General features: G+C 72.5%; 45 protein-coding genes (1 of these 45 running past the window's edge). 33 read left to right on the top strand and 12 right to left on the bottom strand.

All coding sequences use genetic code 11. The annotated features are described in order from the left end of the window. The 11 genes from ACZ4TG_RS13715 to ACZ4TG_RS13665 all read left to right on the top strand — a co-directional run. Nucleotides 1–784, top strand: partial view of an ATP/GTP-binding protein gene (locus ACZ4TG_RS13715; RefSeq protein ID WP_468162167.1) — the 3' portion only. The gene continues 1,616 nt to the left of window position 1, outside the view; only the last 784 of its 2,400 coding nucleotides appear in the window; its start codon lies beyond the left edge, outside the window; its stop codon occupies nucleotides 782–784. Nucleotides 785–905: 121 nt separating this feature from the next. Continuing rightward, nucleotides 906–2,486: a PucR family transcriptional regulator gene (locus ACZ4TG_RS13710; protein ID WP_468162166.1), complete on the top strand. Its 1,581-nt coding sequence runs from the start codon at nucleotides 906–908 to the stop codon at nucleotides 2,484–2,486. 168 nt (nucleotides 2,487–2,654) lie between these two features. Further along, complete coding sequence (locus tag ACZ4TG_RS13705; protein ID WP_468162165.1) at nucleotides 2,655–4,100, top strand: aldehyde dehydrogenase family protein; 1,446 nt, start codon at nucleotides 2,655–2,657, stop codon at nucleotides 4,098–4,100. Nucleotides 4,101–4,321: 221 nt separating this feature from the next. Next, nucleotides 4,322–6,274, top strand: a complete 1,953-nt coding sequence (locus tag ACZ4TG_RS13700; RefSeq protein WP_468162164.1) for an acyl-CoA dehydrogenase family protein — start codon at nucleotides 4,322–4,324, stop codon at nucleotides 6,272–6,274. Between the two features lie 217 nt (nucleotides 6,275–6,491). Next, a complete protein-coding gene (locus tag ACZ4TG_RS13695; protein WP_468162163.1) occupies nucleotides 6,492–7,754 on the top strand; it encodes a hypothetical protein in 1,263 nt (420 codons plus the stop codon). A gap of 20 nt (nucleotides 7,755–7,774) precedes the next feature. Beyond that, nucleotides 7,775–9,028 carry a 1-deoxy-D-xylulose-5-phosphate reductoisomerase gene (gene dxr / locus ACZ4TG_RS13690; RefSeq protein ID WP_468162162.1) on the top strand — a complete coding sequence of 418 codons (1,254 nt, stop codon included), beginning with the start codon at nucleotides 7,775–7,777 and terminating at the stop codon, nucleotides 9,026–9,028. After that, a complete protein-coding gene (locus ACZ4TG_RS13685; RefSeq protein WP_468162161.1) occupies nucleotides 9,025–10,326 on the top strand; it encodes a M50 family metallopeptidase in 1,302 nt (433 codons plus the stop codon). Before dxr ends, ACZ4TG_RS13685 begins: the two co-directional genes overlap by 4 nt. Before the next feature lie 243 nt (nucleotides 10,327–10,569). Beyond that, a complete protein-coding gene (ispG, locus tag ACZ4TG_RS13680) occupies nucleotides 10,570–11,727 on the top strand; it encodes a flavodoxin-dependent (E)-4-hydroxy-3-methylbut-2-enyl-diphosphate synthase (protein ID WP_468162160.1) in 1,158 nt (385 codons plus the stop codon). A gap of 171 nt (nucleotides 11,728–11,898) precedes the next feature. After that, nucleotides 11,899–12,741 (top strand): GNAT family N-acetyltransferase, encoded by an 843-nt coding sequence (locus tag ACZ4TG_RS13675; RefSeq protein ID WP_468162692.1) that lies wholly within the window; start codon nucleotides 11,899–11,901, stop codon nucleotides 12,739–12,741. Between the two features lie 73 nt (nucleotides 12,742–12,814). Next, nucleotides 12,815–13,396 carry a GNAT family N-acetyltransferase gene (locus ACZ4TG_RS13670; RefSeq protein WP_468162159.1) on the top strand — a complete coding sequence of 194 codons (582 nt, stop codon included), beginning with the start codon at nucleotides 12,815–12,817 and terminating at the stop codon, nucleotides 13,394–13,396. 42 nt (nucleotides 13,397–13,438) lie between these two features. Continuing rightward, a complete protein-coding gene (locus ACZ4TG_RS13665; protein ID WP_468162158.1) occupies nucleotides 13,439–15,133 on the top strand; it encodes a proline--tRNA ligase in 1,695 nt (564 codons plus the stop codon). Here ACZ4TG_RS13665 and ACZ4TG_RS13660 read toward each other — a convergent pair. From ACZ4TG_RS13660 to ACZ4TG_RS13645, 4 genes are read right to left on the bottom strand one after another with little or no spacing between them, the layout of a single operon-like run. Beyond that, nucleotides 15,130–16,080, bottom strand: a complete 951-nt coding sequence (locus tag ACZ4TG_RS13660) for a slipin family protein (RefSeq protein WP_468162157.1) — start codon at nucleotides 16,078–16,080, stop codon at nucleotides 15,130–15,132. The two genes, ACZ4TG_RS13665 and ACZ4TG_RS13660, sit on opposite strands and share 4 nt — an antisense overlap. Before the next feature lie 42 nt (nucleotides 16,081–16,122). Then, a complete protein-coding gene (locus ACZ4TG_RS13655) occupies nucleotides 16,123–17,025 on the bottom strand; it encodes an aminoglycoside phosphotransferase family protein (RefSeq protein ID WP_468162156.1) in 903 nt (300 codons plus the stop codon). A gap of 16 nt (nucleotides 17,026–17,041) precedes the next feature. Next, a complete protein-coding gene (locus ACZ4TG_RS13650; protein WP_468162155.1) occupies nucleotides 17,042–17,515 on the bottom strand; it encodes a ferritin-like domain-containing protein in 474 nt (157 codons plus the stop codon). After that, nucleotides 17,512–18,111, bottom strand: coding sequence for a hypothetical protein (locus tag ACZ4TG_RS13645; protein ID WP_468162154.1), 600 nt, complete (start codon nucleotides 18,109–18,111; stop codon nucleotides 17,512–17,514). The genes ACZ4TG_RS13650 and ACZ4TG_RS13645 overlap by 4 nt, the downstream gene beginning before the upstream one ends. Before the next feature lie 159 nt (nucleotides 18,112–18,270). Here ACZ4TG_RS13645 and rimP point away from each other — a divergent pair, with 159 nt between their 5' ends. The 9 genes from rimP to ACZ4TG_RS13600 all read left to right on the top strand — a co-directional run bounded on the left by rimP (nucleotide 18,271) and on the right by ACZ4TG_RS13600 (nucleotide 31,466). Beyond that, complete coding sequence (gene rimP, locus ACZ4TG_RS13640; RefSeq protein WP_468162153.1) at nucleotides 18,271–18,768, top strand: ribosome maturation factor RimP; 498 nt, start codon at nucleotides 18,271–18,273, stop codon at nucleotides 18,766–18,768. A 2-nt stretch (nucleotides 18,769–18,770) separates the two neighbouring features. After that, nucleotides 18,771–19,835, top strand: coding sequence for a transcription termination factor NusA (gene nusA / locus ACZ4TG_RS13635; RefSeq protein WP_468162152.1), 1,065 nt, complete (start codon nucleotides 18,771–18,773; stop codon nucleotides 19,833–19,835). Nucleotides 19,836–19,991: 156 nt separating this feature from the next. After that, nucleotides 19,992–20,279, top strand: coding sequence for a YlxR family protein (locus ACZ4TG_RS13630; protein ID WP_468162151.1), 288 nt, complete (start codon nucleotides 19,992–19,994; stop codon nucleotides 20,277–20,279). Nucleotides 20,280–20,427: 148 nt separating this feature from the next. Next, nucleotides 20,428–23,550, top strand: coding sequence for a translation initiation factor IF-2 (gene infB / locus ACZ4TG_RS13625; protein ID WP_468162150.1), 3,123 nt, complete (start codon nucleotides 20,428–20,430; stop codon nucleotides 23,548–23,550). Nucleotides 23,551–23,742: 192 nt separating this feature from the next. Continuing rightward, nucleotides 23,743–24,036 carry a DUF503 domain-containing protein gene (locus ACZ4TG_RS13620; RefSeq protein ID WP_219671569.1) on the top strand — a complete coding sequence of 98 codons (294 nt, stop codon included), beginning with the start codon at nucleotides 23,743–23,745 and terminating at the stop codon, nucleotides 24,034–24,036. 26 nt (nucleotides 24,037–24,062) lie between these two features. Next, the gene (gene rbfA / locus ACZ4TG_RS13615; RefSeq protein ID WP_362394283.1) at nucleotides 24,063–24,515 is read left to right on the top strand and encodes a 30S ribosome-binding factor RbfA; all 453 of its coding nucleotides are present in this window, start codon (nucleotides 24,063–24,065) and stop codon (nucleotides 24,513–24,515) included. Further along, nucleotides 24,512–25,420, top strand: a complete 909-nt coding sequence (truB, locus tag ACZ4TG_RS13610; protein WP_468162149.1) for a tRNA pseudouridine(55) synthase TruB — start codon at nucleotides 24,512–24,514, stop codon at nucleotides 25,418–25,420. The genes rbfA and truB overlap by 4 nt, the downstream gene beginning before the upstream one ends. 270 nt (nucleotides 25,421–25,690) lie before the next feature. Next, a complete protein-coding gene (locus ACZ4TG_RS13605) occupies nucleotides 25,691–30,391 on the top strand; it encodes a hypothetical protein (protein WP_468162148.1) in 4,701 nt (1,566 codons plus the stop codon). 118 nt (nucleotides 30,392–30,509) lie between these two features. Then, nucleotides 30,510–31,466 carry a bifunctional riboflavin kinase/FAD synthetase gene (locus tag ACZ4TG_RS13600; RefSeq protein ID WP_468162146.1) on the top strand — a complete coding sequence of 319 codons (957 nt, stop codon included), beginning with the start codon at nucleotides 30,510–30,512 and terminating at the stop codon, nucleotides 31,464–31,466. Nucleotides 31,467–31,554: 88 nt separating this feature from the next. Here the strand turns inward: ACZ4TG_RS13600 and ACZ4TG_RS13595 are convergent, their stop codons facing one another. From ACZ4TG_RS13595 to eccE, 3 genes are all read right to left on the bottom strand, one after another. Next, nucleotides 31,555–34,167: an SCO5717 family growth-regulating ATPase gene (locus ACZ4TG_RS13595; protein ID WP_468162145.1), complete on the bottom strand. Its 2,613-nt coding sequence runs from the start codon at nucleotides 34,165–34,167 to the stop codon at nucleotides 31,555–31,557. A gap of 497 nt (nucleotides 34,168–34,664) precedes the next feature. Continuing rightward, on the bottom strand, nucleotides 34,665–35,381 hold the full coding sequence (locus ACZ4TG_RS13590) for a hypothetical protein (RefSeq protein WP_468162144.1): 717 nt from the start codon (nucleotides 35,379–35,381) through the stop codon (nucleotides 34,665–34,667). Continuing rightward, complete coding sequence (gene eccE / locus ACZ4TG_RS13585) at nucleotides 35,378–36,652, bottom strand: type VII secretion protein EccE (protein WP_468162143.1); 1,275 nt, start codon at nucleotides 36,650–36,652, stop codon at nucleotides 35,378–35,380. Before eccE ends, ACZ4TG_RS13590 begins: the two co-directional genes overlap by 4 nt. Before the next feature lie 276 nt (nucleotides 36,653–36,928). Between eccE and eccB the strand changes: the two genes are divergently transcribed. From eccB to ACZ4TG_RS13565, 4 genes are all read left to right on the top strand, one after another. Beyond that, the gene (eccB, locus tag ACZ4TG_RS13580; RefSeq protein WP_468162142.1) at nucleotides 36,929–38,506 is read left to right on the top strand and encodes a type VII secretion protein EccB; all 1,578 of its coding nucleotides are present in this window, start codon (nucleotides 36,929–36,931) and stop codon (nucleotides 38,504–38,506) included. Nucleotides 38,507–38,517: 11 nt separating this feature from the next. Then, nucleotides 38,518–39,822 (top strand): type VII secretion-associated serine protease mycosin, encoded by a 1,305-nt coding sequence (gene mycP / locus ACZ4TG_RS13575; RefSeq protein WP_468162141.1) that lies wholly within the window; start codon nucleotides 38,518–38,520, stop codon nucleotides 39,820–39,822. A 213-nt stretch (nucleotides 39,823–40,035) separates the two neighbouring features. Further along, the gene (locus ACZ4TG_RS13570) at nucleotides 40,036–40,356 is read left to right on the top strand and encodes a WXG100 family type VII secretion target (protein WP_468162140.1); all 321 of its coding nucleotides are present in this window, start codon (nucleotides 40,036–40,038) and stop codon (nucleotides 40,354–40,356) included. 43 nt (nucleotides 40,357–40,399) lie between these two features. After that, nucleotides 40,400–40,708, top strand: coding sequence for a WXG100 family type VII secretion target (locus ACZ4TG_RS13565; protein WP_468162139.1), 309 nt, complete (start codon nucleotides 40,400–40,402; stop codon nucleotides 40,706–40,708). A gap of 85 nt (nucleotides 40,709–40,793) precedes the next feature. Here ACZ4TG_RS13565 and ACZ4TG_RS13560 read toward each other — a convergent pair whose 3' ends face one another. Continuing rightward, nucleotides 40,794–41,027, bottom strand: coding sequence for a DUF397 domain-containing protein (locus ACZ4TG_RS13560; protein WP_468162138.1), 234 nt, complete (start codon nucleotides 41,025–41,027; stop codon nucleotides 40,794–40,796). Nucleotides 41,028–41,171: 144 nt separating this feature from the next. Next, nucleotides 41,172–45,131: a type VII secretion protein EccCa gene (gene eccCa, locus ACZ4TG_RS13555; RefSeq protein WP_468162136.1), complete on the bottom strand. Its 3,960-nt coding sequence runs from the start codon at nucleotides 45,129–45,131 to the stop codon at nucleotides 41,172–41,174. Between the two features lie 207 nt (nucleotides 45,132–45,338). On the opposite strand from eccCa, the gene eccD reads away from it, so the two are divergent. The 6 genes from eccD to ACZ4TG_RS13525 all read left to right on the top strand — a co-directional run bounded on the left by eccD (nucleotide 45,339) and on the right by ACZ4TG_RS13525 (nucleotide 52,522). Next, on the top strand, nucleotides 45,339–46,853 hold the full coding sequence (eccD, locus tag ACZ4TG_RS13550) for a type VII secretion integral membrane protein EccD (protein ID WP_468162135.1): 1,515 nt from the start codon (nucleotides 45,339–45,341) through the stop codon (nucleotides 46,851–46,853). Between the two features lie 174 nt (nucleotides 46,854–47,027). Next, the gene (gene rpsO / locus ACZ4TG_RS13545; RefSeq protein ID WP_053683894.1) at nucleotides 47,028–47,315 is read left to right on the top strand and encodes a 30S ribosomal protein S15; all 288 of its coding nucleotides are present in this window, start codon (nucleotides 47,028–47,030) and stop codon (nucleotides 47,313–47,315) included. Between the two features lie 283 nt (nucleotides 47,316–47,598). Further along, nucleotides 47,599–49,845, top strand: a complete 2,247-nt coding sequence (locus ACZ4TG_RS13540; protein ID WP_468162690.1) for a polyribonucleotide nucleotidyltransferase — start codon at nucleotides 47,599–47,601, stop codon at nucleotides 49,843–49,845. Then, a complete protein-coding gene (locus ACZ4TG_RS13535) occupies nucleotides 49,842–51,221 on the top strand; it encodes a M16 family metallopeptidase (protein WP_468162134.1) in 1,380 nt (459 codons plus the stop codon). The genes ACZ4TG_RS13540 and ACZ4TG_RS13535 overlap by 4 nt, the downstream gene beginning before the upstream one ends. Before the next feature lie 73 nt (nucleotides 51,222–51,294). Further along, entirely contained in the window at nucleotides 51,295–52,050 is a 756-nt protein-coding gene (gene dapB, locus ACZ4TG_RS13530; RefSeq protein ID WP_468162133.1) for a 4-hydroxy-tetrahydrodipicolinate reductase, read from the top strand. A 19-nt stretch (nucleotides 52,051–52,069) separates the two neighbouring features. Next, nucleotides 52,070–52,522 (top strand): hypothetical protein, encoded by a 453-nt coding sequence (locus ACZ4TG_RS13525; RefSeq protein WP_468162132.1) that lies wholly within the window; start codon nucleotides 52,070–52,072, stop codon nucleotides 52,520–52,522. Between the two features lie 34 nt (nucleotides 52,523–52,556). On the opposite strand, the gene ACZ4TG_RS13520 is transcribed toward ACZ4TG_RS13525, so the two are convergent. Both ACZ4TG_RS13520 and ACZ4TG_RS13515 read right to left on the bottom strand, forming a co-directional pair. Further along, nucleotides 52,557–53,114, bottom strand: coding sequence for a PH domain-containing protein (locus tag ACZ4TG_RS13520; protein ID WP_468162131.1), 558 nt, complete (start codon nucleotides 53,112–53,114; stop codon nucleotides 52,557–52,559). Nucleotides 53,115–53,162: 48 nt separating this feature from the next. Continuing rightward, nucleotides 53,163–53,426: a hypothetical protein gene (locus ACZ4TG_RS13515; RefSeq protein WP_468162130.1), complete on the bottom strand. Its 264-nt coding sequence runs from the start codon at nucleotides 53,424–53,426 to the stop codon at nucleotides 53,163–53,165. Nucleotides 53,427–53,663: 237 nt separating this feature from the next. On the opposite strand from ACZ4TG_RS13515, the gene thyX reads away from it, so the two are divergent. From thyX to ACZ4TG_RS13500, 3 genes are all read left to right on the top strand, one after another. Further along, a complete protein-coding gene (gene thyX, locus ACZ4TG_RS13510) occupies nucleotides 53,664–54,404 on the top strand; it encodes an FAD-dependent thymidylate synthase (RefSeq protein WP_468162129.1) in 741 nt (246 codons plus the stop codon). Nucleotides 54,405–54,604: 200 nt separating this feature from the next. Then, complete coding sequence (gene dapA, locus ACZ4TG_RS13505; RefSeq protein WP_468162128.1) at nucleotides 54,605–55,504, top strand: 4-hydroxy-tetrahydrodipicolinate synthase; 900 nt, start codon at nucleotides 54,605–54,607, stop codon at nucleotides 55,502–55,504. Between the two features lie 114 nt (nucleotides 55,505–55,618). Continuing rightward, nucleotides 55,619–57,304, top strand: coding sequence for a ribonuclease J (locus tag ACZ4TG_RS13500; RefSeq protein WP_468162127.1), 1,686 nt, complete (start codon nucleotides 55,619–55,621; stop codon nucleotides 57,302–57,304). A gap of 138 nt (nucleotides 57,305–57,442) precedes the next feature. Here ACZ4TG_RS13500 and ACZ4TG_RS13495 read toward each other — a convergent pair. Then, a partial coding sequence (locus ACZ4TG_RS13495) for a hypothetical protein (protein WP_468162125.1) occupies nucleotides 57,443–57,671 on the bottom strand: 229 nt, incomplete at its 5' end.

The following is a 57,671-nucleotide window of genomic DNA, read 5'->3' as shown; positions in this document are numbered from 1 at the left end:
GCAGCAGGCCATGCTGCGCGAGCTCGACGCCCGCGGCCGGCAGTACGGGGCTCCGGGCGACCCCGGGCCGGCCCTCGCGGACCGGCTGGCCCTGCTGGACCGGCCCGCCTTCCACGGCTTCTTCGACACCTCCGGGCAGAGCCGGCCGTTCTCGCCGCGCGCCCTGGAGCACCCGATCCGGGTCCGCGTGGACCTCCCCGAGCGGGGTCACGCCGACGCCTCCCGGATGCTGGCCCGGCTGCTCCTCGCCCAGTTCAACGCCTCCGCCGCAGCCCGCGCCGACCGCTCGCTGTTCGCCTTCCTGGCATTCGACGACGCCTCGCAAACCCTGACCCCGGAGACCGTGCGCGGCGTACAGCGGCTGCGGTCGGCCAACGCCGGGGTGCTGCTGACCCTGCGCACGCTGGACGACGTACCGGAAGGGCTGCGGACGCCGCTGCTCGGGGCGGTCGGCTGCCGGATGGCCTTCTCCGGGGTCACCACCTGGGACGGCAAGCGCTTCGCCGAGGCCTGGGGCACCGAGTGGGTGGAGACGCGGGACGTCACGCACCGGACGGTCTTCGCGGACCAGCCGCTGACGCGGGCCATCCACGCCTTCCGGAAGCTGGTCACCGGCAAGGCCGTGACCACGGACGCGGTGACCGTGCGGCAGGTGGAGCGGGAGCGCTGGTCCGCCTCCGAGCTGGCGCACGCGGTGCCGGCGGGGCACGCGGTGCTGTCGCTGACCTCGGTGCGGGGGGAGCGGGCTGCTCCGCTTCTGGTCAGGCTGGCGGGGACGAGCTGAGCGGACCCTGACGAGGTGGCAGAATCGAGGGGAGCCGTTCGTACGACACGGCGAAAAGAACCCCACCCCGTGTCCTAGCCTCCTCGCTTCCCCTCCCCTCCTCCTAAGGCCCCGGTACCCGATGCCGCTCACCCTCGCCTCGCTCGTCCAGCACTCGGCGCTCAAGCTCAGCGTCCGGGCGGGGGGAAGCCGCCTCGACACCCCCGTGCGCTGGGCCCACGTCAGCGAGCTGGCCGACCCCGTCCCCTATATGGAGGGCGGCGAGCTGCTGCTGATCACCGCGATGAAGCTCGACGCGGAGGACCCCGAGGAGATGCGGCGGTACGTACGGCGCCTCGCGGCCGCCGGGGTCGTCGGCATCGGCTTCGCCGTCGGCGTCAACTACGAGGCGATCCCCGAGGCGCTGGTCGAGGCCGCCGAGGCGGAGGACCTGCCGCTGCTGGAGGTGCCCCGGCGGACCCCGTTCCTCGCCATCAGCAAGGCCGTCTCGGCGGCCCTCGCGGCCGACCAGTACCGGGCCGTGACGGCCGGTTTCGAGGCGCAGCGGGAGCTGACCCGGGCCGCCCTGTCGGCCGACGGCCCCGCCGAACTGCTGACGAAGCTGGCGGCGCACGTGCACGGCTGGGCCGCGCTGTACGACACCTCGGGCGCGGTGGTCGCCGCGGCCCCCGACTGGGCCGCGCGCCGGGCCGCCCGGCTCACCCCGGACGTGGAGCGGCTGCGGGAGCGGCCGGCGCCCGCGAGCGCGGTGGTGGGCGGCTCGGACGACCGGGTCGAACTCCAGTCCCTGGGCACGGGACGGCGGGCGCGGGGCGCGCTCGCGGTCGGCACCGGCGCGCCGCTGGGCACGGCGGAGCGGTACGCGGTGCACTCGGCGGTGGCCCTGCTGACGCTGACGACCGAGCGGTCGCGCTCGCTGCACGACGCGGAGTCCCGGCTGGGGGCGGCCGTGCTGCGGATGCTGCTGGCGGGCGAGGCGGAACACGCGCGGGCCGTGGCCGGGGACCTGTACGGGGCGCTGCTGGAGTCCCCGTTCCGGATCATCGTGGCCGAGCCCGCGCTGCCCGGGACGGCCCAGCCCGAGGGGCTGGCGCTGCTGGCCGACGCCGTGGAGTCGGCGGCGGCCCGTACGGGCGAGACGCTGCTGGTGGTGCCGGAGGACGGCCGGCTGGTGGTGCTGGCCGCCGAGGCGGGCTCCGCGGTGCAGGCGTGCGCGGAGCACGCGGAGCTGCTGGAGTCGCGGCGCGGCCGGGACTCGACCGGGCCGGAACCGGACGAGCTGGTGCTCGGGCTGTCGGGGGCGGCCGGGCCGGCCGGTGTGGCGGTGGCCTTCAAACAGGCCGACCAGGCGCTGTCCGTGGCCCGGCGGCGCGGCAGGCCGATGGTGGAGCACGAGGACCTGGCGGCGGGATCGGTCCTGCCGCTGCTGGCCGACGACGCCGTACGGGCCTTCGCGGACGGCACGCTGCGCGCCCTGCGGGAACACGACGAGAAGGGCCGGGGCGACCTGGTGGCCTCGCTGCACGCCTGGCTCTCCCGGCACGGCCAGTGGGACGCCGCCGCGGTGGACCTGGGAGTGCACCGGCACACACTGCGGTACCGGATGCGGCGGGTCGAGGAGATCCTGGGCCGCTCCCTGGACGACCCGGACGTCCGGATGGAGCTGTGGCTCGCCCTCAAGGCCAGCTCGGCACCCTCGTAAGCCTGCCGTGAAGGGCGTCGTCGGCACGCGACGCCGGAGCGGGACACTGACAAACCGGAGCGCCCCGCGCGGCCGGTACTCCACGCCGGACAAACAACGAATCCGGGGCGGAGTCCTACGGTGGAGGGGACAACGACCCACCGCACACTCCGAAGGGCCGGGATTCGCATGACTTCCACCCACGCCTTCTGGCTCGCCGGCCGCCAGGCCACCGGCGAGGACAGCTTCGACGTCCACTCCCCGTGGGACGGCCGACTCGTCGGTACCGTGAGCGTCCCCACCGACGCCCAGGTCGAAGAGGCCGTGGCCGCGGCGTACGCCGTGACGGCGGAGTTCTCCGCGACCCCCGCCCACGTACGGGCCGCCGCCCTGGACCACGTGTCCAAGCGGCTCGTCGAGCGGACCGAGGAGATCGCCCAGCTGATCTCCGCCGAGAACGGCAAGCCCATCAAGTGGGCCCGCGGTGAGGTCGGCCGTGCGGTGTCCGTGTTCCGCTTCGCCGCCGAAGAGGCCCGCCGCTTCAACGGCGGGGACGCCCAGCGCCTGGACACCGACGCCGGCGGTGTCGGCCGCCTGGCCCTGACCCGGCGTTTCGTCAAGGGTCCGGTCCTCGGCATCGCGCCGTTCAACTTCCCGCTGAACCTGTGCGCCCACAAGGTGGCCCCCGCCATCGCCGTCGGCGCGCCGATCATCCTGAAGCCGGCCCCGGCCACCCCGCTCTCCGGCCTGATCCTCGGTGAGCTGCTCGCCGAGACCGACCTGCCGGCCGGCTCCTGGTCCGTACTGCCCGTGGCGAACGACAAGATGCCCGCCCTGGTCAAGGACGAGCGCCTGCCCGTCATCTCCTTCACCGGTTCCGACACGGTCGGCTACGCCATCCAGCAGTCGGTGCCCCACAAGCACTGCACCCTGGAGCTCGGCGGCAACGCCGCGGCCGTCGTGCTGGCCGACTGGGCCTCCGAGGCCGACCTCGACTGGGCCGCGACCCGCATCGCGACCTTCTCGAACTACCAGGCCGGCCAGTCCTGCATCTCCGTGCAGCGCGTGATCGCCGACGCCTCCGTCTACGACCGCCTCGTCGAGAAGGTCGTCGAGAAGGTCCGGGCCCAGGTCACCGGCGACCCGTCCGACTCCGCCACCGACGTCGGCCCCCTCGTCTCCGAGGACGCCGCCAAGCGCGTCGAGTCCTGGGTCGACGAGGCCGTGTCCGCCGGAGCCAAGCTGCTCACCGGTGGCAAGCGCGAGGGGGCCTCGTACGAGCCCACGGTCGTCGCGGACCTGCCGGCCGGCGTCACGCTCGCCGTCGAGGAGGTCTTCGGGCCGGTCCTCACGCTCCAGAAGGTCGACGGGACCGACGAGGCCTTCGCCGCCGTCAACGACTCGAAGTTCGGTCTCCAGACCGGCGTCTTCACCCGGGACATCCAGGTCGCCTTCCGCGCCCACCGCGAGCTCGAGGTCGGCGGTGTGATCATCGGCGACGCGCCGTCCTACCGCGCCGACCAGATGCCCTACGGCGGCGTGAAGCAGTCCGGCGTGGGCCGCGAGGGCGTCCGCTACGCGATGGACGACTACACCTACGAGCGGGTCCTGGTCCTCACCGGCCTGGACATCTGACCGACTCGTACGGCCCAAGAGCCGACGGCCGGAGCCTACTGTGCGGGGGCTCCGGCCGTCCCCCTTTTCTGCCGCCCGTCAGCGGCCCATCCCGCCCCGCGTTCCCCCGTCCTGCCCCACCCGGCTTTTCCGGGCGCCCCGAAGCGGGTACGACTCACAGGTAGCACCGACCGGTATTCCGGAAAGTCATCCGACTTCGGCGGCGAGGTGAGTCCCCTCTCATGTCCGCAACACAGCCCAGCGGCACCCAGCCCAAGGTGACCGAGCGCGAGGCACGGCAGGTCGCCGAGGCGGCCCGGGAACAGGACTGGCGCAAGCCCAGCTTCGCCAAGGAACTCTTCCTCGGGCGGTTCCGGCTCGACCTGATCCACCCCCATCCGCTGCCCGCCGACGAGGACGTCCGGCGCGGCGAGGCCTTCCTGACCCGGCTGCGCGAGTTCTGCGAGACCTCGATCGACGGGGCCCGCATCGAACGCGAGGCCAAGATCCCGGACGAGACCGTGCGCGGGCTCAAGGAGCTCGGCGCCCTCGGGATGAAGATCGACCCCAAGTACGGGGGTCTCGGCCTCACCCAGGTGTACTACAACAAGGCGCTCGCCCTCGTCGGCTCCGTCAGCCCCGCCATCGGCGCGCTGCTCTCCGCCCACCAGTCGATCGGCGTACCCCAGCCGCTCAAGATGTTCGGCACGCAGCAGCAGAAGGACACCTACCTGCCCCGCTGCGCCACCACCGCCATCAGCGCGTTCCTGCTCACCGAGCCCGACGTGGGCTCCGACCCGGCGCGGCTGGCCACCACCGCGGTCCCGGACGGGGACGGCAGCGGCTACGTCCTCGACGGGGTGAAGCTGTGGACCACCAACGGGGTGGTCGCCGACCTGCTCGTGGTGATGGCCCGGGTGCCCAGGAGCGAGAACCACCGGGGCGGGATCACCGCCTTCGTCGTCGAGGCCGACTCGCCGGGCATCACCGTCGAGCACCGCAACGCCTTCATGGGCCTGCGCGGCCTGGAGAACGGCGTCACCCGCTTCCACCAGGTGCGCGTCCCCGTGGAGCAGCGGATCGGCGCCGAGGGCGCCGGGCTGAAGATCGCGCTGACCACCCTCAACACCGGACGCCTGTCGCTGCCCGCGATGTGCGTCGGCGCCGGCAAGTGGTGCCTGAAGATCGCCCGCGAATGGTCGGGCGTGCGCGAGCAGTGGGGGCGGCCGGTCGCCCTGCACGAGGCCGTCGGCGCCAAGATCTCCTTCATCGCCGCCACCACCTTCGCCCTGGAGGCGGTGGTCGACCTGGCCTCCCAGATGGCCGACGAGGACCGCAACGACATCCGCATCGAAGCCGCGCTGGCCAAGCTGTACGGCTCCGAGATGGCCTGCCTGATGGCCGACGAGCTGGTCCAGATCCGCGGCGGCCGCGGCTTCGAGACCGCCGACTCGCTGGCCGCGCGCGGCGAGCGGGCCGTCCCCGCCGAGCAGATGCTGCGCGACCTGCGCATCAACCGGATCTTCGAGGGCTCGACGGAGATCATGCACCTGCTGATCGCGCGGGAGGCCGTCGACGCCCACCTCTCGGTGGCGGGCGACCTCATCGACCCCGAGAAGGACCTCGGCGACAAGGCCAAGGCGGGCGCCCGCGCCGCCGGGTTCTACGCCCGGTGGCTGCCCAAGCTGGCCGCCGGCGCCGGGCAGGTCCCGGGCGCCTACCGGGAGTTCCACCCCGGTGGCCACCCCGACCTCGCCACCCACCTGCGCTACGTCGAGCGCAGCGCCCGCAAACTCGCCCGCTCCACGTTCATGGCCATGGCCCGCTGGCAGGGCCGCATGGAGACCAAGCAGGGCTTCCTCGGCCGGATCGTCGACATCGGCGCCGAGCTCTTCGCCATGAGCGCGGCGTGCGTCCGCGCCGAGCACCTGCGCGCCACCGGCGACCACGGCCGCGAGGCCTACCAGCTGGCCGACGCCTTCTGCCGGCAGTCCCGGATCCGCGTCGAGGAGCTCTTCGGCCGGCTCTGGTCCAACACCGACGACCTGGACCGCAAGGTCGTCGCCGGCGTGCTGTCGGGCACCTACACCTGGCTGGAGGACGGGATCCTCGACCCCTCGGGCGAGGGCCCCTGGATCGCGGACGCCACCCCCGGCCCCTCCACCCAGAAAAACGTCCACCGCCCACTGCGCTGACCTGCGAGGATCACAGGAGCACCGAAGAGCGACCAGAACGAGAGCGTGACGGCCCCGTGTGCTGAGCACGCTGTACGAGTAGGACGAGCACGACAAGCAGCAGTACGAGAAGTACGAGAAGTACGAGCAGGACGAGTACGAGCGAGACGAGTACGAGTACGCGTGCGGCACGGGCACGCGTACCGGCACGAGCACGAGGCGGGCGGGAACGATGGCGATGGCCGAGGAAGACCGTCACAGCCGGAGGCTGGCCTGGTGCGTGGCACACCTGCTGCGCCACGCACCGGACCCCGTCACCGCCGACCTGCTCGGCCGGCTGGACGAGCCCACCCGCAAGTACCTGCTCCGCGACGAGTACCTCCCCGCCTCCCTCGTCACCCTCGTGCTGCGCGACGGCACCGACGAGGACCGGCGGACCGTCGCCCGGAACCCGCGCGTCTTCGGCCGCCCGCTGCCGGGACTGCCCGGCCCCGCGCGGTACGCCGCCCGGCCCGGCCCCGGGCCGGACCTGCTGGCCGGACTCGGGCTCGGACCCGGCCCGCTGGACACCGGCGAGCTGATCGGGCTGCTGCGCCTGCACGGCGCCCGCCCCCGGCTCCCGCTCACCCTGCTGCGGCTGCCGCACACCCTCGACCCGCAACTGCTGCCGGCCGAGCACGCCCGCGCCCCGCTGCCGCCCGGGGCCGTGGAGGCGCTGCTGCTGGTCGGCGGCCTGCCCCGGGAGGTGGCCGCCGCGCTGCTCGGCGGCCGCGCGCAGGACGCGTACGGGCGCCACTGGTACCGACCCGCCGTCAGGGCCGTCCGGATGGGACTGCTGACCTGCGACGAGCTCGTCGCCTGCGTCGCCCCCGCGCAGCGGACGCTGCTCCTGGCGGACCTGCCCGCCGCCCCGGGCGGGCTGCGCTGGAACGTGCCGGAGCAGGCCGAGATACGCTCCGCCGTGCGGCGGGTGCTGCGGCCCCGGCTGGGCGACGACCCGCGCTGGTGGCCGGTACTGCGCCGGCGGGCGGCCGGCTTCGAGGGCACGCTGCCCGAGCTGGTGGCGGAGGTGGTCGCGCAGGAACCGCCGCCGGCCGGCGCCTACGCCGGGCCCGAACCGTTCGGCGGGGTGGAGCGGGAGCTGGCCCTGGTCAGCCTCGCCGTCCCGATGGAGCAGGTCAGCGAGGACATCCGGTGGGTCCGCGACTGCCTGGACCGGGGCCTGCTCACCGGCGCCGACGTGATCCGGCACAAGGTGCCCGCCTGCTGGGCCCTGGACGAGGACCACTGGCTCGGAGACGTGGACCACCCCGACCGGCACGACCGGCCCGAGGCCGTGCACTCGGCCCGCGCGGAGGCGGACCGGCTGTTCGCCGGGGCCCTGGGGGCGGACGCGGACGCGTGGTGGCGCGCCGCCCGGGCGCTCCCCGATTTCGCCGGAACCCTGCCCGAGCTGCTGGCCGCTGTGATTCAGGGGGACTCCGTGTCCAACCGCTCCTGAGTTGCGGCAACAATGGGGGGATGAGCGACAGCCCAGCCCCCCTCGCCGATCCGCACCTCCTCTTCGACCCCGCGGTCGGCCGCCGGGACATCGTCGTCCTCGGCTCCACCGGGTCCATCGGGACCCAGGCCATCGACCTGGCCCTGCGCAACCCGGACCGTTTCCGGGTGACCGCGCTGTCCGCAGCCGGCGGGCGCGTGGCGCTGCTGGCCGAGCAGGCGCGGCAGCTGCGGGTGCGCACGGTGGCGGTGGCCGACGAGGACGCCGTACCGGCTCTGAAAGAGGCGCTGAGCGCCCAGTACGGCCCCTCCGAGCCGCTGCCCGAGATCCTGGCCGGGCCGGACGCCGCGACCGACCTGGCGGCCTCCGAGTGCCACACGGTCCTCAACGGCATCACCGGTTCCATCGGCCTCGCGCCCACCCTCGCCGCGCTGCGGGCGGGCCGGACCCTGGCCCTGGCCAACAAGGAGTCGCTGATCGTCGGCGGCCCGCTGGTCAAGGCCCTGGCGAAGCCGGGTCAGATCATCCCGGTGGACTCGGAGCACGCGGCCCTCTTCCAGGCCCTCGCCGCCGGCACCCGGGCCGACGTCCGCAAGCTCGTGGTCACCGCCTCCGGCGGTCCCTTCCGCGGCCGCACCCGCGCCGAGCTGGCAGGGGTCACCGTCGAGGACGCCCTCGCGCACCCCACCTGGGCCATGGGCCCGGTGATCACCATCAACTCGGCGACGCTGGTCAACAAGGGGCTGGAGGTCATCGAGGCGCACCTGCTCTACGACATCCCCTTCGACCGCATCGAGGTCGTGGTCCACCCGCAGTCGTACGTCCACTCGATGGTCGAGTTCACGGACGGCTCCACGCTGGCCCAGGCCACCCCGCCGGACATGCGCGGCCCCATCGCGATCGGTCTCGGCTGGCCCGAGCGGGTCCCGGACGCGGCCCCCGCCTTCGACTGGACCAAGGCGTCGAGCTGGGAGTTCTTCCCGCTGGACACCGAGGCCTTCCCGTCGGTGGGCCTGGCCCGGCACGTGGGCACCCTGGGCGGAACCGCCCCGGCCGTGTTCAATGCGGCGAACGAGGAGTGCGTGGCAGCCTTCCTGGCCGGTCGGCTGCCGTTCACGGCAATCATGGATACGGTCTCTGCCGTGGTCGATGAGCACGGAACGCCGGACGCGGGAACTTCCCTGACCGTCCGGGACGTCCTTGAAGCGGAGACCTGGGCCAGGGCCCGGGCACGGGAGATGGCGGCTCGGGCCGCCGCGGAGGCGCGCGCATGACGATACTGCTGACCTTGATCGGTGTGGTCGTCTTCGTCGTCGGCCTGCTGGTCTCCATCGCCTGGCACGAGCTCGGCCACCTCTCCACGGCCAAGCTCTTCGGCATCCGCGTGCCCCAGTACATGGTCGGCTTCGGCAGGACCGTGTGGTCGCGGAAGAAGGGCGAGACGGAGTACGGGATCAAGGCCATCCCCATGGGCGGCTACATCCGCATGATCGGGATGTTCCCGCCCGGCGAGGACGGCAAGGTCACCGCCCGCTCGACGTCGCCGTTCCGGTCGATGATCGAGGACGCGCGCTCCGCCGCCTACGAGGAGCTCCAGCCCGGGGACGAGAAGCGGCTCTTCTACACGCGCAAGCCGTGGAAGCGCGTGATCGTGATGTTCGCCGGGCCGTTCATGAACCTGGTCCTGGCCGTGGTCATCTTCCTGGCCACGCTGATGGCCTTCGGCGTGAACACCCAGACCACCGTGGTCAGCAGCGTCTCGGACTGCGTGCTCCAGCAGAGCGAGAAGCGCGACAAGTGCGCCGCCGGCGATCCGGTCGCCCCCGCCAAGGCCGCCGGCCTCCAGCAGGGTGACAAGATCGTCGCGTTCAACGGCAAGAAGGTCGACGACTGGTCGGCGCTCCAGAAGGACATCCGGGCCACCCTCGGCCCGGCCACCCTCACCGTGGAGCGCGCGGGCCAGCGGGTCGAGCTCAAGGCGAACCTGATCGAGAACACGGTCGCCAAGACGGACGGCCGCGGGCAGTACGTCAAGGACCAGTACGTCACGGCGGGCTTCCTCGGCTTCGCCCCGGCCAGCGGTTACGTGGAGCAGTCCTTCCCGCAGGCCGTCTCGCACATGGGCGACATGATGGAGTCCGGCGTCGAGTCCTTGATCGCGCTGCCGTCCAAGATCCCGGCCCTGTGGAACGCCGTGTTCAACGGCGCGGAGCGGGACGCGAACGGCCCGATGGGCATCGTCGGCGCGGCCCGGGTCAGCGGCGAGATCTTCACGCTGGACCTGCCGGCCACGCACATCCTGGTGATCTTCCTGAACCTGCTGGCCGGGTTCAACCTCTCGCTGTTCCTCTTCAACATGCTCCCGCTGCTGCCCCTCGACGGCGGCCACATCGCGGGCGCGCTGTGGGAGTCGGTGCGCCGCAACGTGGCCCGCGTCTTCCGCCGCCCGGACCCGGGCCCGTTCGACGTGGCGAAGCTGATGCCGCTGGCGTACGTGGTCGCCGGCGTCTTCGTCTGCTTCACGCTGCTCGTGCTCGTCGCCGACGTGGTGAACCCGATCAAGATCACCTAGGTCGGCCGGTCCGGCCGGACCGCCGGGACCGGTCGACCGGCCCGGGGCGGGCCGGTCGACCGTCCTCTCATCCGCATGGCGTACGACCGTACGTACGGGGCCGGGCACACATCGTGCCCGGCCCCGTACGTTCGGGTGGCAGGGCCCCCGCGATGCGCGAGGCGCGCGCTGATTGGCGTAATCTCGAAGGCTGGAGCCCGCCGATCTCGGGACCTTGATCCACACCTTGGGGTTGCACAGCAGATGACTGCCATCTCTCTCGGAATTCCGTCCGTGCCGACGAAGCTTGCCGACCGCCGGGTCAGCCGCAAGATCCAGGTCGGTTCCGTGGCCGTCGGCGGCGACGCACCCATCTCGGTGCAGTCGATGACCACGACGCGGACCTCCGACATCGGCGCCACCCTCCAGCAGATCGCCGAGCTGACCGCCTCCGGCTGCAACATCGTCCGCGTGGCCTGCCCCACGCAGGACGACGCCGACGCGCTCGCCGTGATCGCGAAGAAGTCGCAGATCCCGGTCATCGCCGACATCCACTTCCAGCCGAAGTACGTGTTCGCCGCGATCGACGCCGGCTGCGCCGCCGTCCGCGTCAACCCCGGCAACATCAAGCAGTTCGACGACAAGGTCAAGGAGATCGCGCGCGCCGCCAAGGACGCGGGCACCCCGATCCGGATCGGCGTCAACGCGGGCTCCCTCGACGCGCGCCTGCTGAAGAAGTACGGCAAGGCCACCCCCGAGGCGCTGGTCGAGTCCGCGCTGTGGGAGGCCTCCCTCTTCGAGGAGCACGGCTTCAGCGACATCAAGATCTCGGTCAAGCACAACGACCCGGTCGTCATGGTCAACGCCTACCGCCAGCTGGCCGCCGCCTGCGACTACCCGCTGCACCTGGGCGTCACCGAGGCCGGCCCGGCCTTCCAGGGCACCATCAAGTCCGCCGTCGCCTTCGGCGCGCTGCTCTCCGAGGGCATCGGCGACACGATCCGGGTCTCCCTCTCCGCCCCGCCGGTCGAGGAGATCAAGGTCGGCAACCAGATCCTGGAGTCGCTGAACCTCAAGCCCCGCCGCCTGGAGATCGTCTCCTGCCCGTCCTGCGGACGCGCCCAGGTCGACGTCTACAAGCTGGCCGAGGAGGTCACGGCGGGCCTGGAGGGCATGGAGGTCCCGCTGCGCGTCGCGGTCATGGGCTGCGTCGTCAACGGCCCCGGCGAGGCCCGTGAGGCCGACCTGGGCGTCGCCTCCGGCAACGGCAAGGGCCAGATCTTCGTGAAGGGCGAGGTCATCAAGACCGTCCCCGAGTCCAAGATCGTGGAGACCCTCATCGAAGAGGCCCTGAAGATCGCCGAGCAGATGGAGAAGGACGGCATCCCCTCCGGCGAGCCCACCGTGGCCATCGGCGTCTGAGCCCCGGCACCCCGAGGCATCCGCCCGGCCCCCCGAGGCATCCGCCCCGGCCCCGTTCCCGCAGCTCGCGGGCGGGGCCGGGGCTTTTTCGTGACCTGTGGGACCAGGCATCCTCCGGCGCCGCCGGGTACAGTGCGGAGATCAGCAGACTTGCATGGTGAGGCCCCAGTGTTGACGCAGACCACCACCCGGGTCCTTGAACCCAGTGATCTCGACGCCGCGCTCGCAGTCCTCGGACGCGAACCGGTCGAGAACGCGTTCGTCACCTCGCGGGTCCAGGTCGCCGGACTCGACCCCTGGCGCCTGGGCGGCGAGATGTGGGGCTGGTACGCCGACGGCGAGCTCCGGTCCCTCTGCTACGCGGGCGCCAACCTGGTGCCCGTCTGCGCCGGTCCCGACGCCGTACGCGCCTTCGCCGACCGGGCCCGCCGCACCGGCCGCCGCTGCTCCTCCATCGTCGGCCCCGCCGAGGCCACCCGGCTGCTGTGGCAGCTCCTGGAGCCCAGCTGGGGCCCGGCCCGCGACGTGCGCTCCAACCAGCCCCTCATGGTCATCGAACAGCCGTCCACCGAGGTCGGGGCCGACCCCCTGGTCCGCCGGATCCGCAAGGAAGAGCTGGAACTGATCATGCCCGCCTGCGTGGCCATGTTCACCGAGGAGGTCGGCATCTCCCCGCTGGCCGGGGACGGCGGCCTGCTCTACCAGGCCCGCGTCGCCGAGCTCGTCGCCGGTGGCCGCTCCTTCGCCCGCGTCGAGGACGGCAAGGTCGTCTTCAAGGCCGAGATCGGCGCCGCCACCGCCCGCGCCTGCCAGATCCAGGGCGTGTGGGTGGACCCCGAGTTCCGCGGCCGGGGGCACTCCGAGACCGGGATGGCCGCCGTCGTGCAGTATGCGCTGCGTGACGTGGCGCCCGTGGTCAGCCTCTACGTCAACGACTTCAACACCGCCGCGCGGGCGGCCTACCGGCGCGTGGGCTTCCGCGAGGTCGGCGCCTTCATGAGCGTGCTCTTCTAGGGGCGCCCGGGCTCGTCCGGGCGGCCGACGGGGCCTCGTATCCCTCGCCGGTGCGCCCGAGTATGGTCACCGCATGCTGCCTATGCCCGACGACCCCGACCGGCCCGCCGGACTCCGCATCGGCCCCCTCGACCTCGCCGCCCGCGTGGACGAGGCCCTGCGCGTACAGGCCGTCGCCTTCGGGCTCAGCGAGGAGGAGGTCGGCATCCGGCGCTACATCGTCCAGCGCCACATGCAGTGCCGCGGCGCCCGGGCCCTCGGGGCGTTCGCCGAGGACGGGGCACTCGCCGGGTTCGTGTACGGGATGCCCAACGACCGCAGCCACTGGTGGTCCACCATCGTCGAGCCGTACCTGCGGGCCGGCGGCCACGAAGGCTGGCTCGACCACTCCTTCGTCATCACCGAACTGCACGTGCACCCCGGCTTCCAGGGACACGGAGTCGGCCGCGCCCTGATCACCCGGATCACCGACTCCGCCGCCGAGCCCCGCTCGATCCTCTCCGCCATCGACACCGACAGCCCGGCCCGCGCGCTCTACCGCGCCCTCGGCTACACGGACCTCGCCCGCCAGGTCCACTTCCCGAGCGCCGGCCTCCCGTACGCCGTCATGGGCGCGCCGCTGCCCCTGCTGTCCCCGGGCCACTTCCGGCGCTGAAATCGTTGCCGGGTCCCGCGCCGGGCCCGGTAGCCTCCCGTCATGTCAACGCAACACGTGCAGCGCATGTCCCGCCTCATGGCCAAGACCCTCCGCGAGGACCCGGCCGACGCCGAAACCCTCAGCCACCGCCTCCTGGTCCGCGCCGGATACGTCCGGCGCACCTCCGCCGGAGTGTGGTCCTGGCTGCCGCTCGGCAAGCGGGTCCTGGACAACGTCTCGCGCATCGTCCGCGAGGAGATGGACGCGATCGGCGCCCAGGAGGTGCTGCTCCCGGCCCTGCTGCCGAAGGAGCCGTACGAGGTCAGCGGACGCTGGTCGGAGTACGGGGACCTGCTCTTCCGGCTCAAGGACCGCAAGGGCGCGGACTACCTGCTCGGCCCGACCCACGAGGAGATCTTCACCCTCGTGGTGAAGGACCAGTGCACGTCCTACAAGGACCTGCCGGTCATGCTGTACCAGATCCAGACCAAGTACCGGGACGAGGCGCGGCCGCGCTCCGGCGTGCTGCGGGGCCGCGAGTTCCAGATGAAGGACTCGTACTCCTTCGACGTGAGCGACGAGGGCCTCGCGCAGTCCTACGCCCTCCACCGGGCCGCCTACCGGCGGATCTTCGAGCGGCTCGGGCTCGACCACCGGATCGTGTCGGCGGTGTCGGGAGCGATGGGCGGCTCCGCGTCCGAGGAGTTCCTGGCGCCGGCCGAGGCCGGGGAGGACACCTTCGTGGACTGCCCGTCCTGTGACTACGCCGCGAACACGGAGGCGGTGACCTTCGCCCTGGCCCCGGCGGCCGGTGAGCACGCGCCGCTGGAGGAGATCCCCACCCCCGACACCCCCACGATCGAGACCCTGGCGGCACACCTGGGCGTACCGGCGTCGGCGACGCTGAAGAACCTGCTCGTGAAGGTGGACGGCGAGATCGTGGCCGTCGGGGTGCCGGGCGACCGGGAGGTGGACCTGGCCAAGCTGGGCGAGCATCTCGCCCCGGCCGCGGTGGAGTTGGTGACGGCCGAGGACTTCGCGGACCGGCCCGATCTGGTACGCGGCTACGTGGGCCCGCAGGGCCTGGACAAGGTGCGCTACCTGGCCGACCCCCGCGTCGCGCCCGGGACTTCATGGGTGACCGGGGCCAACAAGCCCGACACGCACGCCCGGAACGTGGTCTGCGGGCGGGACTTCGAGGTCGACCAGTACCTGGACGTCGTGGTGGTCGAGGCCGGCGACCCCTGCCCCGCCTGTGGCGCCGGGCTGCGACTCGACCGCGCGATCGAGATCGGGCACATCTTCCAGCTGGGCCGCAAGTACGCGGACGCGTTCGGGCTCGACGTGCTGGGCCGGGAGGGCAAGCCGGTCCGGGTCACGATGGGCTCGTACGGGATCGGCGTCTCCCGCGCGGTGGCCGCGCTCGCCGAGCAGACGGCCGACGAGCGGGGCCTGTGCTGGCCGGCGGCGGTGGCCCCGGCCGACGTCCACGTGGTGGCCGCGGGCAAGGCCGTACCGCTGGCGCTGGCCGAACAGGCCGCCGACGCGCTGGCCGCGACGGGGCTGCGGGTCCTGCTGGACGACCGGCCGGGGCTGTCGCCCGGGGTCAAGCTCACGGATGCGGAGCTGATCGGCGTGCCGTGGATCCTGGTGGCGGGGCGGCGCTCCGCCGAATCGGTGGTCGAACTGCAGAACCGCGCGACGGGCACCCGCGAGGAACTCCCCCTGGCCGAGGCCCTGGCCCGCCTCGGCTAGGTCGTGTCGTCAAGCCCCGTCCGGTCGGCGGGGGCGGACCTCGCCGGGAGGTCGCCCCCGGGGCCGCCCGGGCCGAGGGCCGGTGCGGCGGGCTCCGGGGCGACCTCGGGCGGCGCCGGACGTTCCGCAGCGGCCGGGCGCTGCGCCGGGGCCGTCTGCGGCGCAGGCGCCGGGTGCTCCGCCGGTGGCGGGGCGGCCCGTTCGAGGAAGCGCAGGAGCTCCACCGGGAAGGGGAGGACCAGCGTGGAGTTCTTCTCCGCCGCCACCGCCACCACCGTCTGGAGCAGCCGCAGCTGAAGCGCCGCCGGCTGCTCCGACATGACCTCCGCGGCCTCGGCCAGCTTCTTCGAAGCCTGCAGCTCGGCATCCGCGTTGATGACCCGCGCCCGGCGTTCGCGGTCCGCCTCCGCCTGCCGCGCCATCGACCGCTTCATCGTCTCGGGCAGCGACACGTCCTTGATCTCGACCCGGTCGATCTGCACGCCCCACCCCACCGCGGGGCTGTCGATCATCAGCTCCAGGCCCTGGTTCAGCTGCTCCCGGTTGGACAGCAGATCGTCCAGGTCCGACTTGCCGATGATCGAGCGCAGCGAGGTCTGCGCCATCTGCGAGACCGCGAACCGGTAGTCCTCCACCTCGATGATCGCGTTCGCCGCGTCGACGACCTTGAAGTACACGACCGCGTCCACCCGCACCGTGACGTTGTCCCGCGTGATGCCCTCCTGAGCGGGCACCGGCATCGTCACGATCTGCATGTTCACCTTGCGGAGGCGGTCCACCACCGGGACGATCATGGTGAATCCCGGCCCGCGGATGCCCTGCCGCAGCCGGCCGAAGCGGAAGACCACGCCTCGCTCGTACTGCCTCACCACACGGCCCGCCGCGCCCAGACAGGCCACGACACCCACGCCCGCGGCGATTGCCGCTGTCAGCAGTTCTTCGACCATGACGGCCCCCTGCCGGACATACCTTCCTACCTACGGTATGCCCTACAACCAGGCCGCGAACTCCAGCAGCAGCTCCGCGTCCCGGCGCCGTCCCGCCGCCAGCGCCCGGTTCCCCGACTCCACCGCGCGGAACAGCGTCCAGCCCCGCAGCCGGTCCCGGTCCACCTCCAGCGAGTCGGCCAGCTTGTTCACCCGACGCCGCGCGCCCGCCGCCCCCGCGGAGGAGGCGACCTGGTCCTCCAACCGGTCCCGGACCAGCCGCGCCAGATCGTAGGCCCGCTCGCCGACCAGCGGGTCCGGACCCACCGTCAGCCACGGCGCCCGCTCACCCGCCAGCACCTTGCCCTGCCGGAAGTTGCCGTGCAGCAGCAGCTCCTCACCGGGCGCCGCGATCAGCTCCTCGCGGACCGCCAGAGCCGCCGCGGCCAGCGCCTCGGCCTCCGGCGGAGCCTGGCGCAGGACCTCCGCCTGCGCGGCCGTGCGCTGCGCCACCGTTTCCCAGCCGTGGCCCGCGCCCGGCGCGATCCACAGCCGCCGCAACGTGCCGCAGGCCTCCAGCAGCGCCTTCGCCTCCGGCAGCGACCGCAGCGAGACCTCCGGGTGGAGCCGCTCCAGGAGCAGCGCCCCGTCCTGCGCGTGGTGCCGCGAGTCGATGACCCGTACGGCCCCGAAACCGCCCCAGTGGGCCAGTGCCGCCAGCTCCCGGTCGGGCCGGGCCCCGGGGGGCGCCAGCTTCAGCGCGGCCGGGGTTCCGTCGGCGTACCGGACGAGGACCACCAGGCTGCTGCGGCCGCCGGGGGCCTGGACCCGCTGGGCCGACACCTCACGCCGGGCCAGCGCCTCCTCGGTGAGCCGGGGCAACCGCCCCAGCCAGTCCGCGTTCTGCGCCGTCTCCGGCATCTCGCCGAGCGCCCGTACAAGCCGCTGCGGCGGTTCGAAAGCCATGCGTGCGTGGTCCCTTTCAGCTGTGCTGGGCTCGTTGCGCTTCTTCCGCACGTTCCGTGAGCCCAGGGAAGGCTACGCCGACACCGCGCCAGCGTGCCGCGCGGACCGCCGCGGCGCTCAGCGCGTCGGCCGCCTCGCGGCGCAGCTGGCCGTCCGCCGCCCGCACCAGGTCGGAGTAGGCGCCCGCCACCCGGTCCTCGATGCCGGCGGCCAGCCGTTCGGCGTCGCCGGGCGTGCGCAGCTCGAAGGGCAGGGCGTACGCGGCTTCCGAAGGCCGGGGCGATCCGCCCAGGTCACGCACGGTGCGGGTGAGCGCGTCACGTCGCGCGAGGTGGCTCCCGTACGCCTCGCGGGCCTCGGTCGCCCGGGCGGGCGCGATCCGCGCGCCGATCACCCCGTAGGCGTACGCGGCGGCGTGCTCGGCGGCCAGCGCGGACTGCGCGGCCTCCAGGGGGCGGTTCGCCGCGGAGGGCTCGGTCTTCACGGTCATGCTCCCGGGGTCGAGGTCAGCAGGTACGCGTGGACCGCGCCGCAGGCCGCCACCGAGGCCAGCAGCCGGGCCAGCTCCCCGGGGGCGCCGGCGAGTGCGATGGTCCGGGCCTCGGACAGGCTCCGCTCGGCGTCCGAGAGGGCGGTGAGGGCGTCGGCGGCCTTCGCCGGGACCGGTTCCCCGCTCGGCGCGGGGGCCCCGGCGGCCGCACCGCTCGGCGCGGCGGAGCCGGACCGGGAGGCCGCCGGGGACGGGGACCCGTTCGCCCGGCCGGCGGAGGGGGCCAGGGCGGACGTGTGCGCCGCGACCGAGGCGCGCAGCGGTGCGAGGCGCCCGGCCAGGTCCGGATGGGCGGCGATCGTGGCGTCGTAACGTTCCAGCAGCCGCTCGGTCTCACGGACGGCGTTCTCCCGCATCCGCCGTTCGAGTGGAATCCCGGCGCCTTCGCCCGGGGCTCCGTCCCCGCCCGAGCATCCGGTGAGCAGCGCCGCCCCGGCCGCGGCGGCGGCTCCGGTGAGCACGCTCCGGCGCGAGGGCCGCGCGCTCGTGGCCGGGCGCGCGGGCGCGGGACGCGGGGGAGGCATGGTCCAGGGCACGACGACGTCCTCCGGAGGTGGTGGCGGGGCAGGGTGTGATCACGGTACCCGGGGACCCCGGCGGCAGCGCGGACGGCAACACCCCCCGCGACCGGATACCCTTTGACCTGACACGCGACGGAAAACCACAACAGCACACGCGGCCGAGGAGTCACCCGGATGAGCACCACCCAGAGCGACAGGCTGCGCGGACTGCTGGAGCCGCTCGTCGCCGCCAAGGGCCTGGACCTCGAAGACATCGAGATGTCCAAGGCGGGCAAGCGCCGGATGCTGCGGATCATCGTGGATTCCGATGAGGGTGTGGAGCTGGACGCCTGTGCCGAGCTGAGCCGCGAGGTCTCCGATCTGCTCGACGAGACCGACGCGATGGGTGAGGACGAGTACGTCCTCGAAGTGAGCTCGCCGGGCGCCGACCGCCCGCTGACCGAGCACCGTCACTACATCCGGGCGATCGGCCGCCTCGTGAAGTTCCAGCTGGCCGAGAGCGGGGAACTGATCGCCCGCATCCTCGACGTGGACGAAGAGGGCATGGACCTCGAAGTACCGGGCGTGAAGGGCCGCAAGGCGACCGCCCGCCGCATCGCTTTCACCGACATCGCCAAGGCGCGTGTCGAGATCGAGTTCAACCGCAAGGACAAGAAGGAAGAGGAGGCGTAGCCGTGGACATCGACATGAGTGCCCTGCGGGGTCTGGTCCGGGAGAAGGAGATCTCCTTCGACCTGCTCGTCGAGGCGATCGAGTCGGCCCTCCTCATCGCGTACCACCGCACCGAGGGCAGCTTCCGCCGTGCCCGCGTCGTGCTCGACCGCACCAACGGTCACGTGGTCGTGTGGGCGACGGAAGACCCGAAGGATCTCGAAGAGGGCCAGGAGCCCAAGGAGTTCGACGACACCCCGTCGGACTTCGGCCGGATCGCCGCGACGACCGCCAAGCAGGTGATCCTGCAGCGTCTGCGCGACGCCGAGGACGACCTGACCTTCGGCGAGTTCGCCGGCCGTGAGGGCGACGTCATCACCGGTGTGGTGCAGCAGGGCAAGGACCCGAAGAACGTCCTCGTCGACATCGGCAAGCTGGAGGCCATCCTGCCGGTGCAGGAGCAGGTCCCCGGCGAGGAGTACACGCACGGCCTGCGCCTGAAGGCGTACGTGGTGCGCGTGGCGAAGGGTGTCCGCGGCCCGTCCGTGACCCTGTCGCGGACCCACCCCAACCTGGTGAAGAAGCTGTTCGCCCTGGAGGTCCCGGAGATCGCCGACGGCAGCGTCGAGATCTCGGCGATCGCCCGTGAGGCCGGTCACCGCACCAAGATCGCCGTACGGTCCACCCGCTCGGGCCTGAACCCGAAGGGCGCCTGCATCGGCCCGATGGGCAGCCGCGTGCGCAACGTGATGGCCGAGCTGCACGGCGAGAAGATCGACATCGTCGACTGGTCGGACGACCCGGCGGAGATGGTAGCCAACGCCCTGTCACCCGCCCGGGTGAGCAAGGTCGAGGTCGTCGACTGGGACTCCCGTTCGGCCCGGGTGACCGTGCCCGACTACCAGCTGTCGCTGGCCATCGGCAAGGAGGGCCAGAACGCCCGCCTCGCCGCGCGGCTCACCGGCTGGCGCATCGACATCCGTCCCGACACCGAGACGTCCTCGGACGCGGACGGCGACCGGGGCCGGGACCGGGACCGGGACGGCCACCGCGAAGCGGACCGTCACGCGGACCGGCGCGGGGAATAAACCACTACCGTCCGGAGCTTTCCGGGCGGTAGACAGGGACCCCGCAGGCCGGGGTCCCTGGCCTTTGGGCCCTCCGGGGCCCGCATGGATCACAACAACATCCGTTCGATTTTTCGCCCGAAGGGGTGAGGTCGGTGCGGGGAGGTAGACTTAGGCGTGTCTGGCCGGACGCAAGCCCGCGCATGCCCCGAACGCACCTGTGTGGGGTGTCGGGAGCGAGCGGCCAAGAGCGATCTGCTGCGCATCGTGGCGGTCGAGGACGAATGCGTCCCCGATCCTCGCGGTACGCTGCCCGGCCGGGGTGCTTACGTGCACCCTGCCGTGGTCTGCCTCGACCAGGCGGTCCGCCGCAGAGCGTTCCCCCGGGCCCTTCGGTCCGCAGGAGCGCTCGACACGGCGGCATTGCGCAAAGCCGTGGCCGGTGAGGCCGGGGCGACACCGTAAGAAGTAGTACGGCACGGATACCCCGTGCGGTCAGGTACCTCGCGAGTTGGAAGTAGGTCGAGATTGCGATGAGCACTCGATGAGTACGCGATGAGTACGCCCATGAAGTAGCGACGGTCCGGCGTAACCCGGACCTAAAAGGAGCGAAGTGGCTAAGGTCCGGGTATACGAACTCGCCAAGGAGTTCGGGGTAGAGAGCAAGGTCGTCATGGCCAAGCTCCAAGAACTCGGTGAATTCGTCCGTTCGGCGTCCTCGACGATCGAGGCGCCGGTTGTACGCAAGTTGACTGACGCACTGCAGGGGCCCGGCGGCAACGCCGGCAAGTCCGCTGCGAAGCCCGGCGCGCCCCGCAAGGCCGCGCCCGCCAAGCCCGCAGCGCCCTCCCCGGCCGCTGCGGCACGTCCTGCCGCCCCGAAGCCCGGCGCACCGGCCCCCAAGCCGGTCGTTGCCGAGGCTCCGGCCGCCAGCACGCCCGCCCCGGTGACTCCGGCCGCATCCGGCCCGCGTCCCGGTCCCAAGGCTCCCGCCCCGAAGCCCGCTCCGGCGGCTCCCGTGGCGACCGAGTTCTCCGCGCCTCCGGCGGCCCCGGCCGCCCCGGCGCGCACCGAGCGTCCCGCCGCCGCGGCCCCCGGTCCGCGTCCGGCGCAGCAGCAGCGTCCCGCCCAGGGCGGCCAGGCCGGTGCCCGTCCCGGCGCCCCGCGTCCGGCCGGCACCGCCCCCGGCGGCCAGGCCCAGCGCCCCGCCGGCGGTCAGGCCCCGCGTCCGCAGGGCGCCCGTCCGGCCGGTCCCCGTCCGGGCAACAACCCCTTCACCTCTGGTGGCTCCACCGGCATGGCGCGCCCGCAGGCGCCCCGTCCGGCCGGCGCTCCCCGTCCCGGTGCCCCCGGCGCCGGCGGCGGCCAGGGTGCTCCCCGCCCGCAGGGTGGCCCCGGTGGCGCTCCGCGTCCGCAGGGTCCCGGCGGCGCCCGTCCCACCCCGGGCGGCATGCCCCGTCCGCAGGGCGGCGCCCCGCGTCCGGGTGGTGCTCCCGGTGGTAACCGTCCCAACCCGGGCATGATGCCGCAGCGTCCCGCTGCCGGTGGTCCCGGTCCGCGTCCCGGCGGCGGCCCCGGTGGCCGTGGTCCCGGTGCGGGTGGTCCGCGTCCCGGCGGCGGCGCAGGCCGTCCGGCGGGCGGCGGCTTCGCCGGTCGTCCGGCCGGTCCGGGCTCGCGTCCCGGCGGCGGTGGCGGCTTCGGCGGTCCCCGTCCCGGTGGCGGCGGCTTCGGCGGCGGTCCGGCCGGTGCCGGTGGCGGCGGTCGTCCCGGCTTCGGCGGGCGTCCCGGTGGTCCCGGTGCCCGTGGTGGCACGCAGGGCGCCTTCGGCCGTCCCGGTGGTCCGGCCCGTCGTGGTCGCAAGTCCAAGCGTCAGAGGCGCCAGGAGTACGAGGCCATGCAGGCCCCGTCCGTCGGCGGCGTGATGCTGCCTCGCGGCCAGGGCGAGACCGTTCGCCTGTCGCGCGGTGCCTCCCTCACCGACTTCGCGGAGAAGATCAACGCCAACCCGGCGTCGCTCGTCGCCGTGATGATGAACCTCGGCGAGATGGTCACTGCCACGCAGTCCGTCTCCGACGAGACGCTCGAGATGCTGGCCGGCGAGATGAACTACCAGGTTCAGATCGTCAGCCCGGAGGAAGAGGACCGCGAGCTCCTCGAGGGCTTCGACATCGAGTTCGGCGAGGACGAGGGCGGCGAGGAGTTCCTCCTGCCGCGTCCGCCGGTCGTGACCGTCATGGGTCACGTCGACCACGGTAAGACCCGACTGCTCGACGCCATCCGCAAGACGAACGTCGTTGCGGGCGAGGCCGGCGGCATCACGCAGCACATCGGTGCCTACCAGGTCGGTACCGAGGTCAACGGTGAAGAGCGCAAGATCACCTTCATCGACACCCCGGGTCACGAGGCGTTCACCGCCATGCGTGCCCGTGGTGCCAAGTCGACCGACATCGCGATCCTCGTGGTCGCGGCCAACGACGGCGTCATGCCGCAGACGATCGAGGCGCTCAACCACGCCAAGGCCGCCGGCGTCCCGATCGTCGTCGCGGTCAACAAGATCGACGTCGAGGGTGCGGACCCGGTCAAGGTGCGCGGTCAGCTCACCGAGTTCGGTCTGGTCGCCGAGGAGTACGGCGGCGACACGATGTTCGTCGACATCTCCGCCAAGCAGGGTCTGCACATCGACTCCCTGCTCGAGGCCGTCGTCCTCACCGCCGACGCCTCGCTCGACCTGCGCGCCAACCCGGAGCAGGACGCTCAGGGTATTGCGATCGAGTCCCACCTCGACCGCGGCCGCGGTGCCGTCGCCACCGTCCTCGTCCAGCGCGGTACCCTCCGCGTCGGCGACACGATGGTCGTGGGCGACGCCTACGGCCGAGTGCGCGCCATGCTCGACGACAAGGGCAACAACGTCGAGGAAGCGGGTCCGTCGACCCCCGTCCTGGTCCTGGGTCTCACCAACGTCCCCGGCGCCGGCGACAACTTCCTCGTCGTCGACGAGGACCGTACGGCCCGTCAGATCGCCGAGAAGCGTGCTGCGCGTGAGCGCAACGCCAACTTCGCCAAGCGCGTCCGTCGCGTGTCCCTCGAGGACCTCGACTCCGTGCTCAAGGCCGGTCTGGTCCAGGAACTCAACCTCATCATCAAGGGCGACGCGTCCGGTGCGGTCGAGGCTCTCGAGTCCTCGCTGCTCCAGCTCGACGTCGGTGAAGAGGTCGACATCCGGGTCCTGCACCGCGGTGTGGGTGCGGTCACCGAGTCCGACATCTCGCTGGCGATGGGCTCCGACGCCATCGTCATCGGTTACAACGTCCGTGCGGCCGGCCGTGCCGCGCAGATGGCGGACCGCGAGGGTGTCGACGTCCGCTACTACTCGGTGATCTACCAGGCCATCGAGGAGATCGAGGCGGCCCTCAAGGGTCTGCTCAAGCCGGAGTACGAAGAGGTCGAGCTCGGTACGGCGGAGGTCCGCGAGATCTTCCGCTCGTCCAAGCTGGGCAACATCGCGGGTGTTCTCATCCGCTCCGGCGAGGTCAAGCGCAACACCAAGGCGCGGCTCCTGCGCGATGGCAAGGTCATCGCCGAGAACCTCACCATCTCCGGTCTGCGCCGCTTCAAGGACGACGTCACCGAGATCCGCGAAGGCTTCGAGGGCGGTATCAACCTCGGTTCCTTCAACGACATCAAGATCGACGACGTCATCGCGACGTACGAGATGCGCGAGAAGCCCCGCGCGTAAGCGCGAGGCGGTTCGCACCGTGTCGTAAGGCGTAAGGCTCGTACGGCCGAAAGGCCGTACGAGTAGCACCGGGGCCGGTCGGCGGAATATCCGTCGATCGGCCCCGGCCGTTGCGTGTACGGTTCTGGTGACCCTGCCGCGCGTTGGCCCGGCAGGCCACCGAACCCGCACCGGCGGGATATCCGGAACTGCATGTACGTGGGGACTCTGTCCTTCGATCTGCTCCTCGGCGATGTTCACTCGCTCAAGGAGAAACGCTCCGTCGTCCGGCCCATCGTGGCCGAGCTCCAACGCAAGTTCTCCGTGAGCGCGGCAGAGGTGGGCGACCAGGACCTGCACCGCAGGGCCCGTATAGGGGTCGCCCTGGTGAGTGGGGACGCGGGGTTCGTATCGGACGTACTGGACCGCTGTGAGCGGCTGGTCGCGGCGCGTCCGGAAGTGGAACTGCTGTCGGTACGACGGCGGCTCCACGGTGATGAAGACTGACTGCAAGAAAAGAAGGAGACGGACCAGTGGCCGACAATGCGCGGGCGAAGAAGCTGGCGGACCTCATCCGGGAGGTGGTGGCCGAGAAGCTGCAGCGCGGTGTCAAGGACCCCCGCCTCGGTACGCACGTGACCATCACGGACACCAGGGTCACCGGCGACCTGCGGGAGGCCACGGTCTTCTACACGGTCTACGGTGACGACGAGGACCGGGCCAGCGCGGCAGCGGGCCTGGAGAGCGCCAAGGGCGTGCTGCGCTCCGCGGTCGGCCGGGCGGCGGGAACCAAGTTCACGCCCACCCTGACCTTCGTGGCGGACGCCCTCCCGGAGAACGCCAAGACCATCGAGGACCTCCTCGACAAGGCGCGCGCCTCCGACGCCCAGGTGCGCGAGGTGTCCTCCGGCGCGAAGTACGCCGGCGACGCCGACCCGTACAAGAAGCCGGGCGACGAGGACGACGAGGACGCAGCCGCGGAATGAGCACCGACGCAGGGAAGACTCCGGACGGCCTTGTCATCGTCGACAAGCCGTCCGGCTTCACTTCGCACGACGTGGTCGCCAAGATGCGGGGGATCGCCAAGACCCGCCGCGTCGGCCACGCCGGCACGCTCGACCCGATGGCCACGGGCGTACTCGTCCTCGGCGTGGAGAAGGCCACCAAGCTCCTGGGCCACCTCGCGCTGACGGAGAAGGAGTACCTCGGCACCATCAGGCTGGGCCAGAACACCCTCACGGATGACGCCGAGGGCGAGATCACCTCCTCCGCGGACGCCTCCGCGGTGACCCGCGAGGCGGTGGACAAGGGCATCGCCAAGCTGTCCGGCGAGATCATGCAGGTCCCGTCCAAGGTCAGCGCCATCAAGATCAAGGGCGTGCGCTCCTACAAGCGCGCCCGCGACGGCGAGGACTTCGAGATCCCGGCCCGGCCGGTGACCATCTCGTCCTTCCAGGTGTACGACATGCGCGACGCCGAGGCCGAGGACGGCACCAAGGTCGTCGACCTCGTCGTCTCCGTCGTCTGCTCCAGCGGTACGTACATCCGCGCCCTGGCCCGCGACCTGGGCGCCGACCTCGGTGTCGGCGGCCACCTGACGGCGCTGCGGCGCACCCGGGTGGGGCCGTACAAGCTCGACCGGGCGCGGACGCTGGACCAGCTCCAGGAGGAGCTGACCGTCATGCCGATCGGCGAGGCGGCGGCCGCGGCCTTCCCGCGCTGGGACCTGGACGCCCGGCGGGCCTCGCTGCTCACCAACGGTGTGCGGATCGACATGCCGGACGAGTACGGGGACGGCAGGACGGTCGCCGTGTACGGGCCGCAGGGGCAGCTGCTCGGGCTCGTGGAGAGCAAGGGCGGCAAGGCGAAGTCGCTCGCGGTCTTCGTCTGACGCGGGGGTCGGGGGCTCGGAGGCCGCTGGGCTCTGACGGACGATCTTGTTGACGTGGAGCGGTGAGCGCACATGGACTGCTGCTCACCGCTCCACGACCCCCCTCGGGTAGGTCTCTATCCACCCGGAGCCCCTTATTCACCCGTCCGAGCAGGCGCTCGGAGTGAATGGAGGGAGCGAAAGGGGGCGCTTTCGCCTCGTGTGCTTTTCCCGCTGATCTTCACCTGCCTACCGTCATGAGCACGGGTACGGCGGGGGAGTGGTGCGGCAATGGCGGAGCTCGTCAGGATCTGCGATCTCGCCGGGCGGGTGCGGGGCAGCGGCTTCGTCGCCGACGACCGCGGGACGGTGATCACCGGTCACGAGGCCGTCGACGGACTGGCCCAGGTGGTCCTGCACGGACCGGGCCGGCGGACCTGGCTGGCCGAGGCGGAGGACGTGACCGCCCTGCCCTGGCTCGCGCTGGCTCTCGTACGCACCGACGGGCTCGGGCTGCGGCCACTGCCGGTCGCGATGCGGGAGGAGATCACTCCGGGGACGTACGTACGGCTCCTCGCGCGGGGCTGGCGCCAGGCACGGGTGCTCGCGGCCGGCGCGGAGGTCACGTACACCGCGCCGGAGCGGTCCCACGTACTGCCCGCCACCCTGGAGCTGGCGATCGGGACGGACGGCCGGGACGCCCTGCAACGGGGCGGGGAGGTCTGCGGCGGCCCGGTGTTCGACGCCGGGACCGGAGCCGTGCTCGCGGTGCTGGGCACCGCTCTGCACGCGGAGCACCGCTCCGGCGGTTTCGCCGTCCCCCTGCGCGCGGCGGCCACGGCCCCGGGCGCAGGCCCCCTCGCCGCCCTGCTGGAGCGGAACTCCGCCACCGTGCCCGGGTACGGCGCGGACCTGAACCTCGCCGGCGCGCTGGAGCTGACCGGCACCACCCTGGGCCCGGCCCTCACCCCGGACGGGCCGCAACCCGTCGAGCGCCCCGGTATCGCCGCCGGACTGGCCGCCTTCACGGAAACGGGCCGCCCGGTCCTCGGGCTGGTCGGAGACCCCGGAACCGGCCGCACGACGGCGCTGGCCGAGCTCGCCGCCCGCCGCGCCCGGGGCGACCGGCCCGCGCCCACGCTGTGGCTGCGCGGAGCCGACCTGCGGGCCGGGGACGCCTCGCTGGCGGACGCGGTGGCCCGGACGCTGTCGGCGGCGGCCCGGATCCTGGAGGCGGGTGCGGGGCGTGCCCCGGATACGGGCGGGTGGGGGAGCAGTTCGGCGGCTTCGGGTGACGCCGGTGCGGGGGATGACTCGGCGGGCTGGGCGGGTCCCCGAGCTGCCTCGGCCGACTCGACCGGTCGGGATGCTCCCGCGGCTTGGGCCGGTCGGGATTCTGGAGCGGCTCCGGCTGGTTCGGGCGGTGGGGATGCCGCTTCGGCGGTTCGGGCCGGTCGGGAGTCCGGGGCGGCTCCGGCCGGTTCGGGCGGTGGGGTGGGGGCGTCCGGTCCGGGTGCAGGGGATGCTTCGGCGGCTGCGACTGATCCGGGGATCTGGGTGGTTCGGCCGCGTTCGGCTGCCGAGGATGTCCCGGCCGCTTCGGGCGCTCGGGTGGCCCCGGCAGATGCGGGTGCGTGGGGCGCCTCGGATGTTCCGGTTGATCCGGGGCTTTGGGTTCCGTCCGGGCCGGACGCCCCGGATGCCCAAGACGTCTTGGGGGCGCCGGTGGGGCCGGGGGCTTGGGTGGCTGGGCCCGGTTGTGGTGCTTGGACTGCCTCGGACGCTTCGGTTGGTGCGGGGGCTGGGGTGGACCCGGCCTCTTCGGGGGTGAGGGTGGCACCGACCCCGTCGGGTTCTCGGGTGGTCAAGCCGGATTCGGGCGTTCGAGTCGGCTCGCCCGGTTCGGGTGGTTGGGCCGACGCGGCCGCTCCGGAGGCCTCGGCAGGGTCCGCCGGTTCCGCCGGTTTCCCCGCTTCCGACGCCTCGCCCGGTGCGGCGTCCGCGCCTGTCGGCGGATCGGCGGGCGTGAGCGGAGTCGGGCCCGGGGCGGAGGGGACCGCCGAGCGGGTCGCGCGGCTCGCGGCTGCCGCCGGGCGGCCGCTGCTGATCGTCCTGGACAACCCGGAGGAGATGCCCCCGCAGCTGGTCCAGCGGCTGGAGCCCTGGACCGAGGCCACCGCCCGCTGGCTGAGCGGCATCGGAGCCCGGCTGGTGGTCGCCGCCCGGCCCGAGTACTGGGAGCGGGCCGGTGCGCTCTACCCGGCCGAGGTGCTGCACACCCCCGCCCGCCGCGCCCGGCGGCTGCCGCCGGCCCTGCCGGTCGGGGACCTGAATCCTGCCGAGGCCGAGACCGCCCGTGCCCGTCTCGGAATCCCGGCCGGGGCCGTCCGGGAGGCCGATGCCCGGCATCCGCTCACCCTGCGGCTGCTCGCCGGCATCCGGGCCGCCGGCGTCACCGCGGGGTGTCCCGGCCGGGACGAAGTCTTCGCCGCCCACCTCGACCTGCTCGCGCTGAGGGTCGCCGTCCGGATCGCGGCCTCCGCGGCGGACCTCCCGCCCGTGCCCAGAACTCCCGCGCCCGCCACCGCAGGCGGTAGCGCAGGGCCCGGCTGGTTCGGCGGCCTCGGGGCGGCCGGGAACCGGTCTCCCAGGGCGGACGCGTCCGAGCCCGGGCAGGGCCCGGCGCTGACCGGTGAGGTCTACGACGCCCCGGCGGCCCGAGCCCCGGGCCCGCACGCCCCGGCGGGCCCCGGCCCGCAGGATCCGGCGGGCAACGGCCCCGGCATGTCTGGCAGCGGCATCCATGGCCCGGCCCCGCACGGTCCGGAGGACGACACCCCCGGGCCGGATGCCCCGGGTACGCACGGTTTCGGCCCGCACGGGCTGGTGGACGACGGTCCCGGCCCGCATGGTCCGGCGGGCCGCGGTTCGGGAGCGTACGGCTCGGCGGGTGGCAGTGCCGGTGGGCGCGCTGCGGGCACGTACGGTCCGGAGGGTGCGGGCCTCGGCCCGCAGGGGCTGGCGGACCATGGTCCTGGCATGCCCGGTCCGGTGGGCCGCGGTTCGGGCGCGTACGGCTTCGCGGGTGACAGTCCGGGCCCGCACGGGCCGGCGGGCCCCGGCCCCGGCCCCCACGCCCCGGCGGGCCACGCCCCCGGCATCCGGCGGCTCGCCGCCCGGGTGGCCGGGCAGATGCACGAGGCGGCCCGGCGCTGTCTCGGGCCCGGGCAGGGGGAGTTGGACCGGGCCGCCTTCGAGGAGCTGTTCCCCTGGCGGACCGGCTGGGCCTCCGCCGTGCTCACCGAAGGGCTGCTGGTACCCGCCGGGCCCGGCTACCGCTTCGCCCACGAGGAGCTGTCCGACTGGCTCCAGGCCGGGCACCTCGACGTCCCGACCGCACTGGACACCCTGGTGCACCAGGGCCCCGCCACCCCGGGCCCGCCCGTGCCCCGGCACCGCATCGGCCCCGTCCTGGAGGCCCTGCGCAGGCTCCCGCCGGACGAGACGCGAAGCGTGCTGACCCGGCTGGTGGACGCGCTCAACACCTTTGCGGAAGGGGCCGGGGGCGGCGGCCGGCCCGACCGGGTCTGGTGGGCCGCCCGGCTGCTCCGCGAGACGCTGCTCCGCGCCCCCGACGCCGTGCCGTACCTGCCCGTCCTGCACGCACTCGCCGAGCACGTGGCCCGCACCGGCCCCGGCGACTTCGAGGGCTGGTTCTGGAACCGGCTCCGGCTGCCCGAGTCCGACCGGCTCGACCTGCTGCGCCGGCTGCTCCCCTCCGACCACCGCTACCTGGAGGCCGCCGCCCGCCGGCTCGCCCGGGACCCCCGGCTGGCCCAGCCCCTGCTCTGCGCCTGGTTCACCGACGAGCGCCGGCTGCGCGGTCGCCCCGGAGCCACCGTGGCCACCGCCGCTCAAGCCCTGCTGCACACCCATCGCAGCCTCGCTGTGGACGACCTCGTCGAGGCCCTGGTCCGCGCCGCCCATCCGCGCGCCGACGAGCTGCTCGCCGTACTCGCCGAGGACGAGCCCTCCGCCCTGAGCCGGGCCGTGGACCGGTGGGCCCACGACGAGCGGCCCGGGCGCCGGGTCGCCGCCGCCGCGTACGGGCTGGCCACGGCCCCCCACGTGCGCACCCCCGCCGACCGCGAGCTGCTGCGCTACGCCGCCCAGGCGCTGCTGGCCCGCCCCGCCGACAGCACCCTGCACGGCAGTGCGCTCGCGATGCTGCTGCGCGACCCCCAGGTGCGCGCCCGCTACCTTCCCGACGCCCTCGCCTGCTTCCGCGACCCCGAAGGCGGGGCCCGGCTGCCCGCGTCGGCGCTGGTCGCGGCCCTGCCCGTACTGCCCGACCCGGACGCGGTGTTCGACGCCCTGCGGGCCCGGGCCGACGGGGAGGTGGTCCGCGCCCTGGCCGCGCTGACCACGCCGGGGCTGGGCCGCCGTGCGGGTGACCTCGTACGGGAGCACCTCGCGCGGCACCCCGAGGACGCACCGCACGGCGCCGAGTTCGTGGACCGGCGCCTCGACCAGGGCCTGGCCGCGACCCCCGTGCTCCGCCCGCTGGTCCTCGACCTGCTGCGGGCCGCCTCGGTGCCCGTCCGGGCCGCGCTGGCCCGGGTGCTGGCCGCGCCAGGCAGGGAGCCCTCGTACGTGCTGCGGGGCGAGCTGGCCGACGTACTGCTGCGGGAGGAGACCGACCCGGCGGTCCTCGACGCCTTCCTCGGGGCCGTCGCCGCCGGGGTCGCCGGACGCCCGGAGGAACGGACCCGCGAGCTGCTGCGCCGCACCGGCCGCCGGCTGCTCGGAACCCCGGGCGGCCCGGCCGTGTTCGAGCACCGGACGGTGGAGCTGGCCCGGGCGGATCCGGCCTTCGCGGGGCTCGTCGCCCGCTGGCTCGGGCAGGCGGCCGCGGAGGCGGCGGCGCTGCTCGGGCCGAGTGCCCGGCGCACGGTCGAGACGCTCAGCAGGGCGGCCCCGGACATCACGTGAGGCGGGGCGGCTCCCAGCCAGATGCCGATGCGGGTCCCCGGCCACCGGCATGGCAGTCTTAGACCTGCAATCGGCATCAGGACAGGGACCAAACGGGTTCGGGCGAGGAGCGGTCACAGTGCAGCGCTGGCGTGGCTTGGAGGACATCCCCCAGGACTGGGGACGCAGCGTCGTCACCATCGGCTCCTACGACGGTGTGCACCGGGGGCATCAGCTGATCATCGGACGGGCCGTCGCCAAGGCCCGAGAGCTGGGCGTCCCGTCGGTCGTCGTCACCTTCAGCCCGCACCCGAGCGAGGTCGTGCGCCCCGGCAGCCACCCGCCGATCCTGGCCCCCTACGACCGGCGCGCCGATCTGATGGCCGGCCTGGGGGTCGACGCGCTGCTGATCCTGCCATTCACCGCGGAGTTCTCGCAGCTGTCCCCGGCCGACTTCATCGTGAAGGTGCTGGTCGACAAGCTGCACGCGCGCGCCGTCATCGAGGGCCCGAACTTCCGCTTCGGCCACAAGGCCGCCGGGAACGTCGACTTCCTGCGCGAGCTGGGTTCCACGTACGACTACGAGGTCGAGGTCGTGGACCTGGTGGAGCGGGGCGAGGCGGGCGGCGGAGTGCCGTTCTCCTCGACGCTGGCGCGCAGGCTCGTCGCCGAGGGCGACATGGACGGCGCGGCCGAGATCCTGGGACGCCCGCACCGGGTCGAGGGCGTCGTGGTGCGGGGTGCGCAGCGCGGGCGCGAGCTCGGCTACCCGACGGCGAACGTCGAAACCCAGCCGCACACGGCCATCCCGGCGGACGGGGTGTACGCGGGCTGGCTGACGGCGGACGGCGAGCGGATGCCGGCGGCGATCTCGGTGGGGACGAACGTCCAGTTCGACGCCACCGAGCGGACCGTGGAGGCGTACGCGATCGACCGGATCGGGCTGGACCTGTACGGGATGCACGTGGCCGTCGACTTCCTCGCGTACGTGCGGGGCATGGCGAAGTTCGAGTCGCTCGACGGGCTGCTGGAGGCCATCGCGGACGACGTGAAGCGCTCGCGGGTGCTGACGGACGCGTACGACGCGGAGCGCTGAGGCCGCGCCGCCGGACAAAGGAGGGCCCGTACTGTCCTGGGGACGGTACGGGCCCTCCTTTCGTGCCGGCTGAGCCTGCCTCGGGGTGTCAGCCGAGGCGGGGGTCGCGCGGGGGCTGGCCGGGCGGCTGCGGCTGGGCGTGCTGGGGCCAGGGCTGGCCCGGCTGCGGGTAGGGCTGGCCGTACGGCTGCGGGGCCGGCGCCTGGGGGGCTTGCGGCTGGGGCGGCTGAGGCGCCTGGGGCTGAGGCGCCTGGGGCGGCTGCTGCTGGTACGGCTGGGGTGCCTGGGGTGCGTGAGGCGCCTGGGGTGCCTGCGGGGCTCCCCAGTGGTTCTGCGGGGCCTGCTGCTGGGCGCGGACGAAGTCCTCCGCGACCAGCGCGGAGAGGTTGAAGTACGCCTCGCGCGTCTTGGGCCGCATCAGGTCGAGGTCCACCTCGGCACCGGCCGCGAGGTGCTCGTCGAAGGGCACCACGACCACGCCCCGGCAGCGGGTCTCGAAGTGCTGGACGATGTCCTCGACCTTGATCATCTTGCTGGTCTCGCGGACCCCCGAGATGACGGTGAGGGAGCGCGACACGAGGTCGGCGTACCCGTGCGCGGACAGCCAGTCGAGCGTGGTGCTGGCGCTGCTCGCGCCGTCCACGGACGGGGTCGAGATGATGATCAGCTGATCGGCCAGGTCCAGGACCCCGCGCATGGCGGAGTAGAGGAGACCGGTGCCCGAGTCGGTGAGGATGATCGGGTACTGGCGGCCGAGGGTGTCGATGGCCCGGCGGTAGTCCTCGTCGTTGAAGGTCGTCGAGACGGCCGGGTCCACGTCGTTCGCGATGATCTCCAGGCCCGAGGGGGCCTGCGAGGTGAACCGCCGGATGTCCATGTACGAGTTCAGGTACGGGATCGCCTGGACGAGGTCCCGGATCGTCGCACCGGTCTCGCGGCGCACTCGGCGGCCGAGCGTGCCGGCGTCGGGGTTCGCGTCGATGGCCAGGATCTTGTCCTGGCGCTCGGTGGCGAGGGTGGCGCCGAGGGCGGTGGTGGTCGTGGTCTTGCCGACGCCGCCCTTGAGGCTGATGACGGCGATCCGGTAGCAGGACATCACCGGCGTACGGATGAGCTCCAGCTTGCGCAGGCGCTCCGACTCCGCGGCCTTGCCGCCGAAGCGGAAGCCGGAACGGGCCGGCCGGGGCTTCTGCTTGGCGCGCAGCAGCCGGTCGGAGGACAGCTCGACGGCGGCGGTGTAGCCGAGCGGCGCCCCGCCGGTGGCCGGGCCGGCCTGGTACGGCTGCTGCTGCTGCGGACCGGCGGGCCACTGCGCGGCGTTGCGGGGGTCGCTGCGGGGCGGCTGCGGCTGCGGTTGTTGCGGCTGCTGCTGGGCCGGGGGGACCGGCGGGAAGCCGTACCCCTGGGCCGGGGGCTGCTGCGCGGGGGAGGAGGGCGGGAAGCCGTAGCCCTGCGGGGCGCCGGAGGTGGCGAACGCGGGCGGCACCGGCGGGAGTTCACCCCCGGGTCCCCCGAACGGGTGCTCGCCGGCGGGCGCCGGGGTCTCCGCGGGGTTGAAGGGCTGGGAGTACGGCCCGGGCAGGGCTCCCTCGAACGGGGCCTGCGGCGCGGGGTCCTGGTACGGGCCCGGGGCGACGGCTTCGGCGGGCACGGGGATGCCGTTGGGCGGCGTGGCGGTGCGGTACACCGGGGGCGGGGCGTCCTGGTACGGCGTGACGTCGGCCGGCTCGGCGGGCGCCGCCGCGAACGGCTCCGCCGGAGGGACGCTGTCCTGCGGCGCGGCCTCGGCGGGCGCGGGCGCGGGCGCTGGCGCGTCACCCTGCTCCGGGTACGCCGGTGCCGGGGCCTCCGGCGCGGTGGGCGCGGAGCTCGGGTACGCCTGCACGGGCGGTGCGGGCGCGGCGGCAGCCGGTGCCGCGTACGGGGCGGCCTCCGGAGCCTCGGGCGCGACCGGGGCGACGGGCGGGGCAACGGCCTCGTCGGCAGGGTCGGGGTGCGCAGGTGCCGCGTACGGAGCCGGCGCGGGGGCCTGCGGCGCGTCCGGGGCGGTGCTCGGGTACGCCGGTGCGGGATCCGCGTACGGATCGGGCTCCGAAGCCTTGGGTGTGGCCGGGGCGGCCTGCGACGCGTCCGGGGCGGGGCTCGGGTACGCCGGCGCGGGCGGTGTGGGTGCGGCAGTTGCCTCGGCGGTGCTCGGGTACGCCGGTGCCGCGTACGGGGCGGGCTCCGGAGCCTCGGGTGTGGCCGGAGTGGCCTGCGGTGCTGCCGGAGCGGGGTTCGGGTACGCCGGTGCGGGCGGTGTGGGTGCGGCGGCTGCCTCACCGGTGCTCGGGTACGCCGGAGCCGGGAAAGGCGCGGGCGCCGCCGCGGGCTCGGGGGCGGACGTGATGGGGGAGGGCGCGTCCGGGGCCGCGAACGCGGTGGGCGCGCCCGCGTCGTCGGCCGGGGTACGCGGCCCGGGCGCAGCGATCCGCATCGTCGGGGGCGAGGTCACGTCCGACGGCCGGTGGGGTTCGAAACCGCTGCCCTCGGGCAGCCCGGGCACCGGCGTGGCCGGCGCCGACGGCGCACCCTGCGTGTACCAGGCCGGCGGGGTGTAGTCGATGGTGAACTCGCCCGTCACCTCGGGCTCCGCGTCGGACTGATCGTCCGTCGGGACGTCCCACGTCCCGCCGCGCCTCTCGTTCCGATCGCCGCTCACTGGTCCTCCTGGTCTGTCGAACACCGCTCGGGCGCCGACCTCGACGCCACGCCCGCACTCAGCCTAATCGCGGCCCGTTGCCGAGCTCGCCCCCCTGGGGGGTGTCGTGCCGATCAAGTGGGCTCGCAGCGCCCGACACCGCGCATCGAGGCTTCCTGCCGCCAAGCCGCGAACCCGCGAACCCGCCAAGCCTCGAACCTCCGAACCCGCGAAGCCTCAACAGTTCGCGGCCTCAACGCTTCACCTCGAAGCTTCGGGCCGGGGAAGACCCCACGGCACCGGACGCGGCCCTGACCCGGCCCGATCGGCAACACGCCCCCAAGGGGCACGTCCCTCCCTACAGGCAGCCCAGCCGCTGAGCAACCGTCACCGGAGCGCCGGCCCTCCGCGAGCCGGCCTCCCGGAGCAGCACGAGGGCGCGCCGCACCAGGTGGCCCCACCCCGCGCCGGGATCCCCGCGACGACGCCGGACACCCCCCGACCCGTCAGTCGACCCGTCAGTCGATCCGCCGCGCCGGCCCCAGCAGCCCGGTCTCCGCCTCCGTGCCCTGGGTCATCACGAACTTCCGGTCCCGCTGCGTGCACCACAGCGTGACCCCGTCGCCCAGCGTCGGCAGCGACTCCACCGCCGCTCTCGGCAGGTCCATCAGCCGGCCGATCTGCTCGGCCTCGTCGGGGGAGACCCGCTGTACGCCCACCACCGAGGAGTTCTGCAGCAGCCGCGGCGCCGTCGGGCTCAGATACGGCAGCAGGGTCACCACCGACTGCCACGGTCCCGCCACCACGCGCCCGCGCGGCGGTCTCATCCCGCAGTCCCGGATCACCAGCACCGGGCTGCCCGCGGACGCGCCCTGCGGCGGTACCCGGCCGACCTCGTGCAGGGTCACGCACTGCTGCCCGCCCCCGGCGGCCTGGGCCAGCCCGGACCACACCTGCCCGCGTCCGGTCTCCACCGCGACCCGCGCACCGGTCGCCGCCGCCCGCAGCGCCAGTACCTGCGCCGTCCACAGGCCGCCGATCAGCGTGACCTCGTACGGGGTGGGGCGGTTGACGCCCAGCACCGCCGAGTGCCCCTCCGCGTCCACGCCGATGACGACCCCGTCGTCCCCGACGGGCAGCGCCAGCGCGTCCAGTTCCGCCGCGGGGACGACGTGCCGCTCGCGGCGCGGGCCGACCAGCCCGAAGCCTCCCCGCCGTACGCCCGTACCCCTCATCGCGCCCCTCCCAGCGGCAGCGAGGCCAGCAGCCCCGGCACCTGTTCCCGGTCGAGCCGTACGAGCCCGGCCTTCACACCCCGCGCCGTCCGCTCCAGTTCGCGCCGGGCCGCCACCAGTTCCTCGTCGCTGCGCCCGGTCACCCGTACGTGCCCGGTCAGCGTCACTCCCTGCCGCTCGGCCGCGGCCATCGTCAGGCTGAAGTTCGTCGCCAGCGCGGGCAGCGAGGTCAGCAGGGCCACGAACTGCGGCAGCGCCGCCGCCCCCGCGCCGCCCAACTGCGGCCAGCGGCCTATCCAGTACGTGGTGTGCCGGCGGTCGTCGCAGCGCCAGGTCCGCGGGGTCTCCTCCGTACGCCTGCCCGTGCTGGCCGACCGGCCCGCCTGGGTGATCGCCATCGGGTTCGCGCACGAGGACGTGGCCAGCGCACCCGTCAGCTCCTGCTCGGTCAGCACCGTGGCCCGGAATCCGGCGCCCGCCAGCCGGCTCGCCAACTGGTCCGCGGCCCGTACCAGGCAGCGCTGCGCGCCGCCCAGCCCGCCACCGCGCGCGGTGACCGCCTCCGGGCACAGCTCGGGGTCGAGCTTGAGCGCGACCCAGGTCAGCCGGACCGCGGGCGTGCCGGTCCGGGCCTGCAGCGGGGCGTAGTTGCGCGTGGCCATCGACTGGGCCGGCAGGTGCGGGGCCGGCGCCGGCTGGGTGTGCTGCACCAGCTGCGCGGACTCCAGGCGGATGCCGTCCACTTCGAGGATGTCCCGTACAAGACCGAGCGGCAGCGGCTGCGCGCCCCGGTCCGGCCGCAGCGCGGTGGCGTCGGTGTCCACCTGTACGACGGCGGTCAGGAACGTCCCGTCCCCGACCATCCCGACCGGCCGCCGGTCGCGGTCGCTGAACGTCAGGGTCCGCAGCGCCGGATCGGCTTCTACCAGCGGGGCCAGCCCCGGCTCGGTACCGGCGGGCACGGTGAAGGCGGCGGCCCGGCGGCGACGACCGCGCAGCGCGAGCGCACCGGCGATCCACTCGGGCAGGGAGCGCTGGTGGCGGCGTACGACCGCGAGCACCACCAGGACCAGGGCCAGCGCACCGGCGGGCACCAGCAGCAGCGGTTCCACCACCCAGGCGACCAACAGCGCGGCGGCGGCAATCTGAAGGAGCACGAGCTGTTGCAATCGGAACGGACCGAACCGGCCCGGGCTCGACCTCGGATGCGGGGTCACCCCGCCCCGTGCGGGCGCGGCCGCGGCCGTCTGCGGCTCCGTCGCGGTGGCCATCACTCGCGCACCTCCCCATCCCGGGGGCGGACCCCGTCAGTCCGGAAGCCGTGCGACAGCCGCCGCATGGCACCGGAATCCCCTCAATCCAGCCCGACGAACCCCGATGCCCCGACGACAACTGAATTCCGCGGTCCGGAACGCGCTGAGCGGCCAGCAGAGCCTACCCGCCCCGTGCGTACCCTCCGTCAAGAGGCATAGTAGGTGCCCGGTCCGACAATCGAGGCTCGGGGACCGTACCCACCGACCGGACCGTGCGGGGAGAAGCAGGCGGCCATGGCATCACGACGTGATGAGCTCAACGCGTACACCTTTGCGAAGCGGCGCACGGTGGCGGCGTTCCTCCAGCCTTCCGCCACCGGCACCGAGGAGGGCGCGCCCAAGCCGTTGCGGGCCGTCGTGCCCGGACTGGTGATCGGGGCCCTGGTGCTCGCGGGCTTCGGCGCCTGGGGCATGTTCAAACCGCAGGCCCCCAAGGGCTGGGACGAGCCCGGCACCACGGTCCTGGTCGGCAAGCAGTCCACGACCCGCTACGTGGTCCTGTCGACGAAGGTCGACGGCAAGGACCAGACCCGGCTGCACCCCGTGCTGAACCTGGCCTCCGCCCGACTCCTGCTGGATCCCGCGAAGTTCAAGGTCATCCAGATCGAGGACAAGGTCCTGGACGCCGGCAAGCCGCCGCGCGGTCCGATCATCGGCATCCCGTACGCGCCCGACCGCCTGCCCGCCCCCGCCGACGCGGGCAAGGCCAAGCGCTGGGCCGTCTGCCAGCAGCCCGGCGGCAACGGCAAGGGCGTGCAGACCGCGGCCTTCGTCCTCGCCGACCGCGAGGCGGGGCTGGTGGACGACGCCCGCAAGCTCGCGGACGGCCAGCTGCTGTACGTCCAGAACACCGGCGGAGCCAAGGAGCGCTACCTGGTCGACGCGGCCGGCACGCGGTACAAGTTTCCCGAGGGCACGCCGGACGCCGGAACCCTGACCACCGCCCTGGTCGGCACCGGCGCCACCCCGCAGCCGGTCACCGACCAGTGGCTGGCCACCCTCAACTCCGGTGACGACCTGGCCTTCCCGCAGCTGCCCGGCGCCCCGGGCGCCAACGCCAACGTGCAGGGCCTGGCCACCGCGGACAACAGGGTCGGCATGGTGCTGACCGCCCAGACCGGCTCGGGCACGCAGTACTACGTGGTCCTCCCCGGCCAGGTCGCCCCGGTCTCGGAGTTCGTGGCCTGGCTGCTGATCTCCTCGCCCGCCACCGACAGCCTCAACATGCACGGCAAGGCACGCGAGATCGACCTCCAGTCCCTCAACCCGGACGCCAACCCGTTCAAGAACGACGCCAAGTGGCCGCAGCGGCGCGGCCCCCAGATCAACCGGATCACGCCGGCCGCGGGCGCGGCCGCGGGCACCGAGCAGCGCGACACGGTCTGCAACGTCCTGCGCGGCGTCGACGCCCAGGGCGGGCAGACGCTGAGCACCTGGGCCGGCACCGGCTTCCCCGTCGACACCACCGCCAGCGGCACCAGCTCGTACGTCACCCCGGGCTCCGGCCTGCTCTACACCCAGGTCCAGGGCCGGCAGACCACGGCCGGCGGATCCCTGTTCCTGGTCACCGACACCGGCCTGCGGTACGCCGTACAGGCCAACGGCGACAGCGATGCCGAGCAGTCGAAGATCGGCGCGGGCGGCAAGCCGGACCAGGGGGCGGGCGACGGCCGCCCCGAGGCCAGCCAGGCGCAGATCCGGCTCGGCTACGGCGCCGTCACCCCGGCGCTGGTGCCCATCGCGTGGTCGGAGTTCCTCTCCAAGGGCCCGCGTCTGGACACCAACGCGGCCCGCCAGCCGCAGGGTTCGTGAGGAAGCCACCGATGCCGAAGTCCCCGTCGCGCCATACGCAGAACCGGCCGAAGACGCAGACCCCGCCCCGGCCCCGTGCCGTACGCGGGCCGGTTCGGGGTGTGCTCGTCACCGCCGCCCTCGCCCTCGTCGCGGCCTCCGGCACGACCACCGCCGCCGCGGCCGCGCCGCAGTCCCCGTACGAGCTGCGCCTGTCCGGCGCGGGCGAGTGCACCTACCCGATGAAGAAGCAGATCGCCGACCGGCCGTGGGCCCTCCAGCGGCTGCTCCTCGACGCCCTCTGGGCGCAGACCAAGGGCAAAGCCAAGGACGGTACGAGCATTCGCGTCGCCGTCATCGACACCGGCGTCGACCGGGCGAACCCCCAGCTCAGCGGCGCCCTCGACGTGGGCGCGGGCCGGGACTTCATCGACCCCAAGGGTGACGGCACCACCGACACCGTCGGCCACGGCACCAAGGTCGCCGGACTGATCGCGGCCCGCCCCCAGGAGGGGACCGGATTCGTCGGACTGGCCCCCGAGGCCACCGTGATCCCCGTCCGGCAGAACGACGGGCAGGGCAACGGCAACGCCGCCACCCTCGCCCAGGCGATCGACCACGCGGTGGCCAAGGGCGCCCACGTGATCAACATCTCCCAGGACACCGACGTGCCCCTGAACGCGGACTCCGAACTCGCCAAGGCGGTCCAGCGGGCCATCGACGCCAAGGCCGTGGTGATCGCCTCGGCGGGCAACGACGGCATGAGCGGCCAGAAGCGCAAGACGTACCCGGCGGCCTTCCCCGGCGTGCTCGCCGTGGCCTCCTCCGACCGCAACAACGAGCGGGCGCCCTTCTCCCAGCCCGGCGACTTCATCGGGGTCGCCGCCCCCGGCGTGGACATGGTCTCGACCGTGCCCGGCTTCGGCCAGTGCATCGACAACGGGACGAGTTTCTCCGCGCCGTACGTCGCCGGCCTGGCCGCCCTGCTGCGCGCGGAGCACATGGACTGGACCCCGCAGCAGATCGTCTGGCAGATCGAGAACACGGCCGAGCGCGCGGTCAACGGCCATGACGACTACGTGGGTTGGGGCGTCGTCGACCCGGTCCGCGCGGTCACCCAGGACCGCGAGGCGCCCAAGGCCCCCGTCCCGGACCCCGGACCCCCGCCCGCGGCCGCCCCGGAGGCGGCGCGACTGCGGCTCACCGAGACGGCCCAGGAGCGCGACGAGCGCTTCGGCACGTACGCTCTCGGGATCGGCATCGTGCTGATCGCCGTCATCGCGGGAACCGCCACGGTCATCCGGGATGCGCGGAGCCGCAGGCGACGTTTGCAGTGAACAGTCACAGTTCATCAACAGATGCGGGATACCGGTGTTGGGCCTGCGCGTCGAACTGGCTAGAGTGACAGCAGGCTTCACGACTGTGATCGGGGGATCGCGTGAAGCGGAGGGGGAGTCCCCAGGCGCGTGTCCCAATACCGCGCCGGGACCGTCCGCTTCGCCACGCAGTCCGCCGGTTCTGCCGGCGAATTGAGAAGTGAGGAGCTTCGGATGTCGAACAATTTCGGTCTCGCAGACGATCCGGTCGTCAAGGCGGCCGACAGGATCTCGGAAACGGCGCATGCCGTGACCAGGCAGTCCCGCGAACTGGCGGACATCGTCGCCACGGTGAGCGCGGGCTGGACGGGTGTGGGCGCGGGCGGCTTCGCCAAGGCCCAGGAGGACATCAACACGGACCACGACAAGATCCGCCGCCTGCTCGGTGTCCTGCACCACGCGGTGACGCAGACCAAGAACCTGAGCAACGCCCAGGACGAGGACGTGCGCGCCACCTTCGCCGCCGCCAACAAGTCCGGTCTGAACAACATCTGATTCGGCGTCGCAGCCCCGAGAGCCCCAGCGCAAGGAGTAGACCATGTCTGGAAACGCCGACCACACCAAGGTCCGGTATGAGACCGTCCAGCAGATGGCCGACCGCATCCGGATCGTCTCCGGCAACATCCTGAAGGACCTGAAGGAGATGGAGGCCGCGGTCAAGGTCGTCACCGACACCTGGGACGGTGAGGCCCACCGCGAGTACGTGACGCTCCAGACGAAGTACAAGGCCGCTGCCGACCACATGCAGAAGCAGCTGGAGACCGTCGCCCGTCTCATCGAGCAGGGCAAGGGCGACTACCGCGCCACCGACGTGAAGGCCTCGCGCCTGTTCACCGAGGCCTACTGAGCCCGGTACCCGCGCCTGCGCGCGGCCACGGGGCGCGCCCGCATCGCGGGCGCGCCCCGTTCGCGTATCCGGGGCCCGGCGGGCCTCAGCGGAGGTCGAACTCCCCGTCCCTGGCGCCGAGTACGAACGCCTCCCACTCGGCAGCCGTGTACCGCAGCACGGTCTCCCGGTCCAGCGAGGACCGCATCGCCACCGCGCCCTCGGGAAGCTTGGCGATCTCCACCCGCTCCTCGTCGGGGCTGCTCCCGGGCGGGCCCTCCCACTCGACGCCGCTGATGTCGAGCGCGTACAGCTCGTCCTTCTCCTGCTGGGACCCCATGGCGCGGCCTTCCCTTCGTACCGACTGCGGTGCAGCGTTCTGGACCGATTATCGGTGCCGGCGCCCCGGGCGGGGGAGCGATTCGATTTCTCGGCCCGCTGCCCGCCCGGTCCGCCGGCGGTCCGGGCGGCGGTCCGCCGGCCGTCACGCCCCGGAGGCCGGCAGCCGCCCGATCTGGACGAGCGACGTACCGCGCCTGCGCGAGGCGAAGTAACCCCGGCCCGGCGGCATCGGACGCGGCCGGACGCTGCCGATCAGGTCGCCCTCGGACGGATCGCCCGACAGCACCACACCCTGCGCCCCCAGCTCCTTGATCCGCTGCATGAAGGGCTCGTACAGCGAACGCGAGGCACCCGCGGAGCTGCGCGCGATGATGAAGCGCACGCCCGTGTCCCGGGCGAACGGCAGGAACTCCACCAGCGCCGACAGCGGATTGCCCTGGCTGGTCGCGACCAGGTCGTAGTCGTCGATGATGATGAACACGTCCGGGCCCGTCCACCAGCTGCGGTCGCGCAGCTGCTGGGGGGTGACGTCGTTCGGCGGCTGGCGCCGGGAGAAGACCCCGACCAGCGCCTCCATGTGCATCTGCAGGGAGTTCGCCATCGGCGCGTACTCCAGCAGGTGCTGCTCCGGCAGGGCGCCGAGCAGACCGCGCCGGAAGTCGCCGACCACCAGCTTGGCCTGGTCCGGGCTGTACCGGTCGGCGATCTGCTGCGCGATGAGCCGCAGCAGGTTCGTCTTGCCGGACTCGCTCTCGCCGAACACCAGGAAGAAGGGGTCCGTCTCGAAGTCGACGAACACCGGCTCCAGGTCGGTCTCACCGATGCCGATCGCGATCCCGTGCGCGGGGAACTCCCCGCCCTTGGGCAGCTGGTCGGAGTGGAGCAGCCGCGGCAGCAGCCGTACGCCGGGAGCCGCCGAACCCGTCCAGCCCGACTTCACCGACGCCACGAACGAGGCGGTGGCCTCCGACAGGTCCTCCGCGTCGTGCGAGCCGTCGGTCCGCGGCAGCGCGCCCAGGAAGTGCAGCTTCTCCGGCACCTGACCGCGGCCCGGCATCCCCGTCGGGACGTTCGCCGCGACCCGCCGGTCGAACTCCGAGTCCATGACGTCGCCGAGCCGCAGCTCCAGCCGGCTCAGCATCTGGTCCTTCAGCGCCGCCCGGACCTCCATGTACCGCGCCGCCGTCACCACCACGTGGATGCCGTACCCCAGCCCGCGGGCCGCGATGTCCGTGACCACCGGCTCCAGGCCCTCGTACTCGCCGCGGAAACCGCCCCACCCGTCGACGACCAGGAACACGTCGCCCCACGCCTCGCCGGGCAGCTCGCCCGCCGCGCGCCGCCGCCGGAAGGTGGCGATCGAGTCGATGCCGTTGGCGCGGAAGAACTCCTCGCGCCGGTTCAGGATCCCGACCACCTCCGCGACCGTACGGCGGACCCGCTCCGGGTCCAGCCGCGAGGCGATCCCGCCCACGTGCGGCAGCTCCGCGATCGAGGACAGGCTGCCGCCACCGAAGTCCAGCCCGTAGAACTGCACCTCGCGCGGGGTGTGGGTCAGCGCGAACGAGGAGATCAGCGTCCGCATCAGCGTCGACTTGCCCGACTGCGGACCGCCCACGACCATCATGTGGCCCGCCGCACCCGAGAAGTCCCGGTACAGCACCTCGCGCCGCTGCTCGAACGGCTTGTCGATGAGGCCGAGCGGTACGACGAGCCCGCCGGGCCGCGTGTACCCCTGCGCGTGCAGTCCGCGCTCCGCCGACACCGCCAGCGCGGGCAGCAGCTGGTCCAGCGGCGGAGCCTGGTCGAGCGGCGGCAGCCACACCTGGTGCGCCGGCACCCCCTGCCCCTCCAGCCGTCCCACGATCACGTCCAGCACCGTGTCCGCCAGCGCGTCGTCCCCCTGCGAGGCCTGCGCCGCCAGGTACGCCGGGTCCGGAGCCGCGTAGACCACCGGCACGGGCGCCGCCGTGAACAGCGCGGGCCGCCGCTCCACGGGGAACAGCCCCACCGACAGGTCCGGCCCGCCCGACCGGTAGGTACCCGAGACGTACGCCGCCTTGAAGCGGGTCATCTCGTCCGTACCGAACTTCAGGTAGCCCGAACCGGGCACCGACGGCAGGTGGTACGCGTCCGGCACACCGATCGCCGTCCTCGACTCCGCCGCCGAGAAGGTCCGCAGACCGATCCGGTACGACAGGTACGTGTCCAGCCCGCGCAGCTTGCCCTCCTCCAGGCGCTGCGAGGCCAGCAACAGGTGCACACCCAGCGAACGGCCGATGCGGCCGATCTGGATGAACATGTCGATGAAGTCCGGCTTGGCCGTCAGGAGCTCCGAGAACTCGTCGATGACCAGCACCAGCGAGGCCAGCGGCTCCAGCGGCGCACCGGCCGCGCGGGCCTTCTCGTAGTCGTGGATGTTCGCGTAGTTGCCCGCCGAGCGCAGCAGCTCCTGGCGGCGCTGGAGCTCACCGCGGATCGAGTCGCCCATGCGGTCCACGAGCGTGAGGTCGTCCGCCAGGTTGGTGATGACCGCCGCCACGTGCGGCATCTGCCCCATGCCCGTGAAGGTCGCACCGCCCTTGAAGTCCGCGAGGACGAAGTTCAGCGTCTCGGAGGTGTGCGTGACCGCCAGACCCAGCACCAGCGTGCGCAGCAGCTCCGACTTGCCGGAACCGGTCGCACCCACGCACAGGCCGTGCGGGCCCATGCCCTCCTGCGCCGCCTCCTTGAGGTCCAGCATGACCGGGGCGCCGTCCTCGCCGACACCGATCGGCACGCGCAGCCGCTCGCCGGCCGACCGCGGCCGCCAGGTCCGCGCCACGTCGACCGCGGCCGCGTCGCCCAGGTTCAGCAGGTCCGTGAAGTCCAGATTGGCCAGCAGGGGCTCGTCGTCGTCCCCGCCGCCCGTGCGCAGCGGCGCCAGCTGCCGGGCCAGCGCCTCCGCCGCGGGCAGCGACAGGGTGTCGGGCACGCCCTCGTACGCGATGCCCGCGCCCGACTCCAGCCGCAGCCGGCCCGGCCGCACCACGACCGACAGCCCGCCGCGCGGCTCGTCCAGCTCACCCGCGACCACCTCGACGATGGTCACGCCCTGCAGCCCCTCGGCCGCCGCGAACACCGAATCCGGCGGCACCATCCCGCCGTCGAGCACGACGACCAGGTGCGGCTGGTCCAGCACCGGGGAAACCTCCCGGCTGAACCGCGGCCGCCCCTCCAGCCGGGAGCCCAGCAGCCCCTCCAGCTCGGCCAGGTCGTCGCCGAACAGCCGCTTCGTACCGGCCCCGTCGACCTGCCCGGGCACCTGCGCGTGCGGCAGCCACTTCGTCCAGTCCCACGAGGGCACGGCACCCGGCGAGGCGACCACGGCCACCATCAGGTCCTCGGGGGAGTGCAGCGTCGCCAGCTGCGCCACCAGGGCCCGCGCCGCCCCGCGCACCGACTCCGGCTCGCCGGACACCGTCACGTGGTAGAACGCCCGGATCGACACCGCCACCGGCAGCCCCTCCAGCGAGGAGTGCACCTTCAGGAAGCGCTGCATCGCACCCGCCGTCAGCGGCTCCAGCTCGTCCACCGGCGCCGTGTCCGGCGCCACCAGCGCAGTCGCCAGCCGCTGCGCGCCCAGCCCCAGCCGGGCCTGCCCGAAGTCGCCGTCGCCGACCCGCCGTTCCCACAGCCGCGAGCCCTCCGCCACCACCGACCACAACTGCTCGGGGGCCGGGTGCAGGTACAACTGCGCGTCGCGCTGCGCCCGCGCGGTCCTGCGCACCTGACGGCGGGTCTGCGCCAGGTACTTGAGGTAGTCCCGGCGCACGTCGGCCATTTGCCCCTGCGTACCGCGCCGGTAGCGCACCAGCTGGGCGATCACCATGCCCACCGTCGACGCCAGCATCAGCACGCCCATGATGCGCATGAAGGGCGCCGCACCCGGCATGAAGAAGAAGACGACCGAGGAGCCCATGCCGAGCATCGGCAGGAGCTGCATCAGCATGCCCTCCTGCTGCCCGCGCGGAAGTTCCGGCGGTGCCTCCAGCCTCAGGTCGTCCGAAGGGACTTCGGGCGGCAGCGACCGGGGCGGGCGTTTGACGACGATCTGGCTCACCGGAGCATCAATCCCTCGAAAACGGACGGGACGTCGCAACCGGCGCCCCCAAGTCCCGGACACGAAGGGGGTCTCCTCCGCGCGACGGTGATCCTACTTGCCGACAGTCCGCCATACGCCCGGTAGGGTGGCGCGCGCAGCATGCGCAACCGCGAATCCGTCCTCGCACTCGCAGTGCCGGACACGCCAACCAGGGGGGTCACACAGGTGAGTACGGCCGCAACGACGGGCTTCTGCAGGGTCACCGTCGTGGCCCCGGACAGCCGGATAGACGTAGCCCTCCCCGAGGACATCGCCGTCGCCGACGTCTACCCCGAACTGCTGCGCCTCACCGGCCAGACCCAGCCCGTCGGCGCACCGACCGGCTTCCACCTCGTACGCCGCTCCGGCACCGTCCTCGACGGCGCCCGCACCCTCGCCGCCCAGCAGGTCCTCGACGGCGAGGTGCTCAGCCTGCGCCCCTTCGCCGACTCCCTGCCGCCCGCCGTCTTCGACGACGTCTCCGACGCCGTCGCCTCGGCCGTCGTCCGCGACCGCCACCGCTGGAGCGACGACATGCTGCGCGGCGCGGGCCTGGCCGGCGCGTTCGTCCTGCTCGTCCTGCTCGGCTTCGTCCTCTGGTACGCCGACCCGGTCCGCCACGACATGCACAGCCTGCCCGGCGTCATCGCCGGAGCCGTCGGCGTGCTCCTCACCGCCGCCGCCGGCGTGCGCGCCCGGGTCTACGCGGACCGCGGCTCCGCCGTCGCCCTCGGCCTCGCGGCCCTCCCGCACCTGCTGATCGCCGGCTCCGGCATCATCGCCCCCGCCGCCGGCCACGGACCGGGCCGCCTCCAGTTCCTCCTCGGCTGCGTCTGCGCCCTCGTCGCGGCCGTCGCCCTCGTGGCACTCACCCCGAACGGCGACGCCCCCTTCGTCGCGGCCACCTTCCTCGCCGCCACCGGCACCCTCGCCACCTTCGGAGCCATCGCCTCCGAGGGTTCCGCGACCGCCACCGCCGCCGTCTGCGCCCCCGCGGCCATCGGCCTCGTCGCGTTCCTCCCCGGCCTCTCCGCCCGCTTCGCCCGGCTCCCCATCGGCTACGCGGCCCCGCAGAGCTCGGTCGAGGTCTACGAGACCCCGGACCGGTACGAGACCCAGCCCTACGGCGACCCGGCCGACCCCGCCGCCGAGATCCAGCACGACCCGGCCGCCTCCCTCGACGCCGAGGCCATCGCCGCCCAGGCCCGCCGCGGCCACGAGATGCTGCTGGGCCTGGTCGGCGGCTGCGCCGCCGTCGCCGTGGGCTCCGCCGCCGTCCTCGGCTTCTCCGACAACACCTGGGGCCGGCTGCTCGCCCTGGCCGCCGGCCTGGCGATGCTGCTGCGCGCCCGGCTCTTCCGCTACACCTCGCAGGTCGTGTGCACCCTGGTCGCCGGGCTCGCCTCCGTCGGACTGCTGATCCTGGGCCTGGCCCTGCACCCGCCCGTCGACCTCGTCGCGGAGCTCCTGCGCTACCACGACCGCGGCGGCCTGGACCTCCGTACGATCTGGCTGTCGGCCGCCGTCGCCGCCGGAGCGGTCCTGCTCACCGGAATTGCGCTTGTCATCCCCCGCAAGGGCCTGTCACCCTTCTGGGGAAGGCTGCTCGACCTCACCGAGGCCGCGGTACTGCTCAGCCTGGTCCCGCTGACCCTGGCCGTGCTGGACGTCTACTCCCGGGCCCGCGCTCTCACCAGCTGAGACTGCCGGGACCCGGCAGCCTGGTACGCTGTGTGACGGCCGTTTGTGTACGCGCCCCCGGAGATCCTCTGGAGGCTGCGCTCAGCGGACCCCGCCTCCCGAGTCACGGAAGATCCCCAGAGAATTCGACCTGGGGCACTCGGTGGCAACGAAGACCTATTACGAGGAGTACGCGTGCCGCTCGACGCCGCAACGAAGAAGCAGCTCATCGAAGAATTTGGTGCCAAGGAGGGCGACACCGGCTCCCCCGAGGTCCAGGTCGCGATGCTGTCCCGCCGCATCTCGGACCTGACCGAGCACCTCAAGACCCACAAGCACGACCACCACTCCCGTCGTGGTCTGCTGATCCTGGTCGGCCAGCGTCGCCGCCTGCTGCAGTACCTGGCCAAGAAGGACATCCAGCGCTTCCGTACGCTGGTCGAGCGCCTCGGCATCCGCCGCGGTGCGGCCGGCGCCAAGTAAAGACGCTGTGAAGGGAGCGGTTCCCACACCGATGGGGCCGCTCCCTTTGCTGTACGTGCGCGACGTACCGGACGCTTTGTAGTCTGGAACCACGTGCACAACTGAAGAGGAGGAGCGCCCTCCCACGCCGCCGGTCCTCGGTAGTGGCATCCGGAAAGCCCAGAGAGGGCTACGAACCGGGTGCTTCGATCGAAGACCGGCCCGCACGCCAGGAGCGCTTCTCCGCAACCGTCGGTCACCACACGGGTGGCCGACGGAGACGACGAAAATGGAGAAAACGCTAGTGGAGAACGAGACCCACTACGCCGAGGCCGTCATTGACAACGGTTCCTTCGGCACCCGCACCATCCGCTTCGAGACGGGCCGTCTGGCCCGCCAGGCCGCCGGCTCCGCCGTTGCCTACCTGGACGACGACACGATGGTGCTGTCCGCCACCACCGCGTCGAAGAAGCCCAAGGACCAGCTCGACTTCTTCCCCCTGACGGTGGACGTCGAGGAGCGGCAGTACGCGGCCGGCAAGATCCCCGGCTCCTTCTTCCGCCGCGAGGGCCGCCCCTCCGAGGACGCGATCCTCACCTGCCGCCTGATCGACCGCCCGCTGCGCCCGTCCTTCAAGAAGGGCCTGCGCAACGAGATCCAGGTCGTCGCCACGATCATGGCGCTCAACCCCGACCACCTGTACGACGTCGTGGCGATCAACGCCGCCTCCGCGTCCACCCAGCTGGCCGGTCTGCCCTTCTCCGGCCCGATCGGCGGCGTCCGCGTCGCGCTGATCCGCGGCCAGTGGGTCGCCTTCCCGACGCACACCGAGCTCGAGGACGCCGTCTTCGACATGGTCGTCGCGGGCCGCGCCCTGGAGGACGGCGACGTCGCGATCATGATGGTCGAGGCCGAGGCCACCGAGAAGACCATCGCCCTCGTCAAGGGCGGCGCCGAGGCGCCGACCGAGGAGATCGTCGCCGCGGGCCTCGAGGCCGCGAAGCCGTTCATCAAGGTCCTCTGCAAGGCCCAGGCCGACCTGGCCGCCAAGGCCGCCAAGCCCGAGGGCGAGTTCCCGGTCTTCCTGGACTACCAGGACGACGTGTACGAGGCCCTCGCGGCCGCCGTCAAGGGCGAGCTCTCCCAGGCGCTGACCATCGCGGGCAAGCAGGACCGCGAGGCCGAGCTGGACCGCGTCAAGGAGATCGCCGCCGAGAAGCTCCTCCCGGCCTTCGAAGGCCGCGAGAAGGAGATCTCCGCCGCCTACCGCAGCCTGACCAAGGCCCTGGTGCGCGAGCGCGTCATCAAGGACAAGGTCCGCATCGACGGCCGCGGGATCACGGACATCCGTACCCTCGCCGCCGAGGTCGAGGCCATCCCGCGCGTGCACGGCTCGGCGCTGTTCGAGCGTGGCGAGACCCAGATCCTGGGCGTCACCACCCTCAACATGCTCCGCATGGAGCAGCAGCTGGACACCCTCTCCCCGGTGACCCGCAAGCGCTACATGCACAACTACAACTTCCCGCCGTACTCCGTCGGCGAGACCGGCCGCGTCGGTTCGCCGAAGCGCCGCGAGATCGGCCACGGCGCGCTCGCCGAGCGCGCGATCGTGCCGGTCCTCCCGACCCGCGAGGAGTTCCCCTACGCGATCCGCCAGGTGTCCGAGGCCCTCGGCTCCAACGGTTCGACGTCCATGGGCTCGGTCTGCGCCTCGACCATGTCGCTGCTGAACGCCGGTGTGCCCCTCAAGGCCCCCGTCGCCGGTATCGCCATGGGCCTGATCTCCCAGGAGATCGACGGCAAGACCCACTACGTCGCCCTCACCGACATCCTCGGTGCGGAGGACGCCTTCGGCGACATGGACTTCAAGGTCGCCGGCACCAAGGAGTTCGTCACCGCGCTCCAGCTGGACACCAAGCTCGACGGCATCCCGGCCTCCGTCCTGGCCGCCGCCCTCAAGCAGGCCCGCGACGCCCGCCTCCACATCCTCGACGTGATGATGGAAGCGATCGACACGCCGGACGAGATGTCCCCCAACGCCCCGCGGATCATCACCGTCAAGATCCCCGTGGACAAGATCGGTGAGGTCATCGGCCCCAAGGGCAAGATGATCAACCAGATCCAGGAGGACACCGGCGCCGAGATCACGATCGAGGACGACGGCACCATCTACATCGGTGCCGCCGACGGCCCGGCCGCCGAGGCCGCCCGCGCCACGATCAACGCGATCGCCAACCCGACCATGCCGGAGGTCGGCGAGCGCTACCTGGGTACGGTCGTCAAGACCACCACCTTCGGTGCCTTCGTCTCCCTCATGCCCGGCAAGGACGGTCTGCTGCACATCTCGCAGATCCGCAAGCTCGCCGGTGGCAAGCGCGTGGAGAACGTCGAGGACGTCGTCGCGGTCGGCACCAAGGTGCAGGTCGAGATCGCCGAGATCGACTCCCGCGGCAAGCTCTCCCTGATCCCCGTGATCGAGGGCGAGGCCGCCACCGAGTCCGACAGCGGCTCCGCCGCGGGCTCCGCTGACAAGGACGACTCCGACAAGTGACGTCGCGTAGTTCCCGTGTGACGGCCCGCCCCTCTTCGGAGGGGCGGGCCGTCGCCCGTACCCAAACCCTGCTCAAGGGGCAGAACGGCATCGGCACCGTCCGGCGCACGGTCCTCCCCGGCGGACTGCGCATCGTCACCGAGACGCTGCCCTCCGTCCGCTCCGCCACCTTCGGGATCTGGGCGCACGTGGGCTCCCGCGACGAGACGCCCACGCTGAACGGCGCCACGCACTACCTGGAGCACCTCCTCTTCAAGGGCACCCACAAGCGCAGTGCCCTCGACATCTCCTCCGCGATCGACGCGGTCGGCGGCGAGATGAACGCCTTCACGGCGAAGGAGTACACCTGCTACTACGCGCGGGTGCTCGACACCGACCTGCCGCTGGCCATCGACGTGGTCTGCGACATGCTCACCGGCTCGCTGATCCGCGAGGAGGACGTCGACGCCGAGCGCGGCGTGATCCTCGAAGAGATCGCGATGACCGAGGACGACCCGGGCGACGTGGTCCACGACCTGTTCGCGCAGACCATGTACGGAGACACCCCCCTGGGGCGTCCCGTCCTCGGCACCGTCGACACGATCAACGCCCTCGGCGCCGACCGGATCCGCCGCTTCTACAAGAAGCACTACGACCCGACCCACCTGGTCGTGGCCGCCGCCGGAAACGTCGACCACAACAAGGTCGTACGCCAGGTCCGCGCCGCCTTCGAGAAGGCCGGCGCGCTGACCCGCACCGACGCCGAGCCGATCGGCCCGCGCACCGGCACCAAGCGGATCCGCACCTCCGGCCGCGTCGACCTGGTCGGCCGCAAGACCGAGCAGGCCCACGTGGTCCTCGGCATGCCGGGCCTGGCCCGCACCGACGAGCGCCGCTGGGCACTGGGCGTGCTGAACACCGCCCTCGGCGGAGGCATGTCCTCGCGCCTCTTCCAGGAGGTCCGCGAGAAGCGCGGCCTGGCCTACAGCGTGTACTCGTACACCTCGGGCTTCGCCGACACCGGCCTGTTCGGCGTCTACGCGGGCTGCCGGCCCAACCAGATCCACGACGTGCTGCGGATCTGCCGCGACGAGCTCGACAAGGTCGCCTCGGAAGGGCTCACGGACGAGGAGATCCGGCGGGCCATCGGCCAGCTGTCCGGCTCCACCGTCCTCGGCCTGGAGGACACCGGCGCGATCATGAACCGGATCGGCAAGAGCGAGCTGTGCTGGGGCGACCAGATGTCCGTCGACGACATGCTGGGCCGGATCGCGTCCGTGACCCCGGACGACGTCCGCTCGGTCGCACAGGATGTACTGGCCCAGAGGCCGTCGCTCGCGGTGATCGGCCCGCTGAAGGAGAAGCAGGCCGCACGCCTCGACGAAGCGGTGGCCTGAGACCCGGACACCTCGGGGGCGGGCACCGGCCGCCGGCCGGTGCCCGGCCCGTACGACAAGGAAGCGAAGAAGCATGAGCAGCAAGCTGCGGGTAGCGGTTCTCGGCGCCCAGGGCCGCATCGGCTCCGAGGCGGTCAAGGCCGTCGAGGCCGCCGAGGACATGGAGCTGGTGGCCGCCCTCGGGCGCGGCGACAAGCTGGAGACGCTGGCCGAGGCCGGCGCGCAGGTCGCGGTCGAGCTGACCACCCCCGCCTCCGTCATGGAGAACCTGGACTTCCTCATCCGCCACGGGATCCACGCGGTGGTCGGCACCACCGGCTGGAACGAGGACCGTCTGGCGCAGCTGGACACCTGGCTGGCCGGCTCCCCGGAGACCGGGGTGCTGATCGCCCCGAACTTCTCCATCGGCGCCGTCCTCACCATGAAGTTCGCCGCTCAGGCCGCCCGCTACTTCGAGTCCGTCGAGGTCGTCGAGCTGCACCACCCCAACAAGGTCGACGCCCCCTCCGGCACGGCGACCCGTACGGCGCAGCTCATCGCGGCCGCCCGTGCGGAAGCCGGCCTGGGCGCCCAGCCCGACGCCACCGCCACCGCCCTCGACGGCGCCCGCGGCGCCGACGTCGACGGCGTCCCGGTGCACGCCATCCGCCTCCGCGGCCTGCTGGCGCACCAGGAGGTGCTCCTCGGCGGTGAGGGCGAGACCCTCACGATCCGTCACGACTCCCTGCACCACAGCAGCTTCATGCCGGGCATCCTGCTCGGCGCCCGCCGCGTGACGCAGACCCCGGGCCTCACCTTCGGCCTGGAAAACTTCCTCGACCTCGGCTGATGAGCAGGCAGTAGTACCCATGCGCGCGAAGATCACGTACTTCCTCACGGCCGCCGTCCTGGTCGTCTACTTCGTCCTGGTCGGCAGCCGGGGCCTGATGCTGATCCGGCACGGTACCTGGCTCACCGTCACCTTCGGTGTGGCCGTGCTGATCCTGCCGGTGATCGGCGTCTGGTTCCTCTGGAAGAACACCCAGTTCGTCACCAAGGCCAACCAGCTCGCGGCCGAGCTGGAGGCCGAGGGCGCCCTGCCCGTGGACGAGCTGGAGCGGGACCAGTACGGCCGGATCCTGCGGGACTCCGCCGACGAGGTCTTCGCGCGCCGCAAGGCCGAGACCGAGGACGCGCCGGGGGACTGGCGCAGCTGGTTCCGGCTCGCCGTCGCCTACCACGACGCCCGCGACACCCCGCGGGCGCGCAAGGCCATGCAGCGGGCGATCGCCCTGCACGACGGAAAGCCCGTACAGGCCTGAATCCCGTACGGGCTCCCCGTGCGCTCGGCGTGACTCAGGCGGGCACGGCCCGGTACTCGTCGGCCCAGGCCTCCACCGTCCCCGCAGCGCGGTCGAAAGCCTCGCTCCGGGCCAGGAAATCGGCGTTGTGGTCGGTCATCAGCACCGGCAGCGCGGAGCCGCCGTGCCCGGACGCCGTCAGCGCCTGGCCCTGCACGGTCCTCGGCAGGCCGAGCCAGCGCACCGGCTGCTGCACCGTGCGGATGCGGTCGATCTCGCTCCAGGCGACCGAGCGCGTCCCGAAGAACGTCACCCGGCGCAGCCCCTTGCGGCTCACCCAGACGCCCGTGACGAGCATGCGCAGGGACGCGCCGATCACGGCGAGCGCGGCGGCCAGACAGACGCCCGCCCCCGCCCACGTGCCCGCGAAGGCGATGATCATCGTGGCCAGCAGCATGAAGGCGGACAGCAGGAGCAGTACGGCCGCGGCGGCGACCCGCCACGGGCCGGGCCGGTAGGGCCGGCGCCAGCGGTCGGGATCGTCGTGCGGGAGGGTTTCTTCTTCTTCGTGCGCGTCGAATACGCCGTCGGCCGTCAAGAAGGGCAGGGGCACGGCTGGACCTCACTCACATGCACGTTCGGTTGGGCTGTGCCCGTGAGGCTACCGCCCCTCGGACGCCTCCGACTGCTGTGACTTCTGGGGCGCCTTGTGCGGCTGCAGTGCGGGCATGCCGAAGAGCAGCGATCCCACGAGCCCCGCTACCACGGTCAGTCCGACCAGCGTACGGGCGGCGATCTGGGTCTTGCCCAGGCGCTCGCGCGGCGGTGGAGTGACGTTACTGCGGAATCGGTCGGCCTCGGCGACGAAGGCGAACGGGACGGACGAGGAGGTACCTCCCGGCGGAAGCTGGGGGCGGCGGAACATGGGAGCGACTCTCCTCACGGTCAGGGCCGGGGCGCGGCGGTGAAGGGCGGGCTGCGTTCTCTACGTAGGACGTCCGAGGGGCCCAATCGGTGCCGCAAATCGGAACATTAACCAAATTTTTTGGCAGTCCGTCAGCTGTACGGGTGGTCCTGGCGCCGAGTGGGCCTGCGAAGCGAGAGGTGCCCGGCGCCGTAGAGTGGGCGCGCCCCAGGTAATACCCGTTCGGAAGGACCCCCGGTGAGCGAGAACGCCGCTTCAGACCTGAAACCCAGCTTCCGCAGTGATGTGACGGTGGAGCTGGTGAAGCACTCCGCCGCCGACTCCGACGTGCTGTGGGCCGCCCGTGTCTCCACGGCCGGCGAGCAGTCCCTGGAGGAGCTCCAGAAGGACCCGGAGCGCTCCAAGGGCCTCATCAACTACCTGATGCGGGACCGCCACGGCAGCCCCTTCGAGCACAACTCGATGACCTTCTTCATCAGCGCCCCGATCTTCGTGTTCCGCGAGTTCATGCGGCACCGCGTCGGCTGGTCCTACAACGAGGAATCCGGCCGCTACAGGGAGCTCGAGCCGGTCTTCTACGTGCCGGACTCCGAGCGCAAGCTGGTCCAGCAGGGCCGCCCGGGCAAGTACGTGTTCGTCGAGGGCACGGCGGCGCAGCAGGAGCTGACCGGCCGGGTCATGGAGGACTCGTACCGCCAGGCCTACGAGGCCTACCAGGAGATGCTGGCGGCGGGCGTGGCCCGGGAGGTTGCCCGTTCGGTCCTGCCGGTCGGTCTTTTCTCGTCGATGTACGCCACCTGCAACGCGCGCTCGCTCATGCACTTCCTCGGACTGCGTACGCAGCACGAGCTGGCGGCCACCCCGTCCTTCCCGCAGCGGGAGATCGAGATGGTCGGCGAGAAGATGGAGCGGCACTGGGCGGAGCTCATGCCGCTCACGTACGCGGCCTTCAACACCAACGGACGCGTTGCGCCGTAAGGCCAGGAACGCCCTGGACGTACACATGTGCGGAAGCAAGTCCCAAGTGTCCGTATTGCGGCGTTTCGTAAAGTTCATCTAGGCTGATCAAACGGACCCGGCACTGCTTGAACCCCCGAGCAGGCAGTGCCGGGCTCCAACACTCGGTTCACGTCCCCCGAGGGGACACCGCGAGCGTGGCAGCGAGTAGCGTGTTACCCATGGCTCCGATCTCGACTCCGCAGACCCCCTTCGGGCGGGTCCTCACCGCCATGATCACGCCGTTTACGGCGGATGGCGCACTCGACCTCGACGGCGCGCAGCGGCTCGCCGTCCACCTGGTGGACGCAGGCAACGACGGCCTGATCATCAACGGCACCACCGGTGAGTCGCCGACCACCACCGACGCGGAGAAAAACGACCTCGTACGAGCCGTGCTCGAAGCCGTCGGAGACCGGGCCCACGTGGTCGCGGGCATCGGCACGAACGACACCCGGCACACCCTCGAGCTCGCCCGCCAGGCCGAGCGCACCGGCGCCCACGGCCTGCTCGCCGTGACCCCGTACTACAGCAAGCCGCCGCAGGAGGGCCTGTACCGGCACTTCACGGCCATCGCGGACGCCACCGAGCTGCCGGTCATGCTCTACGACATCCCCGGCCGCAGTGGTGTCCCGATCAACACCGAAACGCTCGTCCGGCTGGCCGAGCACCCCCGTATCGTTGCCAACAAGGACGCCAAGGGTGACCTCGGCCGCGCCAGCTGGGCCATCGCCCAGAGCGGCCTGGCCTGGTACTCCGGCGACGACATGCTGAACCTGCCGCTCCTGTCGGTGGGCGCGGTCGGCTTCGTCTCCGTGGTAAGTCATGTGGTCACCCCCGAGCTGCGCGCCATGCTGGACGCCCACCTCGGCGGGGACGTCCAGAAGGCCACCGAGATCCACCAGAAGCTGCTCCCCGTGTTCACCGGCATGTTCCGCACCCAGGGCGTGATCACGACCAAGGGCGCACTGAACCTGCAGGGACTGCCCGCGGGCCCGCTGCGGCTGCCGCTGATCGAGCTGACCGCCGAAGAGGCGGCACAGCTCAAGATCGATCTTGCGGCCGGCGGGGTACAGCTCTGACAACAGACTTCACAAATGAATAAGCAAGACCAAAACAGACAAAAGCAAGTGCACGAATGACATGCGCGCCACGTGCCTTACGAGGTACGTGGCGTGTGTGGTGAGGAGATACTTTTGAGCCATCCGCATCCTGAACTCGGTCCGCCGCCGAAGCTCCCCAAGGGCGGCCTCCGGGTCACCCCCCTGGGCGGCCTCGGTGAGATCGGCCGCAACATGACCGTCTTCGAGTTCGACGGCCGCCTGCTGATCGTCGACTGCGGCGTTCTCTTCCCCGAGGAGGAGCAGCCGGGCATCGACCTGATCCTGCCGGACTTCTCGTCCATCCGGGACCGCCTCGACGACATCGACGGCATCGTGCTCACGCACGGTCACGAGGACCACATCGGCGCCGTCCCGTACCTCCTGCGGGAGAAGCCGGACATCCCGCTGATCGGCTCCAAGCTGACGCTGGCCCTCATCGAGGCGAAGCTCCAGGAGCACCGCATCCGCCCCTACACCCTTGAGGTGAAGGAAGGCGAGCGCGAGAACCTCGGCCCCTTCGACTGCGAGTTCATCGCCGTCAACCACTCCATCCCCGACGCCCTGGCCGTCGCGATCCGGACCCCCGCGGGCCTGGTCGTGGCCACCGGCGACTTCAAGATGGACCAGCTCCCGCTGGACAAGCGCCTCACCGACCTGCACGCCTTCGCGCGTCTGAGCGAGGAGGGCATCGACCTCCTCCTCTCGGACTCGACGAACGCCGAGGTCCCGGGCTTCGTCCCGCCCGAGCGCGAGATCTCCAACGTCCTGCGCACGGTCTTCGCGAACGCCCACAACCGGATCATCGTGGCCAGCTTCGCCAGCCACGTGCACCGCATCCAGCAGATCCTCGACGCCGCCCACGAGTACGGCCGCCGGGTCGCCTTCGTCGGCCGCTCGATGGTCCGCAACATGGGCATCGCCCGCGACCTGGGCTACCTGAAGGTCCCGGCCGGCCTCGTCGTGGACGTCAAGACCCTCGACGACCTGCCTGCCCACGAGGTCGTCCTCGTCTGCACGGGTTCCCAGGGCGAGCCGATGGCGGCCCTGTCCCGCATGGCGAACCGCGACCACCAGATCCGGATCGTCCCCGGCGACACCGTGATCCTGGCGTCGTCCCTGATCCCGGGCAACGAGAACGCGGTCTACCGCGTGATCAACGGCCTGACCCGATGGGGCGCCAACGTCGTCCACAAGGGCAACGCCAAGGTGCACGTCTCCGGACACGCCTCCGCGGGCGAGCTGCTGTACTTCTACAACATCTGCAAGCCGCGGAACCTGATGCCGGTCCACGGCGAATGGCGCCACCTGCGCGCCAACGCCGAGCTGGGCGCCCTGACGGGCGTCCCGAAGGACCGGATCGTCATCGCCGAGGACGGCGTGGTCGTCGACCTGATCGACGGCAAGGCCCGGATCTCCGGCAAGGTCCAGGCCGGCTACGTGTACGTGGACGGCCTCTCGGTCGGCGATGTCACGGAGTCCTCGCTGAAGGACCGCCGCATCCTCGGCGACGAGGGCATCATCTCGGTCTACGTCGTGGTCGACAGCACCACGGGCAAGGTCGTCAGCGGCCCGAACATCCAGGCCCGCGGCTCCGGCATCGACGACGGGGCCTTCGGCCCGGTCATCGCGAAGATCGAGGAAGCCATCGCCCGCGCCGCCTCCGACGGCGTGGCGGAGCCGCACCAGATCCAGCAGCTCATCCGCCGCACGATGGGCAAGTGGGTGTCGGACAGCTACCGCCGCCGCCCGATGATCCTCCCGGTCGTCGTCGAGGTCTGACCCTCGCCGTAGCGACCTCACCGGAGCGGGGCAACCGGATTTGCATCCGGGGGCCCCGCTCCAGTACGTTTACGTCCCTACCTCGTACGGCATCCCGGCACACACGTGTGTCCGGTCAGCCATGCGAGTGGGTGGGAATCAAGCACTCAGGGAGACCTGATAAAGTCTGATCCACCCGAAAGGGAAAGACCCTCCAACGGTCACCGAATTCAAATCCAAGTCACTGCGGCTTTCGAGAAGCAGAACGCGGAAATGATCTGGTAGAGTTGGAATCGCCGGAAAGGGAAACGCGAAAGCGAAGAACTGGAAAGCGAAACCCGCTTCGACCGGGAATCGGACACGAAAGAGTCTGATAGAGTCGGAAACG

It is taken from the genome of Streptomyces sp. NPDC028314 (assembly GCF_055565795.1).
This window is presented reverse-complemented; position numbering and strand designations above follow the sequence as displayed.

Bases quoted from the DNA above. Each gene is read 5' to 3' on its own strand.
- ACZ4TG_RS13710 (WP_468162166.1), top strand. From the start codon at position 906: ATGCCGCTCACCCTCGCCTCGCTCGTCCAGCACTCGGCGCTCAAGCTC.
- ACZ4TG_RS13705 (WP_468162165.1), top strand. From the start codon at position 2,655: ATGACTTCCACCCACGCCTTCTGGCTCGCCGGCCGCCAGGCCACCGGC.
- ACZ4TG_RS13700 (WP_468162164.1), top strand. From the start codon at position 4,322: ATGTCCGCAACACAGCCCAGCGGCACCCAGCCCAAGGTGACCGAGCGC.
- ACZ4TG_RS13695 (WP_468162163.1), top strand. From the start codon at position 6,492: ATGGCCGAGGAAGACCGTCACAGCCGGAGGCTGGCCTGGTGCGTGGCA.
- dxr (WP_468162162.1), top strand. From the start codon at position 7,775: ATGAGCGACAGCCCAGCCCCCCTCGCCGATCCGCACCTCCTCTTCGAC.
- ACZ4TG_RS13685 (WP_468162161.1), top strand. From the start codon at position 9,025: ATGACGATACTGCTGACCTTGATCGGTGTGGTCGTCTTCGTCGTCGGC.
- ispG (WP_468162160.1), top strand. From the start codon at position 10,570: ATGACTGCCATCTCTCTCGGAATTCCGTCCGTGCCGACGAAGCTTGCC.
- ACZ4TG_RS13670 (WP_468162159.1), top strand. From the start codon at position 12,815: ATGCTGCCTATGCCCGACGACCCCGACCGGCCCGCCGGACTCCGCATC.
- ACZ4TG_RS13665 (WP_468162158.1), top strand. From the start codon at position 13,439: ATGTCAACGCAACACGTGCAGCGCATGTCCCGCCTCATGGCCAAGACC.
- ACZ4TG_RS13660 (WP_468162157.1), bottom strand. From the start codon at position 16,080: ATGGTCGAAGAACTGCTGACAGCGGCAATCGCCGCGGGCGTGGGTGTC.
- ACZ4TG_RS13655 (WP_468162156.1), bottom strand. From the start codon at position 17,025: ATGGCTTTCGAACCGCCGCAGCGGCTTGTACGGGCGCTCGGCGAGATG.
- ACZ4TG_RS13650 (WP_468162155.1), bottom strand. From the start codon at position 17,515: ATGACCGTGAAGACCGAGCCCTCCGCGGCGAACCGCCCCCTGGAGGCC.
- rimP (WP_468162153.1), top strand. From the start codon at position 18,271: ATGAGCACCACCCAGAGCGACAGGCTGCGCGGACTGCTGGAGCCGCTC.
- ACZ4TG_RS13620 (WP_219671569.1), top strand. From the start codon at position 23,743: ATGTACGTGGGGACTCTGTCCTTCGATCTGCTCCTCGGCGATGTTCAC.
- truB (WP_468162149.1), top strand. From the start codon at position 24,512: ATGAGCACCGACGCAGGGAAGACTCCGGACGGCCTTGTCATCGTCGAC.
- ACZ4TG_RS13605 (WP_468162148.1), top strand. From the start codon at position 25,691: ATGGCGGAGCTCGTCAGGATCTGCGATCTCGCCGGGCGGGTGCGGGGC.
- ACZ4TG_RS13590 (WP_468162144.1), bottom strand. From the start codon at position 35,381: ATGAGGGGTACGGGCGTACGGCGGGGAGGCTTCGGGCTGGTCGGCCCG.
- eccE (WP_468162143.1), bottom strand. From the start codon at position 36,652: ATGGCCACCGCGACGGAGCCGCAGACGGCCGCGGCCGCGCCCGCACGG.
- eccB (WP_468162142.1), top strand. From the start codon at position 36,929: ATGGCATCACGACGTGATGAGCTCAACGCGTACACCTTTGCGAAGCGG.
- mycP (WP_468162141.1), top strand. From the start codon at position 38,518: ATGCCGAAGTCCCCGTCGCGCCATACGCAGAACCGGCCGAAGACGCAG.
- ACZ4TG_RS13570 (WP_468162140.1), top strand. From the start codon at position 40,036: ATGTCGAACAATTTCGGTCTCGCAGACGATCCGGTCGTCAAGGCGGCC.
- ACZ4TG_RS13565 (WP_468162139.1), top strand. From the start codon at position 40,400: ATGTCTGGAAACGCCGACCACACCAAGGTCCGGTATGAGACCGTCCAG.
- ACZ4TG_RS13560 (WP_468162138.1), bottom strand. From the start codon at position 41,027: ATGGGGTCCCAGCAGGAGAAGGACGAGCTGTACGCGCTCGACATCAGC.
- dapB (WP_468162133.1), top strand. From the start codon at position 51,295: ATGAGCAGCAAGCTGCGGGTAGCGGTTCTCGGCGCCCAGGGCCGCATC.
- ACZ4TG_RS13525 (WP_468162132.1), top strand. From the start codon at position 52,070: ATGCGCGCGAAGATCACGTACTTCCTCACGGCCGCCGTCCTGGTCGTC.
- ACZ4TG_RS13515 (WP_468162130.1), bottom strand. From the start codon at position 53,426: ATGTTCCGCCGCCCCCAGCTTCCGCCGGGAGGTACCTCCTCGTCCGTC.
- dapA (WP_468162128.1), top strand. From the start codon at position 54,605: ATGGCTCCGATCTCGACTCCGCAGACCCCCTTCGGGCGGGTCCTCACC.